This is a genomic window from Streptomyces sp. BL1 (assembly GCF_057628045.1).
Genome location: NZ_JBXYWZ010000002.1, coordinates 7,848,732 through 7,902,700, shown reverse-complemented (window position 1 = coordinate 7,902,700; position 53,969 = coordinate 7,848,732). Strand labels below are relative to the sequence as shown.

Sequence of the window (53,969 nt, the reverse complement as noted above, 5' to 3'; positions counted from 1 at the left end):
ACCCTCCCGCAGGTCGGCCGGCAAGCTGTCCCGCAAGCTCGGCACACGCGCACCGAGGTCGTGTTCCGGCCGGTCCCAGCCCATGATCCGCCCGAGCTGCCAGCGCAGATCCCACAGCTTGCGCGCCGGCCATGACCAGCCCTCTGTCGGTTCGCTGCCCTCGCCGGTCATGCGCACGAACCGCTCGAAATCGTCCGGGCCGCCGGGAGTCGGCAGCGCCCACACATCCTCCAGGTGGAAGTCGGCGGCGATCTCGTGGATGCGCCAGGGGTGACGTGTGTGAGCCTCGCGCGGAAGCCTCATGGCGACCCTCCGTTCCATACGGTGGCGTATGGAACGAAGCTAGTACCATCCATACGGCTCCGTATAGTCACGGGAAGGCGTATTGCAGCATGGCGACCGCGCGCACCCCTCGTAGCGACTGGATCACCGCGGGCCTGCGAGCCCTGACGGACGGCGGGGTGGACTCGGTACGGATCGAGGTGCTGGCAAAGGCACTTGGCGTCACCAAGGGCGGCTTCTACTGGCACTTCGCCGATCGACGGGCACTGCTCGACGAGATGCTGCAGGCCTGGGAACAGGACGTGACCACGTCGGTCATCGACCGCGTGGACGCCCACGAAGGTGACGCCCGGGCCAGACTGCGGTACCTGTTCTTCGTCTCCGCCTCCGGGGACGGCCTCCTCACCGACATCACCACCGACTTCGCCGTACGCGAGTGGGCCCACCGCGATCCGGCGGCGGCGGATTGCCTGCGCCGCGTCGACAACCGGCGGCTGGACTACCTGCGCGAACTGTTCCGCGGCGTGTGCACCGACCCCGACGACGTCGAAGTCCGCGCCACCCTGTGCGTCATGGTGTGGGGCAGCACTCGGCGCCTCGACCTCGACCACGGCACGCGCAGCCCCACCGAGGTCATGCAACTCATCCAGCAACACCTGCTGCGATAGCCCCCTCCCCCGACACCGGGCCCACACAACACCCCCAGGACACCGGCCGCCGGGCCAACTACACCGCCAATGACGGCCGTTGGCCTCCATGTCGCCGTTGTGAGAAGAACCGGTCCATCTGCCTCCGGAGCGCCGGGCGACGGCCCGGCTCGCCCCGGAAGCTGAGACCGCGGGCACGACCGGTGCGGTCCCGTCCGGAGCGAACTGTTCGGCTTCGAGCTCCGGCGCATACTGGCCATATGGACGACGAATCACCGGCGGACCGGCCAGGCGCGGAAGGCGGGGACCGCAGCGAACAACGGGCTCGGGCTGCAGACCGTCGGGATGTCGTCGCCGGCGAACGAGACCGCCTGGCCGACGAACGTGAACACGCCGCAGACGAACGTGAGCACGTCGCAGACGAACGTGACCGTCTTGCCGACGCGCGCGAGCGACAGCTCGACGAGACAGAACAGCGGCTCGACGAGCGGGCGCGCAGAGCGGGCATGAACGCGGTCAGCCAACGCCGGCGCGCCTACGAGGCGGTGGCGCGAGCACGTGACATCGCCGCGACCGCCGCAGCCCGCGCCGAGCGCGCCCAAGCGGGGCTGCGCCGCGCGGATACCCATGACGACCAGGAGCAGGAAGCCATCGACCGGGAAACGGCGAACTCGGCACAGCGGCAACTGGATGCCACCGATGTCGAACAGGCCGAGGCAGACGACACCGGCGACGAGCACTGAGGCGCGCCTGCACCGCAATCGGACGGTACGTGGGGTCACACGAGTGAAGGCGGTGCCTGTCCGGGGCTGCGGTGGCGCGGAGCTCGGAGGGGCCGCCGGTCAGGCTCAACTCCTCACGCGTGGCCGGCTCGGCGCCGTGCTGTGCACTGGACCGCGCCTGCCCCACCCGCCGCACCGCTCCGTACGGGGTCAGGTCCGCCGACGCTGATACCCGCCGCCTCAACTCCGCACGCGTGACGAGCGGTTGGAGTGCAGTGGCGACAGGGGGGGGCGAAGCCCGGTCGGAGCCGCGGCTGCCGGTACGGCCGGTTCTCCGTGGAGTGTGGGCGGTTGGCGTAGGGAGCACTCGGCACAAGGCGGCGGGCATCCAGCAGACGCAGATACCGCGAACTGCCCGGAGCAGGCGGCCCCTTGGTCATCGGCGCCGTGTGCGGTCCCGGCGGTCCTGGCGGTTCCAGCGTGCGCGGCGCTGGCGGCTGTAGCGGCGGTCCCAGCGTTCCTGACGGTCGCGGCGGTCGCGGTACTCCCGGTATTCGGCGTTGCCGCCACGGTCCTGGTTGCGGCTGTAGTGGGCGTAGCCGAAGGCCAGCACGGCTGCCGCCGCCCACCAGAGCGGGTGGAGGAAGCCGAGGCCGAACAGCGCCGCGATGAGAAGGAGAAGGAGGATGAACACGGCGGGCCTCCCGGACGCTGAAAGCAGATAACGGGCCGGGGTCCGGGGCCTGTTGCCGCAACAGCGTAGTCCTGCCGGGAGACTGTGGTCCCCCTGCGGAGGCGACGGACAGTGCGCGGTTCGCCGCGCGCAGCGTGACGCTCGCCGGCAATCGGGCCGGGACGCCGAACACTTCGTCACCGCAGCACGCTTGGCGAGCTGCTCGCCGGGTACTGCACCGGGGCCCGCGACTACATCCCAGGAGATGCCGATGTCGGACACCACGAGCCACCCTTCGGGCGAGAGCCGGACGGACATGGCGGGTAAGACCCTGCAGGGCCACAACGGCGCCGCGAGCACGTCCGGGGCCCGGGGACGGACCACCATCGCCGACGGAGTGGTGGAGAAGATCGCGGGGATGGCGGCCCGTGAGGTGCCGGGCATCCGCAGCCTCGGCGCCGGAGGCATGGCACGCACCTTCGGAGCCGTCCGCGACCGTGTCCCCGGCCAGCGCGCCGGCGCCGGCCGCGGCGTGAAGGTCGAGGTGGGCGAGCTTCAGACAGCAGTGGACCTCGCCGTGGTCGTCGAGTACGGAGAGGCCATCGCGGATGTCGCCGGCGAGGTGCGCGGCAACGTCATCTCGGCAGTGGAACGCATGACCGGCCTGGAAGTCGTCGAGGTGAACGTCGCCGTCACGGATGTCCACTTGCCCGACGACGAAGAAGAGGAACCGCAGGGAGGCGAAAGCCGCGTGAAGTAACCGGCGCCTCTCAGGCCCGGCTCACATCGCGGAACACCGACCCGGGCCCACCTTCCCCGCGGTCCGGGAACGACCCCGAGCCGGGCCAACTCCAGTGCCGAGTACGGCCCGTTCGCCTTAACGATCTTGGTCGCGTAGTGTTCCCGCAGCCCCGTCGCGAGCTTCCCCCCGTGGCGCGCGACGGGGCTGCACACTGTTGCGTGGATGAGCGCCCTGTTCCCCTCCTGGCCGTCGACGAGGCGGCGCAGCCGCGCGTCGAGACAGTGCCGACGCCCGCGTACATCACGGCGCACAGCCCGTAGTTGAGCAGCGACCCCCGTCGTAATCGACGGTGACGATGTCAGATGCCGTCGCGCAGGAGACGGCTCAGACGACCATGACCCGGCGGCCGCGCGTGTGGCCGGCTTGGCTGTCGATGTGGGCCGTCGCGGCGTCGGCGAGCGTGTACGACTTCTCGACCGGGATGTGGAGCTTCCCCCGTGAGATGAGGCCGGCGGCCTCGGCGAGCGCGTCCGGCACGCTCCCGGCCACGCCGGAGAACCGGACACCGTGCTCCGGCGCGGCGAGGTCGGCGATGGTGATCACCTTCTGCGGGTCCCCGGTCAGCTCCACGAGTTCGCGGATCACGCCCGAACCGGCCAGATCGAGGGCCGCGTCGACGTGGCCGAGCTGCCGCACCCGCTCGGCCCAGCCCTCGCCGTACGTCGTGGCGAGGGCGCCCAGGCTCCGCAGATAGTCCTGGTTCGCGGCGCCGGCCGTCCCGATCACCGTGATGCCGCGGTCGCGGGCGATCTGCAGCACCGCCGATCCGACTCCCCCGGACGCGCCGCTGACCAGCAGCGTCTGCCCGGGCCGTACGCCGACCTCGCGGATGATGCGCAGTGCGGTCTCCACCACGGAGGGGTATCCGGCCGCCTCTTCGAACGTCAGCCCCTCGGGCATACGGGCCCAGGCCGACAGCACGGCGAACTCGGCGTAGGTGGCGGCGCCTTCGCCGAATACGTGGTCGCCGACGTCGACCCCTTCGACGCCCTCGCCGACCTCGTCCACCACCCCGGCGGCGTCCAGCCCGACTCCGGCGGGCAATTCGACCGGATGGGCTCCCAGGACCTGGCCTTCACGGACCCGCCAGTCGACGGGGTTCACGCCCGCCGCCCGCACGGCGATGCGTATCCGGCCGGGGCCCGCGTGGGGCTCCTCGGCGTCTTCGAGGTGCAGAACGTCCGGGCCGCCGAACTCGGCGAAGCTCACTCTCTTCATGCCGTGGACAGTAACACTAACGGTTAGCCTTTTAGAGCTGTTCCACTTTCCTACCTGATAGCTTCGGGGCATGACCGTGCCGACCGGACGCCGTGAACGCAAGAAGGCCGCGACGCGCCAGAAGATCGCCGACACCGCCCTGCGGCTCTTCCTGGAACGCGGGTACGACGCGGTGGGCATCCGCGACGTGGCTGCCGAGGCCGACGTGGCCGTGACCACGCTGTTCTCCCACTTCGCCGCGAAAGAGGCCCTGGTTTTCGAGCAGGACGAAGACTTCGAGCAACGCCTCACGCAGGCGGTCACGGGCCGGGCGCCGAACGACCCGCTCATCCCCGCGCTGCGCCGTGAGGTCCACGTCCTGGTGCGGCATTGCACGGGAGACAGCGCGGCCCCGATCTGGCGGATGATCGTCGAATCACCGGCCCTGAGGGAGTACGAGGAGTCGATGCGACTGCGCCATGCGGAGTCGCTGGCGACGGCCATCGCCGCCGACCCCGGCCTGCCGCAGAGCGCAGCTGCCGGCCGGACGATCGCACGGTTCGTGATCGACGCCTATTCGCTGGCCCGCGAGGCGGACGACCCGGAGGCCGCGGTGGACGAGATCTTCGAGATGATCGAGGCGGCCTGGAAGGTCGCCCGTCCTTCTCAGTCTGCGTGAGGAACTACCCGTGCGCTGTGCGCGGTTGGGCCTCCACCAGCTGACCGAAGGCGGTGACTTCTCCGTTCAGCTCCGGCTGTCGGCGAGCGCGTCCCGGTAGCTTCGCACCACCTCGGCGTACGCCTCAGCGCTCGGCTTCGGACGGCGCCGGAATGTGCCGCGGTCGACCTCGTGGAGCCCGAGTTGAGCGCCGTACCCGAAGATCCACTCGAAGTTGTCCATGAGCGTCCAGTGGCAGTAGCCGAGGACGGGCGTGCCGTCGGCGGCCTCCGCCGCGAGCGCGTCGACGGAGGCGGGTATGAAGGCGGCACGCTGTGTGTCGTCCGAGGTCTGGAGGCCGTGCTCCGTGACGAGCACCGGCACCCGCGACATCTCGTGGGCGTAGCGCACCGCGCCGGCGAGGGAGCCGGGCGCGATGACTGTCCCCATGCCGTTGAGTTCGCCGTCGACGCTCACCTCGCCGTCGGGGCCGTGCACGATGCGCTCGTAGTTCTGCACGCCGATGAAGTCGTCGTGGCGTGCCTCGCGCAGCCAGTGGTCGTACACGGCGGCGCGTTTGGCGTCCCTGTTGCCTTCGCCGCCGGGGACGGCCACCTCGTCGGCGATGGCGACGGACACACCGACGGGCAGGTCGCCGCGGCGGGCCTTGATGGCTTCGCGGGCGGCGCGGTGAGCGTGGGTGAACGCCTCCTGGAACGCGTCCTGCCGGTCGGCGGGGATGACGTTCGCACTGGCGTAGGTGCCGGTTCCGGCGGTACGTGCCGCGGCCGCGAGCATCTGCGTCTTGAGACTCTCCGCCTCGGCGGGGAGCTTCGCGCCCGCCTGCAAGAGCTGTTCGAGGTTGGGTTCGTTGAGGGTGACGCCGTACGCGATCCGGTCGCCGAAGCGCGCCATGACGCGGTCACACTGCTCGGCGAAGCTCGCCGGCGCTTCGGCGGCGGTCCAGGAACCGGCTGCCGCGAACCAGTGGGGTGCGGTGAAGTGGTTGAACGTCACGATGGGCGCCAGGCCGCGCTCGAGGCAGCCGTCGACCATGCGCTCGTAGTGGTCGAGGGCCTCGGAGGAGACGACGCCGCGTTCGGGTTCGACGCGTGCCCATTCGACGGAGAACCGGAAGGCGTTGAGCCCGAGTCCGGCGACGAGGTCGAGGTCCGTCCCCCACTGGTCGTAGCCCCGGCACGCGGGTCCGCTGGGCTCGCGGAACAGTGAGGGCGTCGTGTGCTCCAGGAACCACGTGTCGCTGGCCGTGTTGTCGCCCTCGTTCTGGTGTCCCGCGGTGGCCACGCCCCACAGGAAGCCGGCGGGCAGGCTGGTGCGTGTCATGGGAACTCCTTGCATTCGTGCGGTGAGCAGGTCGAACGGAGTGGCCGCCGGAGGGGGCGTCACCGCGTGAGGCACGATCATGCGACCAATACCTAGTGAATGCTAGGCGTTCGCGTACGTGACGTGCGCCACCCCGGCGTTCGGACCCGCGGATGCCGACTCTTCGCACGCAGAGAGAGTTATGCACATGACAACCCTGCGCCACCAAGACCCCGTGTGGGCCCGAGCGCGGGCGGCGAGAGTCGCCGACCCTCTAGAGTCCCTGCCCGTCGGCGGAGATGCCGCGCATCAGACGGTCGAGGTGCCCGCGCATGACGGCGATGAGATCGAAGGACCGCCCCCCGGCCAGCCATTGCTGCATCAGCCCCGCGTCCATGGCCGCACACTCGCGGGCGATGCTCAAGTGGTCCAGCTCTTCCCGCAGTTCTCCCTGACGACTGCCGACCCGCAACCGGTCGGCGAGCTCACTCACACCCTTCTCCTGCCAGGTGGTGAAGTGATCGTGAGCCGGATGGTCAGAGGTGGTGGCCTCGGCAGTAAGAACGACGGTCAGCTCGACCATGCCGGGCATCCGGAGCCTCTCGGCCGTGTCCTCCAAGTGGCAGTGAAAGGCGTCCCGCACCGAGCCCGAGACGCGCTCCCACTGGACGTCCATGCGCTCGTGCCAGTACTCGACGACCGCCATCAGCAACTGCTGCTTGTCGCGGAAGTGGTGCAGCAGACCGGCGTCGGTGATCTCGGCATCCCGGGCGACACGGGCGAGAGAGGTCCTGCGGTAGCCGTCCTGGCCGAAGCGCAGCAGCGCCGCCTCCAGAATCTGCGTGCGCCGGGCCCGGCCTGACGCGTAGTGACCTCGCGGTCCCCTGGGTGTCGCCATGGGAGAACGGTACCGGCGAGACGGCCCGTACCGTCCGTCCCGATCACGCACGACAGCGCTTCGTGACGTGTGCCACATCCCCGATACCTAGTAAGCACTAGGTGTTCGAGTCATCATCGACGTCACGCGACGCCGGATCGCCGCGCTGCCACGTCCTGTTGGGCCACCTGTGACGTCCTTCCGGGCCACGTGTTGCGCCAGGCCTCCCCTGCGTGCCACCCCCGCGCCTCCAGTTCCCTCGGCACCTCCGTGAAAGGAGGGCTGGCATGACGCCGACGTCATCAAGCCCCTCAGCCGACCTCGCCCCATGCGCCGATACGGACGGACGGTGGACTCCCCGCCTCGTCCTGCTGCTGATCGCGCTCGCCTGGCCGACCCAGTTGCTGGCCGCGGGCGGCATCATCGGCGCCAATGCCACAGCAGGCGTGGCACAGGCTTTCCACACCACCCAAGTGGCGTGGTTCGGGCTGACACTGACGCTGGTGTCCACCCTGCTCACCCCGTTCGTGATCAAGATGGGAGACCTGTACGGAAAACGGCGCGTCATGCTCGCCATGATGGCCATGGGCGTTCTTGGCGAGGCCCTCGCGGCCATGGCCGGGGAGTTCTGGCTCGTCCTGGTGGGCCGGGGGATCGCCGGGTGCTACGGGCCGTTCGGCGCCCTGTCGTTCGCCGCGGTACGGGACATCTTCCCGGCCCGCCTCATCAAGCCGGCCAGCGCCATCATGGGAAGCAGCGTCGGCCTGGTGGGCCTCTTCGCCCCGTTCCTGGCGGGCTGGCTGGTCGACAACTGGGGCTACCGTGGCGCACTTTGGTTCCTCGCCGCCGCAACTGCCGTCGCCCTCGCGCTGGTCGCGCTGCTGGTCCCGGAAACGCCGCGACACGCCTTCGACTCCGGCTTCGACTGGCTGGGCGGCCTGATCCTCGGCGGTGGCCTGACGTCCGTGATCTACGCCGTCGGCCAGGGACAGAGCTGGGGCTGGTCGGACGTGCAGACGCTGGGCTGGCTGGGCGGGGGTGCCATCGCGCTGATCGCCTTCTTGTTCGTGGAGCGTTCCAGCCCCCACCCCATCCTGGACCTGGGGGTCCTGCGCCGGCGCCCGGTGGCCCTGGCGCTCACCGCGGGCGGCCTTGCCCAGACGGTCGCCTACACGATGCCAAGCCTCGCCATCCTGCTCGCTCTGTACCCGCACATTCCCGGTGTGTCGGCCGGCCTCGGCTGGACCGCCCACCACAACGCCGTCGTCAGCGTCAGCTGGAACCTGGTGATGTTCACGGCCGGACTGCTCGTCAGCCGCTACCTGCACCGCTTCGACGCCCGCAGGGTCTGGTGCGCCGGCCTGGCAGTGATGGCCGTCGGCTACACCCTCGTCGGCTTCCACCACAGCAACGAACTCGAACTCGTTCTCACCTCCTGCATCGCCAACATCGGCGCTGGCGTCGTGGTCGCGGGCGCACCGGTACTCGTGGTCGGCGTGGTCTCACAGGACGAACAAGGCCTGGGCAGCGGCATGCTGAACATGCTCGTCAGCCTGTTCGGCGCCATCCTCACCGCCGGCGCCTACGCCGTCCTCGCCTCGGACAGCACCGTCGTCAAGGGCACCGCCTTCTACCTCGACACCGGCTACTCCTGGATCTTCTGGCTCGGCGCACTCGTCACGCTGGCGGCCCTGCTCCTCTCCCTGTTCATCCCGCCGCTGCACGACCCGGAGGACCGGCCCCCGCAGTCCGGCACACCACTGGCCTGACCCTGCGCGCTCCGGCACGGGCCGAGTGCTCGGTCCGTGCCGGAGCCCACCCGTACGGGACCTCCGGGACTCCCGGGTCCCGTACGAGTGGCGCCGGCCTGTCGGGGCCGTTGGGGGTCAGGAACCGCCGAGCTTCATTCCGGGGCTGGTGACCTCGATGTGGATGCCGTCCTTCTCCACCGAGATCTTCCGCACGCGTACGTCGCCCGGGGTGTCCGGGAGTCGCGTGGACCACGACAGCCTGTCCGCGAGCTTCGGCACCTTCAGCTGCTTCACGTCGTCGAGCAGACCCGGGTCGATGCCGACCTTCTTCAGCAGGGACGGGTTCCGGAGGACCACATCCAGCATGTTGACCCGCATCAGCTTGTCGGTGAACTTCGGCTGCCCCGTGAGCCGGTGCAGTGCCTCCTCGCTCTGCCGCACCTGCGCCGCGCCGTGCGGGGTGAGCCCGAAACGCTTGGCGACCGCGCCCACTTGGAACAGCGACTTCGCCTTCGCCGCGTCGTGCCGGATCCGCTCGGCCAGCGGCTTGGCCAGCCGCAGTCCGCCGTCCTTGCCCGGGGTGTAGGAGAACAGCCCCGGTACGTCCAGCCGCATGCCGTCCACCGTGGTGCCCACACCGTGCTCGCCGACGCGGTGCAGATGTGCGTCGGCACGTACCTGCACGGTCCTGCCCGCGACCGGCAGCCGGCCGTCGGCCAGCACGGTGTCCGGGCGGCCTCCGGGCCGGAACTTCACCTGCGAAGTGCCCAGTTCGCGGTCCAGGTCGTCGAAGGCGATCCACACATCGCCGCGCGTCTTCCCCAGCACCGCGCCCTTGACCGCGAGGGGCGAGTCACCGGTCAACCGGACGTTCTCGGTGGTGCCCTCCACCCGTGCGACCGAGATCCGGCCTCCCGGCGCATCGGTGACCGTGACGCCGGCCTTGTCCAGCCGGTCGGCGGCGAGTTGGGTCAGGAAGGGAAATCCGGGGATGTGCACCTCGGGCTCGGAACGCAGTTTCAGCGAACTCTGCATCTTCTCAGCGGCCTTGTTCTCCGCGTACAGCGCCGCCCAGCGGTCGCCGACGCCGAGGAAGGCCAGAAGCACCACCATCGCGATACAGAGTTTCAGGCTGGTACGGAGCCGGGATCTGAAGCGCTTGTTCTTACCGGCCTCCTTCCTGTGTCTCTTTCCCTTCTCCTTCTTTTCGGCCTGCTCCTCACTCCCGTCATTGTCGGCCTTCTCCTGGCTTTCCTTCTTGCCGGACTCGTCCCGGAGCGCGACGTCGAGCGGCCCTCCCGTGCCGCCCGACGTGCCCTCACGGTCGGGCCCGTTTGCGAGTTCCTTGCAGGGGTCGGGACGGCCCGACTCCGAGGCCCCGCCGGACGCGTCCGACGAGGCCAACTCCTCATAAGGATTGCGTGCTGGAGATATGCGACCTGGCGTACCTTTCGATGAATCCCGGTTGGTCGTCATCTGAACATGCGAACACAGCCACCAGTACCGCCCAACCCTCCCTGACTGCTTGTTACTTCGCTGCTACAGAGCAATTCCACAGACCGGAAATCAACGAGACTCTGTCCCCTTTCCGGCACGTATGCGCACCCGACAATGAATGAGACGCGGGGCCCCTGCTGAACCGGCCCGTCCCGCAGGTCTTCGCGGGTAGCGTGTCCGTCCGGACGCGGCACAACGTCCCGCTGCCGTACCTGCGCCTGAGAGGGAATCATGAGGCGGCCCACGAGGCCAGGGTCGCCTCCTCGCTGACCAACCCGGCGTCCTACGTCGAAACGCCCGGCTGACTCCCCGTACCGGTCCGGCCGGGCGGCGGCCCCGTGCTGCGGGCGAGGAGTTGGAGGCGTTCGGCGGTGTGGCCGTGCAGGGTCGGGGCGGTGCCGGTGCGTTGCTCCTCGATCGTGAAGCCGTGGCTTTCCAGCAGGGTGCGCAGGTGGCACGGCGGGTGGTGCCGGAAGAGGCCGCCGTCGGGCGTGCTGAAGACGCCGTACGCGGTGTGACCGGGGACGCCTTCCTCGTACCGCCGTACGTTGCGGGTGTCGCTCTGCAGCGGCACGTCGCTCAAGTACAGCACTCCGCCTCGCCGTAGAACGCGCGCCAGCTCCGCGACGATGCCCTGCTGCGCGGCGTCGTCGGGCACGCAGTTGAGGACGACGAACAGCAGTGCCGCGTCGTACGAGCCGTCCTCGCAGGGCAGCCGCACCGCAGGCTGGTGGGCGAACTCCAGGTCCGGGAACTCGCGCCGGCCACGCTCGATGATCGCGTGGGACGGGTCGACCCCGCGCACGTTCCGGTAACCGAGCTCCACGAGCCGGCCCATCAGCCTCCCGTAGCCGCATCCGTAGTCCAGGACGCGGGCGTCGCGGGGGACGTATGTCTCCAGCAGCCCGGGGTCGAGGGGGTGGGTGAAGGTCTTCGTGGCTCCGGCTGCTTCCCAGAAGTGGTGTACGGCAGGGCGGTCGGCCATGCCCGGACCCTACCGAGCCCCGGGCCGACGGTCAGCCGCCACGGACTCCCGCCGGCCGAGCGCGAGCCCGGGCCCGAGCCGAGCGCGAGCCGGGCGAGAGCCGGACGAGAGGCGGGCACGAACCGAGCCCCAGCCGGGCCCCAGCCGGACGGCCCGGGGCCGCCCTGAGCGCGGCAGGAGCCCCTGAGGCCGAAGCCGGCGGCGTGGGGCGCCCATGTGGCCGGCCTCATGGAAGTGCGTGTGCTGCCGGGGCGGGTGTGATGTCACGGTGGGGGCCGGAGGGTTTGCCGTCCCGTTATCCGGCAACGGCGGACTCCGCGCAGCTTTCCACAGCGGGCAGACAGACGTGATGCCGACCGGGCCACAGGCCGATATCCGATGCGCAAGTGGGAGGAGAGCAGTCCATGACGATGACGACCACCCCGTCTCGAACCACTCGTCGCACGCGTCACCCGCATGATGACGCGCCTGACACGGCAGCGGACTTTGCCCGCGCGGCGCAGCTTCCCGAGGGGCCGGAGAAGGATCGCATTCTGCAGCAGGTGGCCACTGCCTGGCTGCCGATGGCACAGCGCTTGGCGCGCAAGTACCGCAACCGCGGCGAGTCCGTTGAGGACCTGGAACAGGTTGCCGCTCTCGCGCTGGTCAAATGCGTCGAGCGCTACGACCCCTCGCTCGGCCACGCCTTCGAGTCCTACGCCGTTCCGAGCATCTACGGCGAACTCAAGCGGCACTTCCGCGACAACCTGTGGGACCTGCACGTACCGCGCCGCGTCCAGAATCTGCGCAACCGGGTGCGCAGCAGCCTGACGGAGCTGGAAACCCTCTCCGACCGCTCCCCCACCGTCGCCGAACTCGCCGGCCACACCGGACTGAGCGAGGAAGACGTGCAGTTGGGAATGGAAGCGTTGCACGGCTTCAGCTCGCTGTCCCTGGATGCGGAGATGGCCCCTGCCGGTGACGGCTACAGCCTGCTCGACACCCTCGGAAACAACGAGGACGGCTATGACCACGTCGTGGACCGGGAAGCGGTCAAAAGCCAGCTGTGCTACCTGCCCGAGCGCGAGCAGTACATCCTGTATCTGCGGTTCTTCCGCGAGATGACCCAGTCCGAGATCGCCCGGGAGATCGGCGTGTCCCAGATGCACATCTCCCGCCTCATCAGCTCCGCATGCCGTCGCGTGCGCGAGAACATCGACGCTGATCTCGGGGAAGAGAACGAGGCCAGCGAGCTGTCCCCGCCTCAGGCTGCCTGACAGGCCGTCTTCTTGTGCGCCCGGAGTCCGACATCGGGCTCCGGGCGCGGCCGTTCGGGGGCGCTGCTCGGCTCAAGCGTGCCGCGGGCCTTATCGGCGCACTATTGCGTCAGGCGACAGCAACTCACCGCCACCGCACGGATCTTGTCGGTCGTGCCGGGGCCGAACGTCAGCGGATTTGTCGGCTTCGGCGAGTCGGCCTCCTCCGGCACGTGGTGCGTGACGGGGACGGCCCGTTTGACGCGCCGGAGCTTCATACCCAGGTCGGCCAGTTCCGGCTCGGGAAGGCTCCCCGGCAGGTGGCGCCGCAGTTCCGCGGTGTCCTCGCCGGTGTGGCCGCGTACTTCCTCGATGAGCTCACGCAGAATCTTCTCGAATTCGGGACGGCCGAACTCCTCGAACTCCAGCTGCTTGAGGCTCCGTTCCATGCGCGCGTGCCGCTCGAGCGCCGCACGCGAGAACTTCTCACCCTCGGGGCCGTCTTCCCGCAGGATCAAGTGGAGGTACTCCTCCTCGGCGACGAGGTGCCGGACCAATTCGACGGCGAGTTGTCCGATGAAGTTCCTGCGCTGCCCGTCCATGACGGGCAGCGCCTCCAGTTGGGTCAGGACATCCTCGATTTCCCGGTGATCCTGGGCGAGTTGGCCTGTTACCTCTTCAGCCGGCTCCGTCACAGTTCTCCTCTCCGGGCATGCCGGCTTCCAAAACCGGCTGCCGGCTCCCCGCGTGTCCCCATTTCCCCCATTCTCCGAGGGCCCCGCGACGGGTCTCCCGGCGTGATCAGCGCCGCGCGCGGCCACCGGTCACGAGACGGTAGATCGCCAGCACGATGACCGACCCGACGATGGCGGCGACCCATGTCGACAGGTGGAAGAACCCGTTGATGGAGTGCACGCCGAAAATCACCTTCCCGAGCCAGCCGCCCAGCAGGCCGCCCACCACACCGATCAGCATGGTGATGAGGCAGCCGCCGGGGTCCCTCCCCGGCATCAGGGCCTTGGCGATGGCGCCGGCGAGCAGCCCGATCACAATCCACGCGATGATGCCCACGGTGACTCCTTACGGAATTGACGGTCGGCATGACCGGGTTGACTTCGACCGATCACGCTAATCATGCGTATCCCGGGCCGAGGCCTCGCGCACGTACGGTCGGCCGGATGGCGGTTCCGGGCGGCGGTTGCGTGGTCGCGCCGGCCGACGTGCGGGGACGGTCCCGCCCCGGACGCCGGCAACGTCGCCGTCACCCCGGCGGGACCTGGCCCCCGGGTTCCAGCCCAGCGGTGCTGCGCGGTTCGGGATCCGCGTTCTTGTCCGTCATGCGCCCCGGGTGGTCCCCCCGATGGTCGCTCAATCCCCCAGAGGGCATCCGGTCAGAGGGCATCCGGCCGTCAGGGGCGCTCGGCCCGGGGCCGGCGCAGGGTCAGCCCTGCCGGGGCCACAGGTCCTCGGGGCCGGGCGGTTCGGTGTCGACTTCCTCCCGGACCCGTCGGCAGGCGTGGGTCAGCAGCCGGGAGACGTGCATCTGGGAGATGCCCAGCTCGTTGCCGATCTGCGTCTGTGTCATGTCGCGAAAGAACCGCATGTAGAGGATGAACTGCTCGCGTTCGGGCAGCCGGCACAGGCGCGTTTTGACGGCCTCGCGATCCACCACGTGCGCATAGCCGTCCTCGTCGTCGGCGAGGGTGTCCAGGAGGCTGAAGCCGTCTCCGGCGGACATGTCCGCTTCCAGCGAGAGCGTGTTGAAGCCGTGCAGGGCGTCCAGCCCCAATTGCACGTCGTCCTCGCTCAGGCCGCTGTGCTCGACGATGTCGGCGACGGTGGGGGCGCTGTCGAGCGCTGTCTCCAGCTCCTGCCGGCTGACCCGGACCTGGTTGCGCAGGTTCTGTACCCTGCGCGGCACGTGGAGATCCCACATGTTGTCGCGGAAGTGCCGCTTGAGCTCCCCGCGGATGGTGGGCACCGCATAGGACTCGAAGGCCGTGCCCCGCTCCGGGTCGTAGCGTTCCACGGCTTTCACCAGAGCGAGGGCGGCCACCTGCTTGAGATCTTCCAGATCCTCGCCGCGTGCGCGGTACTTGCCGGCCAGCCGGTGGGCCATGGGGAGCCACGCCGCAGCCACCTGCTGCTGGATCTCGCGCTTCTCTTCCCCGTCGGGCAGCCGGGCCGCAGCCTCGAACTGGGCCCGGGTATCCGGCGCGTCGTCGTGGCTGTGCCGACGGCGAGCGGACACTCGAGCACCGGCCATCGCCATGGGAACAACCCTCCACGTCAGCATCGGTTACCTGGATCAGGGGCGCACTCCAGCGGACCGGCGCAGCACCCCGCCAGGCCTGCGGTAACCACACCGCGGACAACTAAACATGGGGCAGCGACATCTCAGGACACGGCCCGAACACCCCTGCTTCCGGGGCACGTTGGGCTCTGGGCTCGACGGGCAAGGTACGGGCAAGGCTCGGGCCGTCGCCGCGGGTACGGCCTCAGGTTCCGGTCTGCGGCCGGCGCAGGTGCTCTGCTGTGACGCGGCCGTGCAGGACGGCGTCGGCCAGGTCTGTGAGGTGGGTGTGGCGTTCTTGCGTGCTCTGCCTCAGGGCTGACAGCGCCTGCGTGGGCGAGGTCCCCCACAGTTCCGCCAGCAGGCCCGTGGCTTGCTCGACGACGACCCAACTGCCGAACGTGGCCCGCAGTTGCCTGGCGACGACCTCGCCGTCGACAACGCCGCGCTGCTGCGCCAGACCGACGGATGCGGCGTCGGCGATGCCCTGCGCCAGCTGCACGTCCGCCTCCCCGAACGGGCCCGGGGCCCGGTGAAAGAGCCCCAGGGCCCCCAGCCTCTGCCCACGCAGCCGCACCGGTACCGCGAAGCCGCTGCGGAAGCCGAGCGCCGCGGCCTCTTCGGCGAAGCGCGGCCAGCGCCCGCCGCCGGCAGCCAGGTCGGCCTCCGCTTCTGCCAGGCCGCTGCGGTAACTCTCGATGCACGGGCCTTCATCGGTCTGGCGGGTGACGGAGCCCAGGCGGCGCGACTCCTCATCGGAAGCAGTCACCGTCCACAGCGTGTCCCAGGCGTCCGCCAGCAGCAGCGTCGCTGCCGTGACCTCCAGCAGCTCCGCACAGCGCCCGGACAACCGCTGAAGGAAGTCGATGATGTCGAAGTCCTCGACGAGTGTGTCCGTCACCTCCACGAAGGTCGTGGCGAGGCGCTCCTCACGGGACATCGAAGCGCTCCTCACGTACTCGGGGCCGAGCTCGCGCCACGTACTCGGGGCCGAGCTCGCGCCCGGCTCCCGGACGGAAGTCCTCCACAGGCCCAGGGTATGCACCGGTCGCCCGGGGAGAGCAACCGCCGCGCCCCGTACGCGCCGGTCGACGCGCGGGCATGGCACACAGCACGGCGGGGTACTCCCCCGCATGGTCCGACGCCTTACCGGCGCGGGCCGGGAGCACACCCCTCATGAGGAGACGATCTTTCATGATGGCGCATCCGCAGACGCTGCGGCAGCTGCTCGCCCAGTACGAGACGCTGCAGGCCGAACTCGAAGCGGACCCCGAGTCTGTACTGCGGCACGACTTCGATGACGTGTGCTGCCTGTTGTGCACCTCCACCGGCACTCGTGTCGTCGCCGATGCGATCGAAGCCGCCCGTACGCACCTGACCGTCGCCTACTGATCCGGCGCCGGGCCGGCGGCAAGGGGCCCCTGGGGCTGGAGCGTTGCCGAGGGGTGTGGCTGCTCATAGCCTGTTGCCGTCACGTCGGGTGATGTTCGGGCCTGAGGGCGGAGGGTGGAGGGGTGGATGAGCGGGGCCGTGGGGGGAGGTGCGGGCGGGCAGGGTGACGCCGGGGAGGAGTTCCGGGCGTTATTCGACGGGCACTACGCCGAACTCGCCCGGCTGGCCTGGATGTTGACCGGTGACGCCGAGGTGGCCGACGATCTGGCGGCCGACGCGCTGGTCGCGCTCTGGTCGCACTGGGACCGGGTGCGCGCGGCCGAGCATCCCGTGGCGTACGCCCGGGGCGTCGTGGCCAATCTGGCGCGCAGCCACATCCGCAGCGCCGTCCGGGAGCGCCGCCGTATCGCGCTGTTCTGGTCGCAGTGCTCCGAGAGTGCGGAGGTGCCCGACGTGCCGGGCGTGGTGGATGTCCAACAGGCGCTGCGTACGCTGCCGTTCCGCAAGCGGGCCTGTGTCGTACTCCGGCATGCCTTCGATCTGTCCGAACGGGAGACCGCGGTGGCTCTCGGTGTGTCGGTCGGTACGGTGAAGAGCCAGACCTCCAAGGGCTTGGCGCAGTTGGCGCGGCTGCTGGGTCCTCGCGCCGCTTCGGAGCTCATGGGCGGGAGGACATGATGGAGGAGCTGCGCCGGCGGCTGCGGGAGACCGCCGACGCGCACGAGCCCGACCGGGAACAGATGCTGGCCAGGGTCGAGCGCGGTACGGGCACGTCCTCGCAACGCTCGCAACGGCCGGCTCCGCGGCGGGTACGGCGGCCGGTGCCGTGGCTGCGTACGGCGGGCGCCGCCGTGGCGGTGGCGGGAGTGATGGCAGCGGGCGGCTTCGCGGTGTCCGCCATGACACACGAGACCGGCGGCCGGCCGGGACCCGCAGGGCCGCCCGTGCACAGTTCCCCCGCGCCCAACTCCCCGCCGCAGAGCACTCCTTCGGACATCGGCCGAGCCCGCGTCGAGGACGGCCCGCTGTGGAGTGACGGCTCCGTCGACTCCGGCAGCAACGCGTTCTGGGCGCAGAGCAACGTGACCGTGAAGTCCGCGATGCCGCTGACGTCGCTCACCGTCGAGCTGCGCGTCGCGCGCACCGAGGGGGTGAAGCCGACCGGTGCCTGGCGGAGCCTGCCGCCGGACATCTTCACCAGCACCACGCGGTCCGAGGGCGGATTCCTCGTCTATCGCTGGGAGTTGAGGAAGGGGCGGACGGTGCCCGCCGGCACGCATGTCTTCGCCGGCCAGTACGACCACGCGCAGGGCGGGCGGGATGCGGGCCCGGACAGGTACACGGCGACCGCGCGGGCGGGCAGCCAACAGCTGTCCGTACACGGCGACTTCGCGCCGCGGAACGACTGACGGAAAATTCCTCATCCGGCACGGCAACCTCTCCGGCTCCGGCGGCGACTACCTGACACACAGTCCCCAGGAAGAACCGCCCCCGACAGAGGAATGGAAGATGACGTCAAGACAGCAACCCCCCACCGGCCGGCACCGCAGATCGCTCGCCCGTCGCCGCGGAGTCATAGGGGGCCTCGCGGCCCTCGGAGTGACCGGCCTCGTCGCCGGCGTACTGACGAGCACCGCGAGCGCCGCCGCGGACTGGCCCGAGCCGAGCGGCACCAAGCCGGTCAGCAAGACGATCGAGGTCACCGGTACGTACGACGGCGGGCTCAAGAGGCATTACGGCGAAGGTGACTTGGGCGACGGCGGCCAGGAGGAGGGCCAGGACCCGCTCTTCACCCTGCAGGACGGCGCCGTACTGAAGAACGTCGTTCTCGGTTCTCCCGCCGCCGACGGGGTGCACTGCCTGGGCAGCTGCACGATCCAGAACGTGTGGTGGGAGGACGTCGGCGAGGACGCCGCCTCGTTCAAGGGCACCAAGTCCGGCGCCACGTACACGGTGACCGGTGGCGGCGCGCGGAAGGCCCACGACAAGGTCTTCCAGTTCAACGGGACGGGCAAGCTCAATGTCCGCGACTTCCAGGCCGCCGACATCGGCAAACTGGTGCGCAGCTGCGGCAACTGCTCGACGCAGCACAAGCGCACGATCAGCGTCGAGAACGTGGACGTGACCGCGCCCGCCAAGTCCCTGGTCGGCATCAACACCAACTACGGGGACACCGCGACGCTCAAGGAGATCCGCCTGCACGGCGACTCCGGCAAGAAGATCAAGCCGTGCGTGCGGTACACGGGCAACAACACCGGCGACGAGCCGGTCGAGACGGGCAGCGGCCCCGACGGCACGTCGTGCCGCTACGCGGCCTCCGACATCTCGTACGACTGACCGTCCGCGCGGACACCTGATCGCCGGGCGCTGTTCCCGGCCCTCCCCGGCAGCGGATGGGGACAGCGCCCGGTTCAGGGGCCCGAGGGAGAGGACGGCCCGCCGTCGGCGCCCGCGTTCCGGGCCGCGGCGACGATGTCCTGAAGCGCTGTGACGTGCCGTTCCAGCGCCAGGTGTCCCTCGTCGGCGAGGGAGAGCCAGGTGCGGGGGCGCTTGCCGAGGTGGCCCTTGCGGATGTCGAGGTATCCGGCGTCCTCCAGGGCCGAGGCGGCCTTGCTCAGGTTGTTGTGCCGGACGAAGCCGGTCCACATGCCGAGTCCCATGGTGATGGCATCGGCGAAGGCGATGAGGTACGCGTCGGCCCCGAGCCCCGAGCACACCACCGCTACGAGACCGGCCGCGATGACGGCGGGGAACGCGATGATGCGCTTCCGCTGCCTGCGCTCCTCCTCGGCGTGTCCGGCCAGCACCACGCTCCTGCTGCGCTTCGCCGAGTGCCTCAGCATGAACACGCCCAGCAACGTCAGGGGCGCCACGAGCCACATAAGGACGAGGAGCTTGTCCGCCTCCAGCAGCCGCCCCCGGCCACCACCCTGCGGGCACCGGTGCACCCGGTCGCCGGGCAGAGGCGCATGCATGCCACAGTTGATCCTTTTGATAGCTTCACGAGTCCACAAAAGGGATCGGAGAGCATGTACCGGGTCGGGAAGGTTTTGACGCAGGCGGGGATAACCGACCCGCTGCTGCGGGAGGCGTACGGGCTGTGCCGCCGGATTCTGATCACGGCCGACGGCGCCAAGTGGGACGCCGGACTGCTGGCTCTGCCGCCGGCCAAGCGCCCCGCGGTCTGGGCGCTGTACGGATTCGCGCGGTGGGCCGACGAGATCGTCGACAACGGCGACCCGGCCACCCGCGCCGAGGAACTCGCCACCTTCACCTCCCGCGTCGTCGAGGACCTGGAGACGGGGCTCTCCCGCGACCCGGTCTGCATGGCGCTGCTGGACACGATGCGGACCTGGGACATCGCCCCCGATACGGTCACCGCGTACCTGGAGAGCATGCGGCTGAGCATGACCCGTACCGAGTACCGGACGTTCGACGAGCTGCGTCACTACACCGACGCCGCGATCACGAGCGTGGGCCGTCAGGTGCTGGCCGTACTGGAGCCCTCCGGCGAGGAGGCGCCGGCGCGCATGGACGCGCTGAGCACCGCGATGTATCTGACGGACATCATCAAGGACCTCGCCGAGGACCTGAAGTGGGGGCGTCTGTACCTGCCGCTGGAGGAGCTCGACGCGTTCGGAGTGGCCCGCAGCGACCTCGAACAGGGCCGTCTCACCCCGTCGGTGCGGGAGCTGCTCCGGTTCCAGATCGAGCGCACGCGCCGGCTGTACGTCGAGGGCATGGCGGTGGCGGGTCTGGTGCATCCGGGCGGCCGGCCGTTCCTTCAGCTGGGTACGAAACTGTTCCGCAGCACGCTGGAGCAGATCGAGCGCCGCGACTACGACGTGTTCACCACGCGGCCGTGGATCAGTACGGCCCAACTGCCCGGTCTGGCCCTGCGGGTGGGCGCCTCGATGGCCACCCGCCGCAAACCGGCCCGCATCGCCGCGCCCGTGCAGTAGTTGATCCTTTCTTCTCGGGGCGCCGCAGCGGTCGCGAGTACGTCGGCGCCTCGCGGTACCCCGACATCGGAAAATTGATCTCCGACCGGGCGGATTCCTGTGGCTTTTCTGCCCCGTCCGGTGGGACGCGTTCCATTTAACCGGGCGGGGAAAGCCATTTCTGTTCGGGCCTCCCGGGGGTAGATTGATGAATGAGTCCCCCTGAGGGAGGCTGATTCGATGCCGTGGTTCCTCTGGCTGCTTGCCGCCGCGGCGCTCGGCACGGCGGAGTTTTTCACTCTGACGCTGGTCTTCGGATTGCTGGCCGCCGCCGCCATGGTCACCGCCGTTGTCGCCGGTGTGGGCATCGGCCTTCTCGGCCAGCTCGTGGCCCTCGGAACGGCAACGGCAGCGGGCTTCGTCATCATCCGCCCTGTCGCAGTGCGACATCTGGCACAGCCGCCCCTCACAAAAGAGGGCAGCGACGCATTGATCGGCAAGCGGGCCGAGGTCACGCAGGAAGTCACTGCGACGCACGGCCTGATCAAACTCTCCGGCGAAGACTGGTCCGCCCGCGCCCTGGACGAAAGCCATGTGATTCCGGTCGGCGCGCTGGTGGATGTCATGGAGATCCAAGGCGCTACAGCCATCGTCTACCCCCGCGAACTCCTTCCATGAATGGCTGAATACATAACAGGGAGGAACTGTGGAACCGGTTGTCATCCCGCTTCTCGTGGCGGCGATCGTTGTCGTCTTCCTCGTGGCTTCCACTGTGCGGATCGTCCCGCAGGCGCGCCGCTACAACATCGAGCGTTTCGGCCGGTACCGCCGGACGCTGCAGCCCGGGCTGAACTTCGTCGTGCCGGTGGCGGACCGCATCAACACCAAACTCGACGTGCGCGAGCAGGTGTATTCGTCCGACCCCAAGCCGGTGATCACCGAGGACAACCTCGTGGTGAACATCGACACCGTGCTCTATTACCAGATCACCGATCCGCGGGCGGCGGCCTACGAGGTCTCCAGCTATCTGCAGGCGATCGATCAGCTCACCGTGACCACGCTGCGGAATGTCATCGGCAGCATGGACCTGGAGGGCACGCTCACCTCGCGTGAGGAGATCAACAACCGGCTCCGCGCCGTCCTCGACGACGCCACCGGCAAGTGGGGGATCCGGGTCAACCGCGTCGAGATCAAGGCCATCGATCCGCCGAACACCATCAAAGAGGCGATGGAGAAGCAGATGCGGGCCGAGCGGGACAAGCGCGCGGCCATCCTGCACGCCGAAGGTGAGCGGCAGGCCAAGGTCCTCACCGCGGAAGGCACGAAGCAGAAGGACATCCTGGAGGCGCAGGGCACGCAACAAGCCATGATCCTGCGGGCGGACGGCGAGGCGAAGGCGGTGGAGCGCGTCTTCCAGGCCGTCCACCGCAACAATGCCGACTCGAAGATCCTGGCCTACAAGTACCTCGAAACACTCCCGCACTTGGCGCAGAGCGAGAACAACACGTTCTGGGTGATCCCTGGGGAGCTGACCGAGGCAGTGCGCACCGTCACCACCGCGTTCGGCGATCACTCGACGAGTGCCCCTCCCCCGCCTGCCCAGCCCGAGAAGGCAGCCGCTCCCGAAGCTGACGACACGTCGGAGAAGGGCGGGACTCCGCAGCTCGAGGAGGGCTCGGCGCTTACGCTCGACGCCGACGAGGCCGCGAAGCAGGCGGCGGCCGCGGTGAGCGAGGCCAAGGCCGAGGCCGAGGCGGCGAGGTCGACGGCCCGGGGACCGGGCCGGGAGCCGACGCCCGGCGAATGAGCCCTGGCCCGTGGGAGGCGCGGGGCAGGGGTGACCTGCGTCTCACCGTGGTGGAAGAGGGGCCTCCGGTGCGGGCCGCGGGTACGTATCGCCCATGAAGCTCTTTCCGGAATCCTTCCCCCTGGGGCCGCTGAACCCCGAGGTCGATCAACTCGTCGTCGGACTCGTGCTGTTCACCGCCGTCTTCCTGCTCTTCTTCCGCGTCCTCGTACCCCGGGTGCGCAGCGTGCAGGAGGAGCGGGAGCGGCGTACCGAGGGCGGGTTGCGCGATGCCGAGGCGGTCCGGGCCGAAGCGGCCCGCGTACGGGCGGAGTTGGAGCGCGTACGGGCCGAGGCGCGCCACGAGGCGGCCCGCGTACGGCAGGCGGCGATCGAAGAGGGTGCCGGGCACATTGCCGCGGCGCGGGAGGACGGGCTGCGGGAGCGGGATGTGCTGATCGCTTCCGGGCTGGAGCGGATCGAGGCGGAACGGGAGGCTGCCGAGCGGCAGTTGAGCGGCGACGCGGAACGGCTGGCGTACGACCTCGCGGGGCGCGTGCTCGGTGAGCCGGCAGCCGTCTCCCGTACGAGCAGTCAGTAGCGCGCAGGCCCCGGGAGGCGTACGGCCGTACCGCGCGCTGGTGACGCGGTACGGCCGTGGGGCCGGTGGTTACGTGCGCGGGCGGTCGTCGCGTGCCGCGAGCCAGAGGCCGGCGGCCGCCGTCAGTACGCCGATGAGCGCCCAGAGGAACGCGGTACGGAATCCGTCGGGACCTCCGGCGCTTGCGGCCACTCCGACCAGTACCGCGAGGCCCAGGGAGCCGCCGAGTTGGTCGACGGCGCGCTGCACGCCGGACGCGGTTCCGGCGTCGTCCTCGGTGACGCCGACCAGTGCGGCGTTCTGCAGTCCGATCAGGCCGATGCCCATGCCGGCGGCGACGCCGATCATGCCGGGCAGTACGTCGACGGCGTAGGCGCCCTGGTCGGGGAGGCGCGCGAGCCAGGCCAGGCCGGCCGCGGTGAGCGCGAGGCCCAGCAGCGCGGTGCGCTTCATGCCGATCGCACCGATCAGCCGGGACACCTGCGTCATGGCCAGCATCAGGGCGGCACAGAACGGCAGATAGGCCAGTCCCGCCTGCAGCGGGCCGAGTCCGATCACGTCCTGCATATAGAGGGTGAGCAGGAAGAAGCTGGTGGACAGTCCCGCGCTGAGCAGGACGGTCGCGGCGTTGGCGACGGCCCGGGTGCGGTGGACGAAGAAGGACAGCGGTACGAGGGGGTGCGCGGTGCGCGCCTCGACGGCCACGAATGCGGCCAGGAGCAGCACGCCCGCCACGGCCGCCCAGGGGGCCTTCTCGACCGCTCCGTACACGAGGGTGAGCGGCCCGGCGGTGAGCAGTGCGGCCCCGGACAGGTCGAGGCGCCCGCGGCGGGGACGGGGGCCGTCGGGCCGTACGAGGGCGGGCGCGGTCAGGAGGACGGCTGCGGTGACGGGCACGTTGATGCCGAAGATCCAGCGCCAGTGCAGGAGTTCGGTGAGAATGCCGGACAGCAGGACGCCCGCGACGAGGCCGCCTGCCGAGATCGTGCCCCAGATGCCGAGGGCCCTGGCCCGTTCAGCGGGTTCGGGGAAGAGCAGCGCGATCAGGGACATGGCCGCGGGTGACGCGAGGGCTTCGCCGGCGCCCTGGGCGAAGCGGGCGGCGATCAGCGTCGGCAGGTCGGGGGCGAGTCCGGCGGCGAGCGAGGCGAGCGCGAAGAGCGCGGCTCCGGCGAGGAAGATCCGCCGCCTGCCGAGGAGATCGGTGATGCGGCCGCCGAGCAGCAGCAGTCCGCCGCCGACGAGCGTGTAGCCGGTCACGACCCAGGACAGGGACGCGGCCGGGGCGTGGAACTGCGCGCCGATCGACGGCAGCGCCACGTTGACGACGGTGACGTCGAGCGCGATGAGGAACTGGAGGAGGGAGAGCAGCGCGAGAGCCGGCATGCGGCGGTCGGCGCCGGGGCACACGCGCGCCCGGGGAAAGGTGTTCATGAAGTGGGTACTCCAGGCAGGAGGACGTCAGGGACGCGTCCGTGCCGGCACGGCGAGCCGACCCCACCGGTCGGACCGGTGCGGCTCAAGCCGTCGAACGGCACCTGGAGTTACTCGGTAACTGCGATTCCCACGCGCGGAACGCTACCAAGGGGGCCGCGCGGGACCCAACCGGTTTTCGGATCGCCCGGGCTGCGGAGGGCGCCGGCTGTCACTCCGTGGGCGTTCCCACCCGGAGGCGGTTGCCGTCGGATCACGGAGTTCGACCTCCCGCGCCCACGGCGCCTCTTCCACGGTCGCGCCGAACTCGGCCGCCACAGCGTCGACTTCGCGGACCCGCAAATACACCAGCGTGTCGGGGCGGGCGTCGCCCTTGTGCTCCGACAGGAAGAGCCGCATGCGGCCCCGCTCGATCTCGACGAACGCGGGCATGCCCGGCGCGAAGCGGTGCTCCCACACCTGCGTGAAGCCGAGGCGGGCGTACCAGGCGACGGCGGCAGCGGCGTCCTCGACGTACAGAATGGGGATGACTTCCTCGTCCATGCTCCGCATTCTCACAGCCGCCCCGCACCGGCGAACGCACCTGCCGACGGACCCGCACGCCCTCCCGACGGCACTCCGTGTGTAATGTGGCTTTCGCCCCGTTCTCCACCGTAAAGAGATGCACGATGACTTCCGCGACGCCCGGCCACTCCGAGATCTCTCTGCGGCCGATGACTCTGGAGCATCTGCCCAGCGTCATCGACCTCGGCCGCCGCGTCTACGACACCAACGTCATGCCGTACACCGGCTGGTCGCTGACCGCCGTCGCCGCGCATCTCGACACCCCCTCCCCCGCCTGCCTCGTCGCCCTGGCGGACGGCCGGCTGGCCGGCTTCGTGCTGGGCTCGATGTCCTTCGAACAGCGCGACGACTGGGGCCACTTGGAGTGGATCGCCGTCGACCCGGACTTCCAGGGCCACGGCGTCGCGGGCCGGCTGGTCCGCGAGTGCTGCGCCGTGCTGGAGTCGGCCGGCGCCGCCACCGTCGTCACGGACGTGGAGGTGCGCAACACGGCCTCCAGCGCGCTGATGCAGCGCAACGGCTTCACCGAGGGCGCGACGGTCACGCTGTACGTACGGCACTCCGGCGACGGCGACGACAGCGCCCCGGCCAGGCCGCCCCGCCGTCACCTCGCCAACGCGGCCCACCAGCCCCCGCAGAGCCAGAACACCGCCAACTGACCGCACCTTCGCCGAACGCACCGGCCTCACCTCCCAGTACGTCGGCAACCCCCGTTGGCAACGCCCCGTACGACAGGCAGAGTTCACCGGCCCTTACGGCGGATCTTGATGTCGCGCATGTCCGTCACTGCGATGCGGAGGATCCGGTGCGGGTAGGCGTGTGCCTCCAGACGACACGCACCGTCTACCAGGAGCTTCTCCACGCCCGGTCCCCGCCCTCACCCCCCCCAGTGGCCCTGCTCCGCACGCGGGTTGAGGAAACCTCAGTGGGTGTGGACGTGAGGGGTGTGCGGATGAGTTCGGCGCCGATCACGAGCGCGGGACGGTGGTCGAAGCGACACCGATCCCCTTCGTACCCGCGTCGTGCTCGGCTACCTGCGAGCCGGGCGCGAGCTGGATTCGGCCGAGCTCGCGGCTCAGGGCCGGCTCGGACTCCCCTCCGGTGTGCTCAGCTGTACTCAGCGAGGAGCAGTACCGCCCGGGGACTCTGCCCCCAGGAGCGTGAGCAGCCCGGGGAATCTCTTCTCGATGTCCGCGCGTCGTAGTCGGATGCCCTTGCGGTTGCCGTAGTCGATCTCGTCAATGAGACCTGCCTCGCGCAGGACCCGGAAGTGGTGGGTCTGGGTCTGCTTCGAGATCGGAAGATCGAACGAGTTGCAGCCCCGCTCGCTGTCGCTGCGGTCGGCGGCCAACTCCGCCATCACCGAACGACGGTGCTCGTCGGCGAGGGCGCGGAACACCGCACCCAGATCGAGCGCATCGGCCTCCGGGCCGTCCAGGTTCTTCCCGGTCACGCGGCACCTCCTTCAGGTACGACTTGCATCGTACCTCAAGGATGTGCTCCACTGAGGTACGAAATCGATCGTACCTTGACCCGATGGCGCTGCCCCGTGCTGCCGCGCTCTGAGCCCCGGCCCGGCACTCGCCGCGAACCTGGTCATCGACACTCCGAGAGGTCATCGTCATGAAGAAGCCCGAAGTGCTGATAGTCGGCGCCGGAATCGCAGGGCCCGCACTCGCGTACTGGCTCTCCCGGAACGGCTACCGGCCGACGGTCGTCGAACACGCCCGGCAGCTGCGCTCCGGTGGTAGCGCGATCGTCGTGAAGGGGCCCGCGATCCCGGTCGCCGACCGCATGGGCATCCTCCCGCAGCTCCACGGGCTCGCCACCCGCAACCGGTCGCTGACCCTGCTCGACCCCGGCGGCAGGCGAATCCTGCAACTCCCGCTCACCTCGGACGAGGCGCCGACGGTCGAGGTGACCCGAGCCGACCTGTCCGAGGTGCTCCACCAGTCGGCGCAGACCGAGGCCGAGTTCTTGTTCGACGACACGGTCACCGCTCTCGACCAGGACGAAGGCGGGGTGGACGTCACCTTCCGGCGGTCCGCGCCACGGCGCTTCGACTTGGTCGTCGGTGCCGACGGGATGCACTCCACCGTACGGCGCCTGGTGTTCGGCCCCGAGCGGCAGTTCGCGGGCGACCTGGGCCTGTACGGCGCGACCGTCCCGCTGGAACCCGACGCCATCGAGGACCCGAGCGAGATGACGATGCTGACCGTGCCGAACCGGATGCTGGTCCTCCACCCCTCGCGGACCACCCCGCTCGCGATCTTCACCTTCCGGGCCGCACCGCTAGCGCCCCACGACCGCAAGAACGTCGCCCTTCACAAGCAGACCGTGGCCGACGCCTACGCCGACGTGCGGTGGCGGGCACCGGAACTCGTGGCGGCGTTCCTCGACCACCCGGCTCCGTTCTTCGACCCCCTGACCACCGTCCGGGTGCCCTCGTGGTCCCGCGGACGGGTCGTACTGCTCGGGGACGCGGCGGCGGCGACAGCCCTGCTGGGTGACGGGTCCAGCATGGCGATGGCGGGCGCGTACGCCCTCGCAGAAGAACTCGCCGCCCATCCCGGTGACCACGCCCGCGCCTTCGCCGCCTACGAGTCGCGGCTCCGCCGCGAGGTAGGCCCGCGGCAGCGACGTGTCGGTCTGCTCTCCAGGCTCATGGTGCCCCGCACCCGGCCGGGCCTCGCGGTGCGCAACGCGGTGGGCCGCGCGGTCGGTCGCACGAACCGGACCGCCTCTCGCGAAGCCGCGAACCGGTAGACCGGGCCCGCACCGACCGCTCGCCACGATCCTGAAGACCCGAGCAGGCTCCCGGGGGCCGACCATGCCCCCGCACAGGCGCACAGCGGCGCGGAGGGGCCGGCCTGCCGGTCCCGGCGCCGTATGTGAGCCAGGCAACGAACTCCCATGATCAGTTTTCCGCCTGTCACGACCGTCTCCTAACGTCCCCGGGCCGATCGACAAGGAGACCTTTCACGATGCAGAACAAGCGGACTGCGGCCCGCATGCTGCGCTGGGCGCCATGGGGCTACGGGGCCGGCTTCGCTGTGAACGCGCTCTCGCTTGCCCTCACCATCGCCGACGGTGCTTCGGTGTTCGGCGTGGCCTGGCGTGCCGGTTTCTGCGTCATGTTCGTCTTGCTGTTCTTCCTGGCTCGGCGGGAGCACCTCAAGCTCGAAGCCGATATCGCGGGTGATACGCGGTGACGCTGCTGTCTTCCTGGCTGGTCGGATGGTGGGCCGCGTGCCGGGCCGCCGGGACAGCGATCCGGCAACACGTCCTCCAGGCCGTCTGCATTTTCAGCTTTGGGATGGTCTACCAAGTTGTCCGCGAGCACCACGGCTCAATGCTTCTGGCCGGAGGCGTCGGGATGGGCGTCGTGTTCGGCGTCAGGCTCGTGTGGTTGGTCGTGGCGGAACTGATCGCACGCCGCAGCAGCAGCCACGCCGGCGACAGCGGTCCACATGGGGACGCATGAAGAACAAACGGCGCTCTGCCCAGCTGGCCGAATTGATGGGCAGAGCAGGGGCGGTAGACCGCAGTCCGCGAGGGGCGATGCTCCTGTGACGACGGGTCTCCCGTGCCTTGATCAATTTTCCGCGTCTTCCGGCTGTCGCCTAGCCTTCCCGGCCCTGTCAGGACAACGGGCCAGGTCAGGCGGAGGAAAGGCATGAAGGTACACAGGCGAATACACCGGCGGATCAAGCGGATCGGCACTGCCCTCGCCGTGCCCGGCGCCGGCGCCGGTGCGGGAACCGCCGGCTGGGCCAAGACAACCCCGGCAGCGGGAGTCGGAGCGGGGCCGAGCGACGGCGGGCCCGTATTGCCCTGGTGGGCGTGCGTCGTTGTGGGCGTGGTCGCTGCCGTGTTCATCGCGCTGATCTGCAAGTACCTCTATGACATCCGCCGGCTGAAACAGAGGGGCTGACAGGTGTACAGCAGCGGCCTCGGAAACGGCGGGAACAAGCCGCAGAGGGTCGGCAGGCTCCTGACCTTCCTCACCAGCGCTCTCTACCTCCTCCTCGGAGGGTCCGGGATGTTCGCCGTCGCAGAGGCCCAGTGGCATGACCATTTCCTCTCCGCTCTCGCGGCGGGGGTGGTTGGCCTGTCCTTCATCGCCTATAAGCGGCTGACCCGGGAGCACTACCGGCGCCGCCGGGCTTTCCAGGAAGGCGAGGAGGTGGAGGAGGCCCCACTGGGGCCGATGTGGAGCTTCTCCCAGACCAGGGTGGGGAAGGCTGTCCTCCTCACCCTCTGGGCCGTGCTCATGATCGGCCTGATCGCGCTGACGGCCTATGACACGGAGCACTGTCCCCGCCTGTCCGAGGGGCTGTGCTGAAGACCTGATGTGGGCGTGACCGACCGCCCTGAAGGAGAGTGACCTGGAGCATGCCGAATGATCCGGACGACACAAACGATGAGGAACACCGAGATGTTGAACTCGGCCCCATAGCCCGCTTCCTGGCCACGGACAGAGGTGTGTTCGTGAGCGCGGCCCTGGTGATGGTGGGTGCAGCCCTCTTCTTCGGGCTGGCGATCTGGGATATGAACACCTGCCCCAGAATGAACGAAGGGCTCTGCTAGCCAGCCGTGCGGCGTTGAACGCCGTGGTCAACGCCACGCCTCGCCCACTGCGGCAGGCACTTGTGCTCCAATCAGCCCCCCCCCAACCCCTCATTCTGAGCAGGGGCGATCTGCGTCGGGAAGCAGGGGTGGCAGAAGCCGCCGGGGCCGAGCACCGTTGGTGTCCCGGCGCTACATGCGCAGCCAGTCCACCGCCAACTGACCACGCCCGCAGGCCTGGTGGGCGCTCTGCACGGCCGCGGCGCGGGCGGGCTGGTAGCTTCGCCGGGTGCGCATTCCGATGTTCATCTGACGGTCCTGGGAACCGCCCGCCCAGGTTCTGATCCGTCGAGGGCGCGCTTCGCCGCGCCTTCCGGGTCTTGACTGTCCGTCAGATCTCGCCGACCGCGCCGGTGATGCCGGTCGCCACCATCGGAGTGTCCCGGTGTTCGGAGTGCTTTTTCTCCCCGGCGTGCTGCGCGCCTTTCTTCCTGCCCTGATCGGGCGTTCCTCCCTCGCCATGAGCGGTCTCGCGCTCCTCCTGGCCGTTCAGGGGACCACAGGTTCTTTCGCACAGGGCGGTCTGGCGACGGCCGCCTTCGGAATCGCGACTGTTGTCGCCGCGCCCTGGCGGGCCCGGGCCATCGACCGGTTCGGTCAGCGGCGGGCCCTCACGGTGATGGCAACCGGCCAAGCCGCAGGGTTCGTTGCTCTCTCGTTCCTCGCCGACGGCGGGCAGGACGGGCAGGAGGCCGTCCCCTGGCTCCTTCTGGTTCTCAGCGCCGAGGGTGGTCTGACGGCCCCGCCCCTGGGGGCCGCGATGCGCATGATCTGGGCGTCCCTCACGCAGGCCGGCGAGCAGCGGAAGAAGGCTTTCAGCTTCGACGCGATGTGCGAAGAGTTCCTCTTCCTCGGCGGTCCCGTCATCATCGCTGCGGTCATTGGTGGCACCTCGCCAGGCTTCGGGCTGGGAGTGACTGCGGCGACCGTGCTTCTTGGAACGCTGGCGATGGTCTCCAGCCCGGCGTCGGGGGCGATGCGGGGGATCCGCCAGGACGCGGTACGAGGCGAACGGCCGCTGCGCCGGCCCGGTTTCGGCCGGGTGTTGCTCGTCCTTCTGGGCGCGGGCGCTGTGCTCGGTGCCGTGGAGGTCGTGGCACCGGCGTTCGCCGCGCAGCATGATGCCGCGTCGGCGGCGGGCTGGCTCCTGGCCGCCTTCTCCGCCGGCAGCGCTCTGGGCGGCTTTCTCCACGGCCGGCTGCACATCGAGGCAGGGATCGGAACGAGGCTGTTCGGATTGAGCATCGGCATGGGGATCGCCACGGTCGGCGTCTCCTGGGTCACCCCGCTCGGGCTCTTCGCCGTGGGCCTGGCCCTCGTGGGCCTTTTCCTCGCCCCGTCTCTCGTCACCGGGTATCTCATCGCCGATGCCATCGCTCCGGAAGGTGGCCGGACGGAGGCGTCGACGTGGATCAACACTGCCGTCAATCTGGGCGCCTCGCTGGCCTCCGCGGCGGCGGGCATCGTCGTCGACCACTCCGGCGCGGGGTTCGCCCTCTTCCTCGCAGGGGTGGTTCCCCTCGCGCTTGCCCTGGCCACGCCGTTCGCGTGCCTCCACACGATCGAGGCCGACCAGGACGGTCAAGTCGACTGACTACTCACTGCCGTTGGCCTGTCGGTGTGCCCTTGTAGTCTCTCCCCGGCGTGACGACAGAGCCGGTCGACGCCCCGCGTCCTGTCTTCGCCCGGGCACTTGATCAGGCCGGGAAACAGGTCGCGGCGGTGAGTCCGCGGTGAGCCCCGATGAGCTGAACAACCGCACGCCCTGTGCCGATTACGACGTTCGCGCGCTGCTCCAGCACGTGGTCTCCGTGCCGCACAAGCTCGCCCGTGCCGGCGCCGGAGACGATGCGCGCGAGGTCCCCGATGTGATCGACGGGATAGCCGATGACGGCTGGGCGAGCGCATTCGCCCGGGGCCCGTAGCGAGGTCGAGCGAGTGTGGGCCGACGACGAGAAGCTCGACCGGAGGGTCACCCTCCCATGGGCCACGCTGCCCGGCCGGGATGCTCTCGAGGCCTACACCCACGAGTTCACGGCGCATTCCTGGACCTCGCACATGCCACCGGGCGGCTCGCCGAACTCGGTCGTGCGTACGGGACCCGGACCGTGTTGATGGAAATGATTGTCATGGGCTAGGTTAAAGCGCGTGCAAAGCCGGGGCGGGATGCCGCGGTGTCGCGCCTGCCCGTCTCCCCTGTCGTCTGGACGTTCCGTGAGCCTGCCCAGAGTCCTGCCCGCCGCCGCGATATCGACCTCGTTCGCCCTGCTGCTGTCCGGCTGCTTCGCCGGCTCCTCCGGGAGCGACGGCGCGGGAGGCGGGGACGGGAAGCGGCTGCGGGTCGCGATGATGCAGCCGCCGCGTTCCGGTCTCTCGCCGCTGTCCGACGACGCGTTCAAGCTGTCGCGGTGGAGCACTGCCGAGACCCTGGTGAAGCTCGACAAGAACGGCGACCCGAAGCCGGCTCTCGCGACGGACTGGAAGCGACAGGGCGACAGGGACTGGGAGTTCAGCTTGCGCGAGGGGGTGACGTTCCACGACGGCAGCAAGCTGACCGCGCAGTCCGTCGTGAAGTCGCTGCGGCGGGCGACGACCGCCGCGCCCAAGCCGCGCATTCTCGACGGCGTGAAGCTGACGGTGCGGGCGAAGGGCGAGGACAAGGTCGTGGTCGGGACCGCGGAGGACGACCCGCTCGTGCCGCAGCGGCTCTCCTCCCCGCAGCTGTCGATCCTCTCCGGCAAGGCGTACCGGGGGCAGACCGTCGACCCCGTGGGCACCGGCACCGGGCCGTTCGTGCTGAAGAAGGCGGACGGGACGAGTTCCGCGACGCTCGACCGGTACGAGGGCTACTGGGGGCCGAAGGCGAAGGCGCCCGGCATCGACGCGACGTACGTGCCCGACGGTGCCGCGCGGGCCGCCGCGCTGCGCAGCGGTGAGGCGGACATCGCGGAGGCGGTGCCCGTGTCGCAGGCGGGGCTGCTGAAGAAGGAGCAGATCACCGAGGTGCCGATGCCGCGCACCAACACCCTTTACCTGAACACGGAGAAGGGCCCGTTCAAGGACCGGGCACTGCGTGCGGCGGCCCGTGAGGCCGTGCAGCCGAAGGAGCTCGTCAAGGGGATCTACGAGGGCCGTGCCGATGTCGCCGAGGGGCTGCTCGGGCCGGCGCTGCCGTGGGCGTCACAGCGTGACGGCCGTACGGACGCGGCCCGCGCCTCTGCTCCGAAGAAGCAGAAGATCACCATCGGTACGTTCACGGACCGGGCCGAACTGCCGGAGGTGGCGGCCGCGTTGCAGCAGCAGCTGAAGAAGGCCGGGTTCCGGGTCGACCTGGAGGTCCGGGAGTACGCGAACATCGAATCGGCCGCGCTCGACGGCGAGTTCGACGCCTTCGTGCTCTCTCGCGCCACCGTGCTGGACTCCGGTGATCCGGCGGCGTATCTGCACAGCGACTTCGCCTCGGACGGGTCCTTCAACATCGCGCAGTTGGCCGACGAGAAGGTCGACGAGGCCGTACGGAAGGCCGAGTCCGCCAAGAGCGGTGACGCGCGCCGCAAGGCCGTGCTGGACGCGGAGACCGCCATCCTCAACACCGACTCGGCCGTGCCCATGCTGCACGAGCGGGTCATCCAGGGCGACGCCGAGAATGTCGTCGGTTCGGTGAAGGACCCGCGCGAGCGCGAGCTGGTCGGCGCCGAGACGTACAAGAAGTAGCGGGGCCGCGGCGTGAGGGGAACGACGAGGGCGGCGGTGGCGCGCGGCTGCGCGCTGGCGGCCGTGGCGGTGACCGTGGGGCTGCTGCCCTGGCTGTCGGGGAAGGATCCGGCGCTGACCGTGCTGCGGGCACGGTCGGCCGAACAGGAGCCGACCGCCGAGGCGTTGCGGGCCGTACGGGAGGATCTGGGCCTGGACGCGGGCCCGTTCCACCTGCTGGCGCAGTGGGGCGGCGGGCTGCTTCAGGGGGATCTGGGCACCTCGTGGGTATCCGGTACGCCGGTGCTGCCGTCGGTGCTGTCGGGGCTGGGCGTGTCGCTGTCCCTGATGGGCGCCTCGCTGGTGGTGGCCGTGGTGACGGCTGCCGCGTGGTGTGCGCCGGCCGTCGTGCGCGGGTCGCGGGGGCCGCGGTCCGTACGCCGTGGCCGGCAGCCGGGGTCCGGCGCGGGTGCTGCGATGTGCGCTGCCGTGCCCGAATTCCTGCTCGCCACCCTCCTGTTGATCGTGCTCGGCGTGTGGTGCGGCTGGCTGCCCACCTCGGGCTGGGAGGGCCCCGTCCACATGGTGCTGCCCGCGCTGGCGATGGGAGTTCCCGCCGGGGGTCTGCTGGGGCGGCTGGTCAGCGATGCGCTGCCCGCCGTGTTCACGGAGCGCTGGGCCGGGCTGTGGCGGGCCTCCGGTGTCACGCCGGTGCGTATCGCGGGTGCCGCGCTGCGCCGGGCCGCGCCCGCGTTGCTGCCGCAGTTCGGCATGGTGGCCGTCGGGTTGACGGGCGGGGCTGTGGCCGTGGAGACCGTGTTCGCCGTACCGGGCCTCGGGCGTACAGCACTTGGGGCGGCCAAGTCGCAGGATCTGCCCCTGTTGCAGGGCTCCGTGCTGGCGCTGCTCCTGCTGGGCCTCGCGGCCGGGGCGCTCGCGCACGTCGCGCGGGCGCGCATGCTGGGGCCCGGGCTGCGTGATGCGGCGCTGTCACTGCCCGTACCGCCGCGGCCCCAACCGACATTGCTGCGGCGGTTGTTGCCCGCCGCCGTCGCCGTGCTTCTTGCGGCTGTCGTGTGTGCCGGGCTGCTGCGCGATCCGTACGTCGTCGACACGCTGCACCGCCTGGCGCCGCCGTCCGCCGCCCATCCGCTGGGCACCGACGGGCTCGGCCGGGATGTGCTGGCCCGGCTCGGGCACGGCGCCGGAACCACTCTGGGCGTCGCCGCCGCGGTGTGCCTGGTCGCCTTCGTCTTCGCCCTGGCCGTCGGCTTCCTGCCGAACGCGTCGGCCGGTGCCGCGGACATCGCCAACGCACTGCCGCCGGTCATCGCCGGCATCCTCGTCGCCGCCGCGCTCGGCCCCGGAACCGCGGGCGCGTCCCTCGCCGTCGCGATCGTCTCGTGGCCGCCGCTCGCCGCGCACGCGTCCGCGCTCGTCCAGGAGACGCGCGCCGCGGGCCACTTGACCGCGCAGCGTGCCCTGGGCGCCCCGCCCGCGTGGATTCTCACCCGGCATCTGCTGCCCGCGGTCGTGGGCCCCGTGGCCCGGCACGCGGTGCTGCGGCTGCCCGGGATCGCGCTCGCCCTCGCCTCGCTCGGCTTCCTCGGCCTGGGCGCGCAGCCGCCCGCGCCGGAGTGGGGGCTGATGCTGGAGGAGTCGCGGCTGTACGTGGAGCGCGCCCCGTGGGCCGCGCTCGCTCCGGCCGCCGCCCTGGCGCTGCTGGCGGCCCTCGCGGTGTCGCTCTCCACCCTCGGCACGCCCGTACGACGCCCCGTCAGGCGCCGTGCCGCCAGGGTCATTTCGGCGGTACAGGGCCGTGACGCGGCGCGGGAAGGGGCTGCCGTATGAGCGCCGAAGGACTGCTGTCCGTCCGGGACCTGCGCGTCACGATGCGGGGTACCGCCCTGGTGCGCGGGCTGAGCTTCGACGCGTACGCGGGCGAGACCCTCGCCGTCCTCGGCGAGTCGGGAGCCGGCAAGTCACTGACCGCACAGGCCCTCCTCGGGCTGGCCCCGCACGGGGCGCACGTCGAGGGCGAGGTGCGGTTCGACGGCCGGCCCGTCACCGGGCACCGGACGCTGTGGGGACGGCGCATCGCGTACGTACCGCAGGACGCGCTGACGGCCCTCAGCCCCGTGCACACGGTCGGCGCTCAACTGGCCGCCGCCGTACGGTCGGTACGCGGAACCAGTCGGCGTACGGCATGGCGTACCGCCGTGCAGGCGCTGGAGCAGGTGGGGATTCCCGACGCGGAGCGCCGGGCGCGCGCTTATCCGCACGAGTTCTCCGGCGGGATGCGGCAGCGCGCCGTCATCGCCATGGCGACGGTCAACGAGCCCGACCTCCTCGTCGCGGACGAGCCGACGACCGCGCTCGACCCCCTCGTACAGGCGCGGATCCTGGAAACCCTCGCCTCCGTACGGGAGTTCACGGGCGCCGCGCTGGTGCTGGTCACCCACGATCTGGCGGTAGCCGCGCAGTACGCGGACCGGGTGCTGGTGATGTACGCGGGGCGCGCCGTCGAAACCGGCCCTGCGGAACGGGTGTTGACGCATCCCGGTGCCCCGTACACGGCGGGACTGCTCGCTTCCGCACCGCCCTGGCCCGAGAGCGGGACCGGTACCGGGCGCGGCTCCGGCTCCGGCGACAACACCGGCACCGGCCCCGGCCCCGGCCCCGGCACCGGCAGACGGTTGCTGCCCGCGATCGGGGGCACTCCCCCGCAGCCGCACGCGCTGCCGCCGGGCTGCCCGTTCGCGCCCCGCTGCCCGCTGGCGACGGACGAGTGCCGGGAGGACGAACCGGAGCCGCGCCCCGTGTCGGACGGTCATCTGGCGGCCTGCCACCGTACGGAGGCGCTGCCCGTCCCCGCCACGGACCTGTATCTGAGGAGCACCGCATGACCGGGGAACCCCTGCTGCGGGTCGGCGGGCTGTCGGTGCGCCGGGGTGGCACCACCGTTGTCGAGGACGTGTCCTTCGACGTCCACGAAGGGGAAACCCTCGCCCTCGTCGGGGAGTCGGGCAGCGGCAAGACCTCCACCGCGCTGGCCGTACTGCGGCTGCTGGACCCCGCCGCCGGTTCCGTCCTCTTCGAGGGCCGGGACCTGACGCGGCTCGGGGAACGGGAACTGCGTCCGCTGCGCGCCCGGTTCCAGCCGGTGTTCCAGGACCCGTACGGCTCCCTCAGCCCCCGCATGGCCGTCCGCGACATACTCACCGAGCCGCTGCGGATCCGCGCGGAACGCCGCGGGTTCCGCCGTCACACCGGAGGTGCGGGACAACTGGACGAACGGGCCAGGGAACTGATGGAGCTGGTCGGCCTCGACACGGAGCTGGCGAACCGGCGGCCCGGTGAGCTGTCCGGCGGCCAGTGTCAACGGGTGGGCATCGCACGGGCGTTGGCGGGCCGGCCGCGTCTGCTGGTGCTCGACGAGCCGGTGTCCGCGCTGGACGTCTCCGTACGCGCCGAAATCGTCAACCTGCTCACCCGCCTGCAGCGACAGCTGGGCCTGTCCTACCTGTTCATCTGCCACGACCTGCCCCTCGTACAGCACATCGCGGACCGTACGGCGGTCCTGCACGCGGGCCGCATCGTCGAACAGGCCCCAACAGAAGACCTGTTCAGCTCTCCGCGGCACCCCGCTGCGCGGGAGCTCCTGACAGCCGCCCCTGTCCCGCCGCGTGCCGGCGCGACGGACGGCCATGGCCCCCTCGCCCCGGCCTCGGGCCCCGGGCGGGCGTGAACGTTCAGGCGTCAGGCCGTGGCGTCCGCTGTGTCGTCGGCACCTCGGCGTGGGGCATGGCGCGACCGCAGGTTGTCGTGGAGGACCGCGAAGGCCGTGCACGTGAGCGGGAGGGTCAGGGCCGCGGTGACCAGGATGCCGACGATGACGGGGGCGAGGATGCCGGCGTAGTAGCCGGCGAAGAAGTTCCCCGTGGCCTGTTCGAGGAGGGTCCGTACGAGGGGGCGCAGCGGCAGGGCGAGTTGCACCACCAGCCGGAGCACGCCGGCGGTGAGCGCGGCCAGCGGCAGCGCGAGGCCGAGAACGCGGGCCCCTCCGGCGCGGGTCCACGTCAGCGACCAGGAACGGCCCAGGGCCGCGAAGGGGCCGAGGCCGTCGGCCGCGGCGGCCGGGGCGAGGGTGAGCGCGAGGCGCAGCAGCACGGCGGCGAAGACGGCCGCCAACGGGGAGTTCTCGACGAGTGTGTGGGCCCACGACCCGCGTTCCAGGTACTGGTCTTCGGTGTCGATCTGGTAGCCGGTGAAGCTGTCCGCCACGACGGCGACGAGCAGCGGCAGGGGCCATACGATCAGGGCGCGCAGCGCGTACACGGCGAGCACCGGCCGCAGCCGCGCGCGGACCGCGGTACGCAACCAGCCCTGCTCCGACGGCACTTGAGTTCCCGCTGCGACGGTCCGGGAGCACGCACTCTGCAGGGCCGCGCTGCCGGCGCCGAGGAGGAGCAGGAAGATCGGGAGCGTGCAGAGGGCGACCAGCGCGAGGCCGGTGCCGTCGTGCAGGTAGGGATCCTCGACGTGGCGGTACCAGTTGACTTGGTTCCGCATACGGGTGAAGACGGGCCAGGCGAGCGCGAATATCGCGGCCGTCATCAGCAGCCCGGCCAGTCCGGACAGGCCGACGACGCGTACCGTCGCACCCGCCACCGCCCTCCGGTGCCTCCGCAGGACGGCGAACGTCGCAACAATGACGCCGCGTTGCGGGTCCCCGCCCGTCGGTGGTGTGGTGCCGTCGTGCTGTGTGGTGCGCGTCACGGGCGAGCCTTCTGTGCGTTCCGGGTTCGTTCCCGGTGGGGACGCGGGGCGGACCGGGCGCGGTTCTCCGGACGCGGCCCGGTCGCTTCCGGGCCCTGCACGCCGGCTGACAACGGCTGCGGGTCGGTGACTCTGCGCTACGTGATGCGGTGGTGGTCGCGGAGGATCGTCAGCGCCTGCACCGTCGCGCAGCCGCGCCACTCCAGCGCGGCGGCCGGGGCGCGCGAGATCCAGTCGACACACCAGCCGCCGTCGGCCTGTTGGGCGGCGGCGAGCTGCTCGATCTCGTCCTCGACCGCGGTGGCGTCGACCAGTTTGCGGATCGGGCGGCCGGGGCGCGGGGCGAAGTCCAGCAGGCGCATCGCTTCACCCTCCGCGCCGCCCTCCACGCCCAGTCCGCCGCCCCGGTGGGGCAGATGGACCGCCAGGCGCTCCAACTCCTCGGCCGCCCACGGGAAGTCGTCGTGCACGGTGTCCAGGAAGTCCATCACGAAGCGGAAGGCGATGGCGCCGGGCGGCTCCGTCAGCGCGGTGATCTCGCGGCGGCAGAACTCCGTCGCGCGGGCGAGCCAGCCGTGTGCTGCCACCCGCGTGTCGTGCCGGCCCACCCGGTGCGCGGCGGCCGCCAGTTCGCTGGTCATGTGCAGCGACGAGACCCCCGGGTCGCTCTCGCCCCAGAACGGGGCCGCACCGGCCGCGTCGGGTCCTTCGAACGGCAGGGCGAAGGGGAGGCCGCCGTCGGGCAGGGAGATCCCGTCCAGCCAGTCACACAGCTGCTCGGCCTGCGGGAACACGGCCGGGCCGCATTCCTCCAGGGCTTCGAACGCATGCAGCGCCGCCACCGGCTGGCTCCCCCGCGTCCGCAGATCCGGCTCCAGTCCCCACTCGAAACCGCCGTCGGCGTTCCGGAATCCGTCCAACGCGGCGGCCACCGCCTCCGGTGCGCCGCTCCCCTGCCACAGGTCGAAACGCCGCCGCTCCAGGAGCCGGCCGTGCGTCGTCAAGAAGGCGGCCGCTGCCGCCACGTCCACGTCACTCGCTTCTGTGTCGCTCATACCGCCACTCCACACCGTCGCTTCCGGCCCGGTCTTGAACAGAACAGACACACATCCGTACGGCCGGGACGCCTGCCGCGGGCCCGCCCGCGGCACATACCGCACAGGGCTCGTCTGCCGTCCGGCCGCCTGCCGGCAGTCGAGCGGAGCGCTGCCGTCGGCCGGTCGGGGTGTGCCGTACGACGACTGTGGGGGCTTCGGGTACAGCAGAGTCACGATGGGTGACATTTCGCGGCTTTCCGACGGTCGAGGGGCATGTCTGTGGGGTATATGCCAGACAGCCCTCCGAGAACGTGCTCGCCCTCCCCCGGACCGCCGGCCCCCAAGCGAGTGCCTCTACGGCGGGCGAGGAGGACGGATCCGTGAGCTTTGCGGTCAAGCAACCCGCCCCCGGCTGCGTTCTGGTGATACTGCGAGGCGAGTTGGAAGTCGACCTGCTCCACGACTACGCCGTTCCGGCCCTCGCCTCTCCGCACTGTCAGACCGTGCTGCTGGACGTCGACGGCGTCACCTACCTCGACAACGACAGCTTCTACGCACTGCTGGCCCTGGCCCTCAAGGCACGCAGCCAGCACAAGAGCTTCGCGCTGATAGGTGAATGCCCCCGCCTGCACCGCATGATCTACCGTACGGGCACCGCCGCGTACCTTCCCGTGCAGACCTGCACCGACGAGGCCGTACGGTCAACCTGCCTCAACTGACCGGCAGTTGACCCCGCGGCGCCCTGGTTCGCCGACAGTACCGGCCTCCGGCCCGCCCCTCGCCTCCACACCCCGTACGGGCCGCCCCGACGCGTCGCCCTCGTACGCCCCTCCGCGCGAGCGCCGAAAACCCATGGCGCGGCGTCGAAGCCGGGCGGAGTATCGACGAGCGGACACCCCGCGCGGCTTCGGAAGGGGAACGCCATGGTCGGCCGGGTCGAACTTCGCGCGGTGGACGAGGAGTTCCTGGCGGGCCTTCTCGCCGTGGCCGTCGCCGACGCCGAGCCCGAGGACGTCATGCCGCCTGTACCCGGACCGCCGGGCTGGACCGCGCAGCGGCAGGAGACCTTCCGCGAGTGGCACCGTGCCCGCCGGACCGGCCTCTCGGGCCCGCTCCGCGAGGCCACGTACGCGATCACCCACACCGGGCTCATCGTGGGCTCGGCCCGCCTCGCCCGGGGCCCGCGCCACGATGTCCTGGAGACGGGCGTGTGGCTTGGCCGTACCCACCGTGGGCGCGGTATCGGCACCGCCGCCCTGCACCTGTTGCTCGGCGAGGCGTCGGCAGCCGGGGCGCAGGCCGTTGTCGCGGAGACCACCGTCCACAACACGGCAGCGCTCGCCGCCCTGCGGAACAACGCCGCCGCACTCACCCACGAGGACGGCGCCCGTATCCGCGCCCAACTTCCGCTCGTCCAGCCGCAAATGCCCGTACCTCCTGACTCTGCCTCCTGAGGGCCGCGACGTCTCCCGAACGCCGAGACGCGCCAACTCCCGTACGGTGCACGGTCATTGTCGCCCGGACTCCGCGAGTCCGCCCTGGCAGCCATACGCATCGGCGAGGCACGGCGGCCGTACACACCAACTCCCGTACGGGGCACGGTCACCGCTGCCCGGCGCCCGCCCTGGCGCCCGTACGCATCGGCAGGACGCCCACGAGCAACCCGGCGGTCGCGAAGGTGATGCCGAGGGCGACGACGGCGGGCCAGCCGTCGGCTGTCCAGGCGAGTGAGCCTAGGAGGGAGCCGAGGGCGATGCCGAGGAAGCGGAGGGTGAAGTAGAGCGTGTTGAGCCGGTTGTGGGTGGCGGGGTCGAGGGTGAACAGGACGGTCTGGTTGGCGGCTTGGCTGCCCCACACGCCCACATCCAGCACGATGACGCCCAGGACCAGCCACCACAGGTAGGTGCCGCCGGGCAGCAGGCTGGAACCGCCGGGCAACAGGACGAGCCAGCCCACGATGACCATGCCGATGAGCAGCGCGAGGGCCCCGCGCCGCCCCAGCCGGTCGGCCACCCGCCCGGCCCACGGCGAGGCGAGTGCGCTGGCCGCGGCGACCAAGCCGAACAGTCCGATCCGCGTCGACCCGTAGTGGTAGTCGGTCTCCAGCAAGAAGGTCAGCGTCGTCCAGAACGCACCGAAGGCGATGCCGACCAGTCCTCCGGAGACGACGATCCGTCGTACCAGCGGGTGGGAGGCCAGGCGCGGCAACGAGGCCAGCGACGCGCGGTAGCCGAGGGTGCTGCGCGCCGGGACCTGGGGCAGGGCCCGCCACAGCAGGAGGGCGAGCACCAGGGTCAGCGCACACGAGCACACGTACACGCCGCGCCAGCCCGCCACCTCCGCGAACGCGCCCGAGTAGGCGCGCGAGGCGAGTACGCCGACGAGCAGTCCGCCCTGCACCGTGCCGACGATCCGCCCGTTTCCGCCCTCCTGCCCCTCGGAGAGCAACAGTGCGAGCGGCGTGACCAGTTGGGGAATCGGCGAGAGGAGTCCGACGGCGAAGCTGGCGGCGATGAGCCACCAGACGTTGGGTGCCAGTGCGCACAGGACCAGTGCGAGCGTGGAGGCCGCGGTGAGCCGGAGGATCAGGCGGCGGCGGTCGCCGGTGTCGCCCGCCGGGACGATCAGCAGGATGCCTGCCGCGTATCCCAGCTGAGTGGCGGTGGGAATGGAGCCGATGAGGTCGGGGCCGGCGCCGAGCGACTGGGCCATGGCGCCCAGGAGCGGCTGGTTGAGATAGACGTTGGCGGCGGTCAGAGCGCTGGTCACCGCCAGCAGGAGGGTCAGCGAGCGGGTGGGCAGGCGGCTGGTCGGAGAGTCTGGTGCGTTCACATGTGGCAACGCTAAGACGGTCGCCTGGTGGCACACTTTCGTGGGAACGCCACTGTCTATCGAGAGTGCGCCATGTACGGGAAGAGCGAGCACCGCGACGACTATCAGGACGTGCCGAGACCCGTCGCGGCCATGGCCCGTGACCTGCCGGACGGCCATCACATCCCCGCCCACCGGCACCGGCGCGCCCAGCTGATCTACGGCACGACCGGCGCGATCACGGTCGTCACCGGGCACGGTACGTGGGTGGTTCCGGCCACCCGCGGAGCGTGGGTGCCGGCCGGTACGACCCACGCGATGACGTGCGCGGGGGCGGTGGCGATGCGGACGCTCTACATCGAGCCGGAGGCGGTCGGCCTGCCCGCCGGCCCGACGGTCGTCTCCGTCTCACCGCTGCTGAGGGAGCTCATCGACGAGGCGACGCGGCTGCCCGTCGAGTACGACCGCGACGGGCGCGACGGCAAGGTCATGGACCTCCTCCTGCTCAGCCTGACCCCGCAGCCCGTACCGGCGCTGCACCTGCCCGCCCCTGACGATCCGGAACTCAACGCCCTGTGTACGGCGATCCGTTCGGACCCCGCCGCCCCGTGGACGACCGCCGACGCCGCGGCCCACACCCACATGAGCCCGCGCAGTCTCCAGCGCCGATTCACTGCCGCAACCGGTATGAGCCCCGCCCGCTGGGTGCAGCAGGCCCGGCTCGTCCACGCCGTCACCCTCCTCGCCAAGGGCACCCCGATCACCACGATCGCCTCGGCCGTCGGCTACAGCACCCCCAGCGCCCTCACCGCGATGTTCCATCGAGCCCTCGGCACGGCCCCCACCACATACTTCACCCACCTCCCCGACGCGCACCGCGACGCCTGACGCCTGACGCCTCACGCCGGCCGCGCGTCGAGGTAATGCGGTGTCACCCACCCCTGCCGCGGCCGGCTCTCGGCGGCCTCGCCGTACGGCACTTCGGCCCGGACCCGTCACACGGCATGCGCGAGGTCGGGACGTTCGCCTCTGCTGCGGGCCACTGCTGGCCGCATACGGTTCATATCGTCCCCTCCACGCCGATTTCGGACGAGAGCCATGCAGCGCACTGAACCGTTCCACCGTTGCCAGATCACCCTCGGCGCAGGAGACATGATCTCGCCGGACTGGTGCACCGAACGCTTCGCGCCTGTTCTGCTGAACCTTCCGGAGGACGCGCCGGCCACCGGGACAGGACTGGACACGCTGCTCCTGTACGACGAGGTCGTCCGCAAGCGCCGCCTGCAGATCTACTTCACGCCGTTCGACGGGATCGACCGGCACGCCAAGGTCCTTCTCGTGGGCATCGCCCCCGGCCACCAGCAACTGACCGCGGCCGTCCAGGCCGCCACGTCAGCGCTGCGCCAGGGCGACGACATCGACCAGGCGATACGACGGGCGAAGGCATCCTCGGCCTTGGCCGGCAGCATGCGCACCAATGCCGTCGAGATGCTCGACGACATCGGCCTGGCAGAGGCCCTCGGCCTGTCTTCCACCGCCGACCTCTTCGACCCGGACTGCGATCTGGCGCGCAGCACCTCGGCGATCTGCCACGCCGTGTTCGTCGACGGCAAGAACTACACGGGGCACGGCCTCACCATCGAGTCGGCCCCGATCCTGCGCGCCTTCACCGACCGAGTGCTCGCAGCCGAACTCGCCGCCACACCTGACGCCCTGGTCATCCCCTTCGGTGGCGCGGCCTCTCAAGCGGTCGACCGCGCCCTCTCCGCAGCCGGCCTCCCCGCCCACCGCCTGCTGCGCGGCTTCCCCCACCCCTCGGGCGCGAACGGCCACCGCTGGCGGCAGTTCGAAGACAACGCGGCCGACCTCGCCCGCACCGTGGCTGCCTGGGCAGCCCAGTCGTCCGGCTGAGTTACCGGCGCCGCGGGGCCGTTGGTGACGCGGCATCAGTTCGCCCCACGACACCCGCGCACCCTCGCGAACCCGGGCCGAAGAGCGGACACCCGCATCGTCAGCTCCGACCGACGACCCGGGCCCGGTGAACCTTCGCCGTCACAGCACTAGTTGGGCGTCCCGTCGCGCTCACCTCTTCCGGCGACGCGCTTGGCCTGTCCGCTGTGCACATCGCTCACCCACTCCCAGCCCGGCTTGGCCGAGGGGCCGATCCGCGGGTCGTCGGGATCGTGGCCGTCGCGCAAGGCATGCATGTACGCCCGGTCCTGGTCGATCCGTACGCGTACCTCACCGGCTCCGCCGACAGCCCCGTGACCGGGGACGAGGACATCAACGCCCGCCACACCCTCGAGCAGCCGCAGCCCGGCAAGGTAGTTCTCCACCGGGTCCGTGGTGTCGTCGAGCATCGGCACCAGGACGTCGGAGAGCATGTCGCCGGCGACGAGCACACCGTGCTCCTCGATCAACAGCGCCGCATGGCCCGGGGCGTGCGCCGGATGCTCGATGATGCGGACCTCGGGGCCGTCCCAGGGAATCCGCTCGGTTCCGGCAGGCAGACCGGTGATGAGGCCGAACAGGTCCAGTGGCACGTCGTCGGCGATTTCCGGCGGCAGCCCCGCTGCGACGCAGGCCCTCCAGCCCGGATCCGACAGCAGTTCTCGCATGTACGCGGCACAGCGGGCCGTACCGTAACGGGGCGCCTCGCCGAGTTCGGCGTGCCAGAGCACGTGATCCCAATCAGGATGCGTCGAGAAACCTGCCACCACGGGCTGGCCCATCTCGCGGAGGTCGTGCGCGAGGCAGGTCATTTCGTCGTCCCGAATCCCCGGGTCGATGAGCAGCACGCCGGCCCGGCCCTGCACGACAACGGAATTGTTCTGCAGCAACTCGCTCTGGTGGTTCTGCACACCCTCCGCGACCTGTCTCAGCACGGTGGCCCCCTCAGCTCGTGACGTGGGACCGCTCCCCGGGACGCTACTCCTGGCCGGTCGCCCTACACACGGAAAGGCGCGACCACCGCGCCTCCAGCGCTGTGCGATCGGACACCGCCGCACACCGACCGCCACGCCCACCGACCGGCCCGGCGAACCCATGCCCTGAAAGCGCTGGCGCGCCTGCCCGGTCGGCGTTTCCACCGGCGGTATGCCGGCGATCGACCTCGAGTTGTCGAACTAGACAGATTAGGCCCAATGTGTAAAGTTGAATTGTGAGTCTTGGTGAGGAGCGTGATGACGATGCAGGTCGGGCAGCGGGAAGCGCAGGTGCGCGCGTGACGGGCGAGAGTGAGCGGGCACGGTCGCGCAGTGAGGAGATCGCGGACGCCGCGGTGCCGGTGTTCTTGCGCTTCGGCCTGCGGAAGACCTCCATGGACGACCTCGCCGTGGCGGCCGGGCTCTCCCGTCAGGGCCTGTACCTGCATTTCAAGAACAAGCAAGAGATCTTCCAGGCCACCCTGCAGCGCCTGGTGGCCCAGTCCCAGGCCGCCGTCGCCCGGGAACTGGCCAGAGCGGACCTGTCGGCGCACGAGCGGCTGTTCGCCGCCTTCAACGCCATGCATGGAGCCTCCGCCACGGCGACAATCCAAGAGGTGAGTGAACTCCTCACCGCGACAAGCACGTTGGGGGAATCGCTGCTGCGGGACCTGGAGTGCTTCGTCATCGACGCGGTGGCCGACGTTCTACGCGCCGAGGGAGCACCGGAGCGCACACCGGGCATCTGCGCCGAGGACCTCGCCCACCAACTGCTCGCCGTCGCGGCCGGCGTCAAGACCCTCACCACCGTCCCGCCCGACGACCGCGCCCGGCACATGCAGGCCGCCATCGCCCTCGTACTCGGCCCGGCCGAGTAGCGGCCGCGGCGTTCCCAGGCTCGCCAGACGCGCGGTACGTCACCGCCGAAACCACACCATCCCGAAACTTACCGTCCCGAAACACCCCCCACAGGAGCCGACATGGATGTGACAGTCGAAGAGAACGTCCCCGCCAAGATGCGCGACGGCACCGTCCTGCGCGCGGACGTCTACAGGCCCGTCGCCGAGGGCCCCTACCCCGTACTGCTGTCCCGCCTGCCGTACGGGAAGAACGTCCCAGTGGCGGTCGGCATGCTGGACCCGATCACGCTGGCCCGGTCCGGATTCATCGTCGTTGTCCAGGACACCCGGGGCCGGTTCGCCTCGGACGGTGACGTGTGGGAGCCGTGGACGTACGAGATGGACGACGGCTACGACACGGTGCGCTGGGCCGCCCAACTGCCGGACGCCAACGGTCGGGTCGGCATGATCGGGGGCAGCTATCTCGGCAACACGCAGTGGACGGCCGCGCTGTCGAAGCCTCCGGAGCTGATGGCGATAGCCCCCGAGATCACGTGGTCCGATCCGCACGACGGTCTGTGGGCGCGGGGCGGGGCCATCGAGTTCGCGCTCAATGTCTGGTGGGCGCTCGGGCAGGGGGCGGACACTTTGACCCGTCGGCACGCCGAGGCCCCGGCCGCCCTCGGGGCCCTGATCCATGACCTGGACCAGGCCGTCCCCGCCACCCACTGGGAGCTTCCGTCCGGCCGCCACCCCGCCTTCCAGCGCCATCAAATCCACGACCTGGGCTTCGAGCACGCGCTGCGGGACCCCGAGTGGAGCGCGAACTGCCGGGTCGCCGGCCGCCACGCGGAGGTGGATGTGCCGAGCCTCAACCTCGGAGGCTGGTACGACGTATTCAGCCAGGGCACGCTGGACAACTTCACCGAAAGCCGCGCGGCGGGACGGTCGACGCACCTGATCGTGGGCCCCTGGACGCACACGAACCGGTCCGGACAAATCGGCGATGTCAACTTCGGGATGGCCGCCGGCATCGACCTGCTGGGCATGCGCGGGTCGTTCACCGACCTGAAGGCCGCCTGGTTCAAGCAGTGGCTCATCCCCGGCGAAGCGCCCGCGTCGCCGGAGCTTCCTCCGGTGCTGCTGTTCGTGATGGGGAAGAACGAGTGGCGTGAAGAGCAGGAGTGGCCGCTGTCCCGCGCCGTGGACACCGACCTGTTCCTGCGCGCCGACAGCTCGCTCTCCTTCGACACCCCTGCCTCCGGCGAGGGCAGCGACACCTACGTATACGACCCCGCCGACCCGGTACCCACGACCGGCGGCCCCCTGGTGATGGCCCGCGAATTCCGCCCCGGCCCGCTCAACCAGGCACCGGTGGAGAAGCGCTCGGACGTCCTCGTCCACACCAGCGAACCGCTGACCGAGGACCTGGAGGTGACCGGACGAGTGCAGGCGGTGATCCACGCGGCCACGGACGCGCCCTGCACGGACTGGGTGGTGCGCCTGTGCGACGTCGACCCCGACGGCGTATCGCTCAACGTCGTCGACGGAATCGTGCGGGCCCAGACCACCCCGGGTGAATTCGCCGAGCATGCCGTGGACCTGTGGTCGACCAGTTACGTCTTCCGCGCCGGCCACCGGCTGCGGGTACACGTGACCTCCAGCAGCTTCCCGCGCTGGGACCGCAACCTCAACACCGGCGAACCCGTCGACACGGCAACGGAGTTCCGCCCGGCACGCCAGGAGATCGCGCACGACGCCGACCGGCCCTCGCGCCTGATCCTCCCCGTCGTCCGGTCCTGACCACCACGCGAGCGCGGCCGGTCCGTACATGGATCGGATCGGCCGCAGCAGCTGACCCCAGCACTTCAGGCCCGTCTTCCGGCCGGCGTGGTGGCTGGCGAGCCTGCCCTTCGGCAGGATGCGGACCGTCCCGCTGTGGACTACCGCGCCGCGGAGGGCAGCCGTAGATGCCCGTCGTGGCCTTCGGCGATGTGGTCGACCGCGGTGAGGTGGGTGGGGTCGTGGGTGACGAGGACGGTCGCGGTGGCGTTCTGGTGGGTGAGGCGGGTGATCAAGTCGATGACGGCGGCGCCGCGTTCGTGGTCCAGGGCGCTGGTGGGCTCGTCGACGAGCAGCACGGTGGGGTCGTTCATCAGGGCGCGGGCGATGTTGACGCGCTGGAGCTGGCCGCCGGAGAGCTGGTGGGGGCGTCGGCCTGCCTTGTCGGCCAGTCCGACCGCGTCCAGCAGTTCCATGGCGCGCGGGCGGGCCCTGGCGGGAGAGCGGCCGTCGATCTGGGCCATGACCTGGAGCTGTTCGGCGGCGGTCAACGAGGCCACGAGGTTGGGCTGTTGGAAGACGATGCCGACCTTGTGGCGGCGCAGTTCGGTCAGTTCGGCGCGGGTCATGCCGGTGGTGGTCGTGCCGTCGATGGTCACGGTGCCGGTGTCAGGGGTGATGAGGGTGGCGGCCACCGCGAGGAGGCTGGACTTGCCGGAGCCGGAAGGGCCCACGACGGCAGTCAGGTTGGCCTTGGGTACGTCGAGGCTGACCTGGTCGAGGGCGGTCAGGCGGCTGTCGCCGTCGGGGTAGGTGAGGGTGATGTCGGTCAGGTGCAGGCTCATCGGGTGCTCCCCAGGGCGGTCAGCGGGTCGACGGACGTGATGCGGCGGATGGACAGCGCGGCCCCGAACGCGCCGAGCACGATCAGTACGGCGGCGGGCACGAGCACGGTCGCGGGTGTCAGCGAGAAGGGCACGGGGCCTCCCGAGATGGCCGCGCCGATGCCGGCAGCCAGCGCCGTACCCAGCAGGGTTCCGCCGGTGAGCAGCACCAGGGCCTGGCCCAGCGCGTCGCGCAGCAGGTTGGCGGTGGAGGCGCCCAGCGCCTTGAGTACGGCGACGTCACCGCTGCGCTGGATCGTCCACACGGTGAAGAAGGCGCCGATGACGAGCGCTGAGATGGCGAAGAGGAAGCCGCGCATCATCTGCAGCGAGCCGTTCTCGGAGGAGTAGGAGCCGATCGCGGACAGCGAGTCGTCCTTGGCGACCGTACGGGTGCCGGCTGCGGCGTCGGCGGCCTGGAGGCCGATTCCTGAGCCGGTGCTCAGCGCGATGACGGTGGCGGTGGGCCCGTCGTTCTTGCCTGTCGGGGGTGTGGTCTTCTGCCACGTGTCGAGGCTGGTGTAGATGACGGGGGTGTGGCTGAAGGAGGCGTCGCCGCTGACGCCGGCCACGGTCAGCTTCTGTCCGGCGAGGGTGAAGGTGTCGCCCGGCTCGGCTCCCAGGTCGTCGGCGGCTGTGGTGGAGAGGACCGCGCTGTGGTCGTCGAGCCGGTTGCTCTCGGGAGCCAGGGAGGAGCCGGGCCGCACGCCGAAGGCGGAGACGCCGACGTTCTTGCCGCCGGAGCCGGCCTTGGTGGTGGAGATGCCCAGCGGTTCGGCGCTCTCGACGCCGGGGGTCTTCGCCCACTGCTGCCACTGGTCCCGGGTGACGGTGGAGTCGGCGTAGGACAGGTCCTCGCCGTCGCCGGGCGCGTTGAAGGCGATCTTGTCGGCGGGCAGCCCGGTGATCGCGGAAATGTTCTGCTGCCCCAGCCCGCCCGTCAGCCCGGACAGCAGCCCCACCAGCAGGGTGATGAGCACGATGACGGTTCCCATCAGGGCGAAGCGCCCCTTGGCGAACCGCAGATCCCTCCAGCCGACAAACATGTCGTGACCTGCCCTTTCATACGGTGGGAGCAACGTGGAAGCGATACAGCCCCACCGTCGCCGCCGCACCGTGCCCGGGGCATCGCGCGCAGGACAGATCTTCGCGGGCCGAAAGGCGGCAGCCGAGTTCTCACTTTCGATGGATGCCTGCGGCCGGTGGCCTCCGTACGCTGGATTGATCATGGCGAAGCCGACTCCCACCACCCGGGCGCTGACCTGGTGCCTGCACCTGCTCATGGCCGGCCTGCTGGCGCTGGCCGCGGGAAGGGCCGTGGCCGACGCCGCGCCGCACGCCGGCGCGGTCGTCTCGACGGCGGTGGCGCTGGCGGGGGTGTACGCGGTGGGTCCGCTGCTGCCGCGCGTGAGCCGCTCGCGGCGGGCCGCCGCCGTGTGGCTGGCTGCCGTGGGCGTCGTCTGGCTGGTGCTGCTGGCGCTGTCGGCCGACGGCGTGTGGGTGGCCTTCCCGCTCTACTTCCTCCAGCTGCATCTGCTGCCGCGCCGCAGCGCCCTGGTGGCCGTGGCCGCCACCGCGCTCGCGGCGATCGCGGCCTTCTCGGCGCACCAGGGCGTCCTCACCCTGGCCACCGCCATCGGCCCGGCCCTGGGCGCCGCGGTGGCCGTGGCGGTGGTGTGGGGTTACCAGGCCCTGTACCGGGAGAGCGAACAGCGACGCCGGCTGATCGAGGAACTCAACGCCGCGCGCGCCGACTTGGCCCGGGCCCAGCACACCGCGGGCGTACTGGAGGAGCGCCAGCGCCTCGCCCGCGAGATCCACGACACCCTCGCCCAGGGCCTGACCAGCATCCAACTGCTGTTGCGCGCAGCCGAACGCGCCCTGCCCGAACGTCCCGAGGCAGCCGGCGGGCACGTCGGGCAGGCCCGCCAGGCCGCCCTCGACAACCTCGCGGAAGCCCGCCGCTTCGTCGCCGCCCTCGCCCCGCCGGCGCTCGAAGACACCACGCTGGCCGGTGCGTTGGAGCACCTGTGCGCCACGACCAGTACGCGCCATCCGCTCACCGCCCGCTTCCAGCTCACCGGCGCTCCCACGCCGATGCCGGACGCGTACGAGGCCGCGCTGCTGCGCATCGCCCAGTCGGCGCTCGGCAACACGGTCCGGCACGCCGACGCCACCACCGCCGAGGTCACCCTCAGCTATCTCGGTGACCACGTCGCCGTCGACATCGTCGACAACGGACACGGCTTCGACCCCGGCCGACTGCCCGAACCCGACCCGGAAGCCGGCGGATTCGGTCTGGCGGCCATGCGCGCCCGCGTCCACGCCCTCGGTGGCACACTCACCCTCGAATCAGCGCCCGGCCGCGGCACCGCGCTGGCCGCCCAACTGCCCCTAGACTCCCCTCCCGAGGCCCGCCCGTGACCGAGACGCCCATCCGCCTGCTGCTGGCCGACGACCATCCCGTCGTACGGGCCGGACTGCGCGCCGTGCTGGAGACCGAACCCGGCATCGACGTGGTGGCCGAGGCCGCCACAGGCGAGGACGCCGTCACCCGCGCCGAAGCGGGCGACATCGACGTCGTCCTGATGGACCTTCAGTTCGGTACGGGCATGAACGGCGTCCAGGCCACCGCCGCCATCACCGGCCGGCCCCAAGCGCCCCGGGTCCTGATCGTCACGACCTACAGCGCCGACGCCGACACCGTGCCCGCCATCGAAGCCGGCGCCACCGGCTACCTCCTCAAGGACGCCCCGCCCGAGGAGTTGGCCGCCGCCGTACGCACGGCAGCAGCGGGCCGCATCACGCTGGCGCCCAGCGTCGCGGACCGGCTGATGAACCGTCTGCGCTCCCCCGGCCCTTCCCTGACCCGCCGCGAGACGGAAGTGCTGGTCCTGGTCGCCGAAGGGCTGTCCAACCAGGACATCGGCAGCCGCCTCCACCTCACCGAAGGCACCGTCAAGTCCCACCTGGTGCACATCTACGCCAAGCTCGACGTCGACTCCCGCACGGCCGCCGTCGCCACGGCCACCGAACTCGGCCTCATCCGGCGCTGAACCGGCGCGGTCCGGAGCCGGTGATCGGGCCGGCTGACGTTCCCGTAGGGGCCTCAGGCGCTGAAAGCCCAGACCAGATAGACGGGTCCGGCGAAGCCGATGAGCCCGAGGGTCGTACCGGCGAGCGCCGTCCACAGCCGGCCGACACCTCGGCGTGCGTAGTGGATGCCCATCGCACCGAAGGTGAGGGCGAGCGGCCCGCCGATGATCGCCAGCGGGAACGCGAAGAGCGAGAGCGCGGGCACCCAGCCGACGACGGACAGCGTGCCGAGGACCAGGGCGGTCGGACCCAGGGCAACGGCGGGGCTGTCGGTTTGGCCGCGTACAGCAGTGTCAGGCATGCCATTTCCCCTCGTTGAGCGGCATGACCTTGCCTGTTGATCGTACCGACAGGGGGGCAGCGGGCGGTATGGCCCCGACACCGCCTTGTCGATAGTCGATATTATCGACTATCGTTCTTATCGAAACGCGATAAGAAACGGGGAAGGGGACACGGCCATGCAGGAGACCCGGCTGACCAGGAGCCTGGTGACATTGACTTCGGCACTGACGGCGCTGAGCGGGCTCGCCTTCGCCGGCATGGCCTTGGTGCATCTGACGTCGGCCGAGGGGATCACCGTGCAGACGGACTTCCTCGCCAACGCGCCCCTGAAGGGCGGGGGTCCGGCGGTCTCGGACGGCGTGGAGGTCATCGGCGGCAGCGTCACCGGACTCGTCCAGCACGACCCGTCCCTCGCCCAGCGCGCGGCCGACCTCGGCCTCCGGCTGCCGTGGTACCTCTTCGGGTTCGTCGCACTGCTGCTGCTCTCGCGACTGCTGGCGACCGCGCTGCGCGACGGCCCGTTCAGCGACGCGGTGCCCCAACGGCTGCGTACGCTCGGCTGGTTCGTCGCCGTCGGCGGGCCGGCCGCGACTTTCGTCACCGGCTGGTCGCAGGTCTTCCTGGAGTCGAGCATGGTGCCGCAGGTCGAGGGGAAGCCGTACTTCTCCCTGTTCAGCATGCCGTGGGAGCCGATGGACAACGCCCTCCCCTGGTCCATGCTCCTCACGGGTCTCGCTGCGGTGATCTTCGGGAGGATCATGCGCGAGGGCGTGCGGATGCGTGAGGATCTCGAAGGGACCGTCTGATGCCCGAGGAGGATGCGCACGGCATCCAGGTCCATCTCGACCGCGTCCTCGAAGAGCGCGGCATGACGCTCACCGAGCTCGCCGAACGCGTGGGCATCACCATCGTCAACCTGTCGGTGCTGAAGAACGGCCGCGCCAAAGCCGTCCGGTTCTCGACCCTCTCGAAAATCTGCCGCGAGCTGAACTGCCAGCCCGGCGACCTTCTTACGTACGACGGCGACTGACAGCGCGCCCGACTGACCCTCCAGAAGAGAGACGTACATGACGAACAAGATGAAGGCCCTCATCGGTGTCTGCGCGGTGCTCATAGTCGGCCAGACTGTCGTCCCGGCGGCCGCCTCTGCGCTCAAGGAGCACAACGACGGCTTCCCCGACGCCTTCAACGACGCCGTCCTGCACGAGAGAGTCGCCGCCTTCCCGACCGTGGCGGCATCCCAGGACCGCGGAGACCTGATCCTCCGCGCCCCCGACTGGGCCCCGCGGGACGCCACCGGCGTGAAGGTCAAGGCGGACACCACGAGCCAGGCCCAGGTCGTGCGCTTCACCCTCGCCGATACACCGCTGCGCCACGTGAAGCGTCAACAGTGCAACCCCGGGGAGGACTTCGAAGAGCCCGCACTCGCCGCCGGCTGGGGACCGAAGGACGCCGGAGCGGGCCGGTGCGGGGAGATGGGCGACTACACGACCATGACGAAGGGCGCCACGGTCTACGCCTGGCGCAACGACGACCTCAACTGACAGGCGCCCGGGGGCGTCTGAAGCCGCAGCCGCTACTGCCGCGCGGAGGTCTCCTCCGTCGCGGCCCAGGCGGCGAGGAGTTGGAGCTTGTCGTGGTCGGGGGTGTTCGGCGGGGCGCTGTACGCGGTGAGGGTCAGGCCCGGCTGGGCGGGGAGTTCCATCGCGTCGAAGTCGAAGGTGATCTCGCCGATGGCGGGGTGCCGGAAGGCTTTGCGGCCGGTGTAGTGCAGGCGCACGTTGTGTTTGGCCCAGGCGGTGCGGAACTCGTCGCTGCGGGTGGCGAGTTCGCCGATCAGCCCGGTCAGTTCGCTGTCGCCCGGGGCGCGCCCCGCCTCGGTGCGCAGCAGGGACACGGTGGTGTTCACGGACTCCTCCCAGTCCGGGAAGAAGTCGCGCCCGGTGGGGGCGAGGAACTGGAAGCGGGCGATGTTGACGGGCTCGGGGGCGTCGTCGGCGTACAGCGGTGAGTAGAGGGCGCGGCCGAGGCGGTTGGTGGCCAGCACGTCCAGGCGGCCGTTGCGGATGAAGGCCGGCGAGTCGGTCATGGAGTCCAGGACGCGGCGGACGCTGTCCGGCAGGGGGCCGCGGGTGCGCTTCGTACGGCGGGCGGGCCGCTTGGCGACGGCGCGTGCCAGGTCGTAGAGGTGGGCGCGTTCGGCGTCGTCGAGCTGGAGTGCGTTGGCGACGGAGTCGAGGACCTCTTCGGAGGCGCCGGCGAGGCGGCCGCGTTCCAGCCGTACGTAGTAGTCGATGCTGACGCCGGCGAGCAGGGCGACTTCTTCGCGGCGCAGGCCCGGTACGCGCCGGTTCCCGCCGTACGCGGGCAGCCCGGCCTGCTGCGGGGTGATCTTTCCGCGGCGGGAGGCCAGGAAGGCGCGGATGTCGCTCTCGGTACTCACGCATCCCAGGCTAAGCCGGTCGGCGGACCCGTGGGGGGTCCTGTCAGTACCTGGATCATCAGGCCCTTCTCCACCGTGTTGACCTGCCGTTTCCTGGATATCGGCAGCGG

At 70.5% G+C, this 53,969-nt stretch carries 60 protein-coding genes and 1 pseudogene (1 of these 61 only partly in view); 37 read left to right on the top strand and 24 right to left on the bottom strand.

The features are described from left to right. A protein-coding gene (locus AC3AGO_RS34900) for a DUF2867 domain-containing protein (RefSeq protein ID WP_487824314.1) crosses the window boundary here: on the bottom strand, positions 1-303 show its 5' portion. 282 nt of this gene lie to the left of the window's left edge; the window shows 303 of its 585 coding nt (coding positions 1-303); it begins with the start codon at positions 301-303; its stop codon lies beyond the left edge, outside the window. A gap of 89 nt (positions 304-392) precedes the next feature. Between AC3AGO_RS34900 and AC3AGO_RS34895 the strand changes: the two genes are divergently transcribed. Both AC3AGO_RS34895 and AC3AGO_RS34890 read left to right on the top strand, forming a co-directional pair. Next, positions 393-950, top strand: coding sequence for a TetR/AcrR family transcriptional regulator (locus AC3AGO_RS34895; RefSeq protein ID WP_487824313.1), 558 nt, complete (start codon positions 393-395; stop codon positions 948-950). A gap of 239 nt (positions 951-1,189) precedes the next feature. Next, positions 1,190-1,672, top strand: a complete 483-nt coding sequence (locus AC3AGO_RS34890; RefSeq protein WP_487824312.1) for a hypothetical protein — start codon at positions 1,190-1,192, stop codon at positions 1,670-1,672. Positions 1,673-2,087: 415 nt separating this feature from the next. Here the strand turns inward: AC3AGO_RS34890 and AC3AGO_RS34885 are convergent, their stop codons facing one another. Next, the gene (locus AC3AGO_RS34885; protein ID WP_487824311.1) at positions 2,088-2,345 is read right to left on the bottom strand and encodes a hypothetical protein; all 258 of its coding nucleotides are present in this window, start codon (positions 2,343-2,345) and stop codon (positions 2,088-2,090) included. Between the two features lie 250 nt (positions 2,346-2,595). Between AC3AGO_RS34885 and AC3AGO_RS34880 the strand changes: the two genes are divergently transcribed. Beyond that, positions 2,596-3,084 carry an Asp23/Gls24 family envelope stress response protein gene (locus AC3AGO_RS34880; protein WP_487824310.1) on the top strand — a complete coding sequence of 163 codons (489 nt, stop codon included), beginning with the start codon at positions 2,596-2,598 and terminating at the stop codon, positions 3,082-3,084. 366 nt (positions 3,085-3,450) lie between these two features. Here the strand turns inward: AC3AGO_RS34880 and AC3AGO_RS34875 are convergent, their stop codons facing one another. Continuing rightward, positions 3,451-4,344, bottom strand: coding sequence for an NADP-dependent oxidoreductase (locus AC3AGO_RS34875; protein WP_487824309.1), 894 nt, complete (start codon positions 4,342-4,344; stop codon positions 3,451-3,453). Positions 4,345-4,414: 70 nt separating this feature from the next. Here AC3AGO_RS34875 and AC3AGO_RS34870 point away from each other — a divergent pair, with 70 nt between their 5' ends. Next, positions 4,415-5,002 carry a TetR/AcrR family transcriptional regulator gene (locus tag AC3AGO_RS34870; RefSeq protein ID WP_487824308.1) on the top strand — a complete coding sequence of 196 codons (588 nt, stop codon included), beginning with the start codon at positions 4,415-4,417 and terminating at the stop codon, positions 5,000-5,002. A 66-nt stretch (positions 5,003-5,068) separates the two neighbouring features. Here AC3AGO_RS34870 and AC3AGO_RS34865 read toward each other — a convergent pair whose 3' ends face one another. Further along, on the bottom strand, positions 5,069-6,325 hold the full coding sequence (locus AC3AGO_RS34865) for a family 1 glycosylhydrolase (RefSeq protein WP_487824307.1): 1,257 nt from the start codon (positions 6,323-6,325) through the stop codon (positions 5,069-5,071). 253 nt (positions 6,326-6,578) lie between these two features. Next, positions 6,579-7,202, bottom strand: a complete 624-nt coding sequence (locus AC3AGO_RS34860) for a TetR family transcriptional regulator (protein WP_487824306.1) — start codon at positions 7,200-7,202, stop codon at positions 6,579-6,581. A gap of 266 nt (positions 7,203-7,468) precedes the next feature. On the opposite strand from AC3AGO_RS34860, the gene AC3AGO_RS34855 reads away from it, so the two are divergent. After that, positions 7,469-8,950, top strand: coding sequence for an MFS transporter (locus tag AC3AGO_RS34855; RefSeq protein WP_487824305.1), 1,482 nt, complete (start codon positions 7,469-7,471; stop codon positions 8,948-8,950). 117 nt (positions 8,951-9,067) lie between these two features. On the opposite strand, the gene AC3AGO_RS34850 is transcribed toward AC3AGO_RS34855, so the two are convergent. Both AC3AGO_RS34850 and AC3AGO_RS34845 read right to left on the bottom strand, forming a co-directional pair. Next, complete coding sequence (locus AC3AGO_RS34850) at positions 9,068-10,336, bottom strand: LmeA family phospholipid-binding protein (RefSeq protein WP_487824304.1); 1,269 nt, start codon at positions 10,334-10,336, stop codon at positions 9,068-9,070. A gap of 376 nt (positions 10,337-10,712) precedes the next feature. After that, on the bottom strand, positions 10,713-11,414 hold the full coding sequence (locus AC3AGO_RS34845; protein ID WP_487824303.1) for a class I SAM-dependent methyltransferase: 702 nt from the start codon (positions 11,412-11,414) through the stop codon (positions 10,713-10,715). A gap of 410 nt (positions 11,415-11,824) precedes the next feature. Here AC3AGO_RS34845 and AC3AGO_RS34840 point away from each other — a divergent pair, with 410 nt between their 5' ends. Beyond that, the gene (locus AC3AGO_RS34840; RefSeq protein WP_487824914.1) at positions 11,825-12,670 is read left to right on the top strand and encodes a SigB/SigF/SigG family RNA polymerase sigma factor; all 846 of its coding nucleotides are present in this window, start codon (positions 11,825-11,827) and stop codon (positions 12,668-12,670) included. Positions 12,671-12,771: 101 nt separating this feature from the next. On the opposite strand, the gene AC3AGO_RS34835 is transcribed toward AC3AGO_RS34840, so the two are convergent. From AC3AGO_RS34835 to AC3AGO_RS34815, 5 genes are all read right to left on the bottom strand, one after another. Then, positions 12,772-13,344 (bottom strand): hemerythrin domain-containing protein, encoded by a 573-nt coding sequence (locus AC3AGO_RS34835; protein ID WP_487824302.1) that lies wholly within the window; start codon positions 13,342-13,344, stop codon positions 12,772-12,774. Between the two features lie 106 nt (positions 13,345-13,450). After that, positions 13,451-13,720: a GlsB/YeaQ/YmgE family stress response membrane protein gene (locus AC3AGO_RS34830; protein WP_487824301.1), complete on the bottom strand. Its 270-nt coding sequence runs from the start codon at positions 13,718-13,720 to the stop codon at positions 13,451-13,453. A gap of 190 nt (positions 13,721-13,910) precedes the next feature. Further along, positions 13,911-13,988, bottom strand: a complete 78-nt coding sequence (locus AC3AGO_RS34825; protein ID WP_487824913.1) for a DUF6480 family protein — start codon at positions 13,986-13,988, stop codon at positions 13,911-13,913. A 102-nt stretch (positions 13,989-14,090) separates the two neighbouring features. Continuing rightward, positions 14,091-14,900: a SigB/SigF/SigG family RNA polymerase sigma factor gene (locus tag AC3AGO_RS34820; protein WP_487824300.1), complete on the bottom strand. Its 810-nt coding sequence runs from the start codon at positions 14,898-14,900 to the stop codon at positions 14,091-14,093. Between the two features lie 247 nt (positions 14,901-15,147). Next, positions 15,148-15,882, bottom strand: a complete 735-nt coding sequence (locus AC3AGO_RS34815; RefSeq protein ID WP_487824299.1) for a GAF and ANTAR domain-containing protein — start codon at positions 15,880-15,882, stop codon at positions 15,148-15,150. Between the two features lie 236 nt (positions 15,883-16,118). Here AC3AGO_RS34815 and AC3AGO_RS34810 point away from each other — a divergent pair, with 236 nt between their 5' ends. The 4 genes from AC3AGO_RS34810 (at position 16,119) to AC3AGO_RS34795 (ending at position 18,671) form a co-directional block, all read left to right on the top strand. Further along, entirely contained in the window at positions 16,119-16,334 is a 216-nt protein-coding gene (locus AC3AGO_RS34810) for a DUF5133 domain-containing protein (RefSeq protein WP_487824298.1), read from the top strand. 126 nt (positions 16,335-16,460) lie between these two features. Next, the gene (locus tag AC3AGO_RS34805; RefSeq protein WP_487824297.1) at positions 16,461-17,012 is read left to right on the top strand and encodes a SigE family RNA polymerase sigma factor; all 552 of its coding nucleotides are present in this window, start codon (positions 16,461-16,463) and stop codon (positions 17,010-17,012) included. Further along, on the top strand, positions 17,009-17,743 hold the full coding sequence (locus AC3AGO_RS34800; RefSeq protein WP_487824296.1) for a hypothetical protein: 735 nt from the start codon (positions 17,009-17,011) through the stop codon (positions 17,741-17,743). Before AC3AGO_RS34805 ends, AC3AGO_RS34800 begins: the two co-directional genes overlap by 4 nt. A gap of 100 nt (positions 17,744-17,843) precedes the next feature. After that, positions 17,844-18,671 (top strand): pectate lyase, encoded by an 828-nt coding sequence (locus AC3AGO_RS34795; RefSeq protein WP_487824295.1) that lies wholly within the window; start codon positions 17,844-17,846, stop codon positions 18,669-18,671. A gap of 74 nt (positions 18,672-18,745) precedes the next feature. On the opposite strand, the gene AC3AGO_RS34790 is transcribed toward AC3AGO_RS34795, so the two are convergent. Further along, positions 18,746-19,309 (bottom strand): transcriptional regulator, encoded by a 564-nt coding sequence (locus AC3AGO_RS34790; protein ID WP_487824294.1) that lies wholly within the window; start codon positions 19,307-19,309, stop codon positions 18,746-18,748. 54 nt (positions 19,310-19,363) lie between these two features. Here AC3AGO_RS34790 and AC3AGO_RS34785 point away from each other — a divergent pair, with 54 nt between their 5' ends. The 4 genes from AC3AGO_RS34785 (at position 19,364) to AC3AGO_RS34770 (ending at position 22,662) form a co-directional block, all read left to right on the top strand. Then, entirely contained in the window at positions 19,364-20,296 is a 933-nt protein-coding gene (locus AC3AGO_RS34785; RefSeq protein ID WP_487824293.1) for a phytoene/squalene synthase family protein, read from the top strand. A gap of 219 nt (positions 20,297-20,515) precedes the next feature. Further along, positions 20,516-20,953 (top strand): NfeD family protein, encoded by a 438-nt coding sequence (locus tag AC3AGO_RS34780; protein ID WP_487824292.1) that lies wholly within the window; start codon positions 20,516-20,518, stop codon positions 20,951-20,953. Positions 20,954-20,981: 28 nt separating this feature from the next. Continuing rightward, positions 20,982-22,082: an SPFH domain-containing protein gene (locus AC3AGO_RS34775; RefSeq protein WP_487824291.1), complete on the top strand. Its 1,101-nt coding sequence runs from the start codon at positions 20,982-20,984 to the stop codon at positions 22,080-22,082. A 94-nt stretch (positions 22,083-22,176) separates the two neighbouring features. Beyond that, a complete protein-coding gene (locus AC3AGO_RS34770) occupies positions 22,177-22,662 on the top strand; it encodes a F0F1 ATP synthase subunit B (RefSeq protein ID WP_487824290.1) in 486 nt (161 codons plus the stop codon). 69 nt (positions 22,663-22,731) lie between these two features. Here the strand turns inward: AC3AGO_RS34770 and AC3AGO_RS34765 are convergent, their stop codons facing one another. Then, entirely contained in the window at positions 22,732-24,096 is a 1,365-nt protein-coding gene (locus AC3AGO_RS34765; protein WP_487824289.1) for an MFS transporter, read from the bottom strand. A gap of 211 nt (positions 24,097-24,307) precedes the next feature. Beyond that, a pseudogene (locus AC3AGO_RS34760) lies at positions 24,308-24,639 on the bottom strand (glyoxalase superfamily protein). Positions 24,640-24,764: 125 nt separating this feature from the next. On the opposite strand from AC3AGO_RS34760, the gene AC3AGO_RS34755 reads away from it, so the two are divergent. Beyond that, a complete protein-coding gene (locus tag AC3AGO_RS34755) occupies positions 24,765-25,319 on the top strand; it encodes an N-acetyltransferase family protein (RefSeq protein WP_487824288.1) in 555 nt (184 codons plus the stop codon). A 458-nt stretch (positions 25,320-25,777) separates the two neighbouring features. Here the strand turns inward: AC3AGO_RS34755 and AC3AGO_RS34750 are convergent, their stop codons facing one another. Continuing rightward, positions 25,778-26,113 (bottom strand): ArsR/SmtB family transcription factor, encoded by a 336-nt coding sequence (locus AC3AGO_RS34750; RefSeq protein WP_487824287.1) that lies wholly within the window; start codon positions 26,111-26,113, stop codon positions 25,778-25,780. A 170-nt stretch (positions 26,114-26,283) separates the two neighbouring features. Between AC3AGO_RS34750 and AC3AGO_RS34745 the strand changes: the two genes are divergently transcribed. From AC3AGO_RS34745 to AC3AGO_RS34695, 11 genes are all read left to right on the top strand, one after another. Further along, complete coding sequence (locus AC3AGO_RS34745) at positions 26,284-27,426, top strand: FAD-dependent monooxygenase (protein ID WP_487824286.1); 1,143 nt, start codon at positions 26,284-26,286, stop codon at positions 27,424-27,426. A 218-nt stretch (positions 27,427-27,644) separates the two neighbouring features. Next, positions 27,645-27,872, top strand: a complete 228-nt coding sequence (locus tag AC3AGO_RS34740) for a hypothetical protein (protein ID WP_487824285.1) — start codon at positions 27,645-27,647, stop codon at positions 27,870-27,872. After that, on the top strand, positions 27,869-28,144 hold the full coding sequence (locus AC3AGO_RS34735) for a hypothetical protein (RefSeq protein ID WP_487824284.1): 276 nt from the start codon (positions 27,869-27,871) through the stop codon (positions 28,142-28,144). Before AC3AGO_RS34740 ends, AC3AGO_RS34735 begins: the two co-directional genes overlap by 4 nt. Positions 28,145-28,597: 453 nt before the next feature. Further along, positions 28,598-29,005: a hypothetical protein gene (locus tag AC3AGO_RS34730; RefSeq protein ID WP_487824283.1), complete on the top strand. Its 408-nt coding sequence runs from the start codon at positions 28,598-28,600 to the stop codon at positions 29,003-29,005. 50 nt (positions 29,006-29,055) lie between these two features. Then, positions 29,056-29,250, top strand: a complete 195-nt coding sequence (locus AC3AGO_RS34725; RefSeq protein WP_487824282.1) for a hypothetical protein — start codon at positions 29,056-29,058, stop codon at positions 29,248-29,250. Positions 29,251-29,674: 424 nt separating this feature from the next. Then, entirely contained in the window at positions 29,675-30,883 is a 1,209-nt protein-coding gene (locus AC3AGO_RS34720) for an MFS transporter (protein ID WP_487824281.1), read from the top strand. A gap of 139 nt (positions 30,884-31,022) precedes the next feature. Further along, complete coding sequence (locus AC3AGO_RS34715; RefSeq protein ID WP_487824280.1) at positions 31,023-31,214, top strand: maleylpyruvate isomerase N-terminal domain-containing protein; 192 nt, start codon at positions 31,023-31,025, stop codon at positions 31,212-31,214. 289 nt (positions 31,215-31,503) lie between these two features. Further along, positions 31,504-33,003, top strand: coding sequence for an ABC transporter substrate-binding protein (locus tag AC3AGO_RS34710; protein WP_487824279.1), 1,500 nt, complete (start codon positions 31,504-31,506; stop codon positions 33,001-33,003). Between the two features lie 12 nt (positions 33,004-33,015). After that, complete coding sequence (locus tag AC3AGO_RS34705) at positions 33,016-34,833, top strand: ABC transporter permease subunit (RefSeq protein WP_487824278.1); 1,818 nt, start codon at positions 33,016-33,018, stop codon at positions 34,831-34,833. Then, complete coding sequence (locus AC3AGO_RS34700) at positions 34,830-35,888, top strand: ABC transporter ATP-binding protein (protein WP_487824277.1); 1,059 nt, start codon at positions 34,830-34,832, stop codon at positions 35,886-35,888. Before AC3AGO_RS34705 ends, AC3AGO_RS34700 begins: the two co-directional genes overlap by 4 nt. Next, the gene (locus tag AC3AGO_RS34695; RefSeq protein WP_487824276.1) at positions 35,885-36,730 is read left to right on the top strand and encodes an ATP-binding cassette domain-containing protein; all 846 of its coding nucleotides are present in this window, start codon (positions 35,885-35,887) and stop codon (positions 36,728-36,730) included. The genes AC3AGO_RS34700 and AC3AGO_RS34695 overlap by 4 nt, the downstream gene beginning before the upstream one ends. An 11-nt stretch (positions 36,731-36,741) precedes the next feature. On the opposite strand, the gene AC3AGO_RS34690 is transcribed toward AC3AGO_RS34695, so the two are convergent. Continuing rightward, positions 36,742-37,761, bottom strand: a complete 1,020-nt coding sequence (locus tag AC3AGO_RS34690; RefSeq protein ID WP_487824275.1) for a hypothetical protein — start codon at positions 37,759-37,761, stop codon at positions 36,742-36,744. Between the two features lie 137 nt (positions 37,762-37,898). After that, a complete protein-coding gene (locus AC3AGO_RS34685) occupies positions 37,899-38,816 on the bottom strand; it encodes a hypothetical protein (RefSeq protein WP_487824274.1) in 918 nt (305 codons plus the stop codon). Between the two features lie 362 nt (positions 38,817-39,178). Between AC3AGO_RS34685 and AC3AGO_RS34680 the strand changes: the two genes are divergently transcribed. Further along, positions 39,179-39,517 (top strand): STAS domain-containing protein, encoded by a 339-nt coding sequence (locus AC3AGO_RS34680; RefSeq protein WP_487824273.1) that lies wholly within the window; start codon positions 39,179-39,181, stop codon positions 39,515-39,517. Between the two features lie 204 nt (positions 39,518-39,721). After that, the gene (locus AC3AGO_RS34675) at positions 39,722-40,252 is read left to right on the top strand and encodes a GNAT family N-acetyltransferase (RefSeq protein ID WP_487824272.1); all 531 of its coding nucleotides are present in this window, start codon (positions 39,722-39,724) and stop codon (positions 40,250-40,252) included. A 148-nt stretch (positions 40,253-40,400) separates the two neighbouring features. Here the strand turns inward: AC3AGO_RS34675 and AC3AGO_RS34670 are convergent, their stop codons facing one another. Next, the gene (locus AC3AGO_RS34670; RefSeq protein ID WP_487824271.1) at positions 40,401-41,630 is read right to left on the bottom strand and encodes an MFS transporter; all 1,230 of its coding nucleotides are present in this window, start codon (positions 41,628-41,630) and stop codon (positions 40,401-40,403) included. A 27-nt stretch (positions 41,631-41,657) separates the two neighbouring features. Between AC3AGO_RS34670 and AC3AGO_RS34665 the strand changes: the two genes are divergently transcribed. Further along, positions 41,658-42,497, top strand: a complete 840-nt coding sequence (locus AC3AGO_RS34665) for an AraC family transcriptional regulator (protein ID WP_487824270.1) — start codon at positions 41,658-41,660, stop codon at positions 42,495-42,497. A gap of 210 nt (positions 42,498-42,707) precedes the next feature. Further along, a complete protein-coding gene (locus tag AC3AGO_RS34660) occupies positions 42,708-43,520 on the top strand; it encodes a hypothetical protein (protein WP_487824269.1) in 813 nt (270 codons plus the stop codon). A 149-nt stretch (positions 43,521-43,669) separates the two neighbouring features. On the opposite strand, the gene AC3AGO_RS34655 is transcribed toward AC3AGO_RS34660, so the two are convergent. After that, positions 43,670-44,494 carry an MBL fold metallo-hydrolase gene (locus tag AC3AGO_RS34655; protein ID WP_487824268.1) on the bottom strand — a complete coding sequence of 275 codons (825 nt, stop codon included), beginning with the start codon at positions 44,492-44,494 and terminating at the stop codon, positions 43,670-43,672. A gap of 338 nt (positions 44,495-44,832) precedes the next feature. Here AC3AGO_RS34655 and AC3AGO_RS34650 point away from each other — a divergent pair, with 338 nt between their 5' ends. Next, positions 44,833-45,411, top strand: coding sequence for a TetR/AcrR family transcriptional regulator (locus AC3AGO_RS34650; RefSeq protein ID WP_487824267.1), 579 nt, complete (start codon positions 44,833-44,835; stop codon positions 45,409-45,411). Positions 45,412-45,513: 102 nt separating this feature from the next. Continuing rightward, positions 45,514-47,175, top strand: a complete 1,662-nt coding sequence (locus tag AC3AGO_RS34645; protein WP_487824266.1) for a CocE/NonD family hydrolase — start codon at positions 45,514-45,516, stop codon at positions 47,173-47,175. 140 nt (positions 47,176-47,315) lie between these two features. Here AC3AGO_RS34645 and AC3AGO_RS34640 read toward each other — a convergent pair whose 3' ends face one another. Together AC3AGO_RS34640 and AC3AGO_RS34635 are read right to left on the bottom strand one after the other, a co-directional pair. Beyond that, positions 47,316-47,999 carry an ABC transporter ATP-binding protein gene (locus AC3AGO_RS34640; protein ID WP_487824265.1) on the bottom strand — a complete coding sequence of 228 codons (684 nt, stop codon included), beginning with the start codon at positions 47,997-47,999 and terminating at the stop codon, positions 47,316-47,318. Continuing rightward, positions 47,996-49,084 carry an ABC transporter permease gene (locus AC3AGO_RS34635; protein WP_487824264.1) on the bottom strand — a complete coding sequence of 363 codons (1,089 nt, stop codon included), beginning with the start codon at positions 49,082-49,084 and terminating at the stop codon, positions 47,996-47,998. The genes AC3AGO_RS34640 and AC3AGO_RS34635 overlap by 4 nt, the downstream gene beginning before the upstream one ends. 181 nt (positions 49,085-49,265) lie before the next feature. Between AC3AGO_RS34635 and AC3AGO_RS34630 the strand changes: the two genes are divergently transcribed. Next, the gene (locus AC3AGO_RS34630; protein WP_487824263.1) at positions 49,266-50,462 is read left to right on the top strand and encodes a sensor histidine kinase; all 1,197 of its coding nucleotides are present in this window, start codon (positions 49,266-49,268) and stop codon (positions 50,460-50,462) included. Continuing rightward, positions 50,459-51,094 carry a response regulator gene (locus AC3AGO_RS34625; RefSeq protein ID WP_487824262.1) on the top strand — a complete coding sequence of 212 codons (636 nt, stop codon included), beginning with the start codon at positions 50,459-50,461 and terminating at the stop codon, positions 51,092-51,094. Before AC3AGO_RS34630 ends, AC3AGO_RS34625 begins: the two co-directional genes overlap by 4 nt. Before the next feature lie 53 nt (positions 51,095-51,147). Here AC3AGO_RS34625 and AC3AGO_RS34620 read toward each other — a convergent pair whose 3' ends face one another. Next, entirely contained in the window at positions 51,148-51,435 is a 288-nt protein-coding gene (locus AC3AGO_RS34620; RefSeq protein WP_487824261.1) for a hypothetical protein, read from the bottom strand. Between the two features lie 157 nt (positions 51,436-51,592). On the opposite strand from AC3AGO_RS34620, the gene AC3AGO_RS34615 reads away from it, so the two are divergent. Genes AC3AGO_RS34615 through AC3AGO_RS34605 form a run of 3 tightly spaced genes read left to right on the top strand, consistent with a single transcriptional unit; the run spans position 51,593 to position 52,960 of the window. Then, the gene (locus tag AC3AGO_RS34615; RefSeq protein ID WP_487824260.1) at positions 51,593-52,222 is read left to right on the top strand and encodes a DUF2975 domain-containing protein; all 630 of its coding nucleotides are present in this window, start codon (positions 51,593-51,595) and stop codon (positions 52,220-52,222) included. Continuing rightward, entirely contained in the window at positions 52,222-52,446 is a 225-nt protein-coding gene (locus AC3AGO_RS34610; protein ID WP_487824259.1) for a helix-turn-helix domain-containing protein, read from the top strand. Before AC3AGO_RS34615 ends, AC3AGO_RS34610 begins: the two co-directional genes overlap by 1 nt. Positions 52,447-52,483: 37 nt before the next feature. Next, positions 52,484-52,960 carry a hypothetical protein gene (locus AC3AGO_RS34605; RefSeq protein ID WP_487824258.1) on the top strand — a complete coding sequence of 159 codons (477 nt, stop codon included), beginning with the start codon at positions 52,484-52,486 and terminating at the stop codon, positions 52,958-52,960. A gap of 32 nt (positions 52,961-52,992) precedes the next feature. Here AC3AGO_RS34605 and AC3AGO_RS34600 read toward each other — a convergent pair whose 3' ends face one another. Continuing rightward, positions 52,993-53,859 carry a helix-turn-helix transcriptional regulator gene (locus tag AC3AGO_RS34600; RefSeq protein ID WP_487824257.1) on the bottom strand — a complete coding sequence of 289 codons (867 nt, stop codon included), beginning with the start codon at positions 53,857-53,859 and terminating at the stop codon, positions 52,993-52,995. Between the last annotated feature and the right edge of the window lie 110 nt (positions 53,860-53,969).

Excerpts from the sequence above, each read along its gene's own strand:
- AC3AGO_RS34895 (WP_487824313.1), top strand. The coding sequence starts at position 393 with ATGGCGACCGCGCGCACCCCTCGTAGCGACTGGATCACCGCGGGCCTG.
- AC3AGO_RS34890 (WP_487824312.1), top strand. The coding sequence starts at position 1,190 with ATGGACGACGAATCACCGGCGGACCGGCCAGGCGCGGAAGGCGGGGAC.
- AC3AGO_RS34880 (WP_487824310.1), top strand. The coding sequence starts at position 2,596 with ATGTCGGACACCACGAGCCACCCTTCGGGCGAGAGCCGGACGGACATG.
- AC3AGO_RS34875 (WP_487824309.1), bottom strand. The coding sequence starts at position 4,344 with ATGAAGAGAGTGAGCTTCGCCGAGTTCGGCGGCCCGGACGTTCTGCAC.
- AC3AGO_RS34870 (WP_487824308.1), top strand. The coding sequence starts at position 4,415 with ATGACCGTGCCGACCGGACGCCGTGAACGCAAGAAGGCCGCGACGCGC.
- AC3AGO_RS34865 (WP_487824307.1), bottom strand. The coding sequence starts at position 6,325 with ATGACACGCACCAGCCTGCCCGCCGGCTTCCTGTGGGGCGTGGCCACC.
- AC3AGO_RS34860 (WP_487824306.1), bottom strand. The coding sequence starts at position 7,202 with ATGGCGACACCCAGGGGACCGCGAGGTCACTACGCGTCAGGCCGGGCC.
- AC3AGO_RS34855 (WP_487824305.1), top strand. The coding sequence starts at position 7,469 with ATGACGCCGACGTCATCAAGCCCCTCAGCCGACCTCGCCCCATGCGCC.
- AC3AGO_RS34845 (WP_487824303.1), bottom strand. The coding sequence starts at position 11,414 with ATGGCCGACCGCCCTGCCGTACACCACTTCTGGGAAGCAGCCGGAGCC.
- AC3AGO_RS34840 (WP_487824914.1), top strand. The coding sequence starts at position 11,825 with ATGACGACCACCCCGTCTCGAACCACTCGTCGCACGCGTCACCCGCAT.
- AC3AGO_RS34825 (WP_487824913.1), bottom strand. The coding sequence starts at position 13,988 with ATGACGGACAAGAACGCGGATCCCGAACCGCGCAGCACCGCTGGGCTG.
- AC3AGO_RS34815 (WP_487824299.1), bottom strand. The coding sequence starts at position 15,882 with ATGTCCCGTGAGGAGCGCCTCGCCACGACCTTCGTGGAGGTGACGGAC.
- AC3AGO_RS34810 (WP_487824298.1), top strand. The coding sequence starts at position 16,119 with ATGAGGAGACGATCTTTCATGATGGCGCATCCGCAGACGCTGCGGCAG.
- AC3AGO_RS34805 (WP_487824297.1), top strand. The coding sequence starts at position 16,461 with ATGAGCGGGGCCGTGGGGGGAGGTGCGGGCGGGCAGGGTGACGCCGGG.
- AC3AGO_RS34800 (WP_487824296.1), top strand. The coding sequence starts at position 17,009 with ATGATGGAGGAGCTGCGCCGGCGGCTGCGGGAGACCGCCGACGCGCAC.
- AC3AGO_RS34795 (WP_487824295.1), top strand. The coding sequence starts at position 17,844 with ATGACGTCAAGACAGCAACCCCCCACCGGCCGGCACCGCAGATCGCTC.
- AC3AGO_RS34790 (WP_487824294.1), bottom strand. The coding sequence starts at position 19,309 with ATGCATGCGCCTCTGCCCGGCGACCGGGTGCACCGGTGCCCGCAGGGT.
- AC3AGO_RS34785 (WP_487824293.1), top strand. The coding sequence starts at position 19,364 with ATGTACCGGGTCGGGAAGGTTTTGACGCAGGCGGGGATAACCGACCCG.
- AC3AGO_RS34780 (WP_487824292.1), top strand. The coding sequence starts at position 20,516 with ATGCCGTGGTTCCTCTGGCTGCTTGCCGCCGCGGCGCTCGGCACGGCG.
- AC3AGO_RS34770 (WP_487824290.1), top strand. The coding sequence starts at position 22,177 with ATGAAGCTCTTTCCGGAATCCTTCCCCCTGGGGCCGCTGAACCCCGAG.
- AC3AGO_RS34765 (WP_487824289.1), bottom strand. The coding sequence starts at position 24,096 with ATGAACACCTTTCCCCGGGCGCGCGTGTGCCCCGGCGCCGACCGCCGC.
- AC3AGO_RS34755 (WP_487824288.1), top strand. The coding sequence starts at position 24,765 with ATGACTTCCGCGACGCCCGGCCACTCCGAGATCTCTCTGCGGCCGATG.
- AC3AGO_RS34745 (WP_487824286.1), top strand. The coding sequence starts at position 26,284 with ATGAAGAAGCCCGAAGTGCTGATAGTCGGCGCCGGAATCGCAGGGCCC.
- AC3AGO_RS34740 (WP_487824285.1), top strand. The coding sequence starts at position 27,645 with ATGCAGAACAAGCGGACTGCGGCCCGCATGCTGCGCTGGGCGCCATGG.
- AC3AGO_RS34725 (WP_487824282.1), top strand. The coding sequence starts at position 29,056 with ATGCCGAATGATCCGGACGACACAAACGATGAGGAACACCGAGATGTT.
- AC3AGO_RS34700 (WP_487824277.1), top strand. The coding sequence starts at position 34,830 with ATGAGCGCCGAAGGACTGCTGTCCGTCCGGGACCTGCGCGTCACGATG.
- AC3AGO_RS34695 (WP_487824276.1), top strand. The coding sequence starts at position 35,885 with ATGACCGGGGAACCCCTGCTGCGGGTCGGCGGGCTGTCGGTGCGCCGG.
- AC3AGO_RS34685 (WP_487824274.1), bottom strand. The coding sequence starts at position 38,816 with ATGAGCGACACAGAAGCGAGTGACGTGGACGTGGCGGCAGCGGCCGCC.
- AC3AGO_RS34675 (WP_487824272.1), top strand. The coding sequence starts at position 39,722 with ATGGTCGGCCGGGTCGAACTTCGCGCGGTGGACGAGGAGTTCCTGGCG.
- AC3AGO_RS34660 (WP_487824269.1), top strand. The coding sequence starts at position 42,708 with ATGCAGCGCACTGAACCGTTCCACCGTTGCCAGATCACCCTCGGCGCA.
- AC3AGO_RS34645 (WP_487824266.1), top strand. The coding sequence starts at position 45,514 with ATGGATGTGACAGTCGAAGAGAACGTCCCCGCCAAGATGCGCGACGGC.
- AC3AGO_RS34640 (WP_487824265.1), bottom strand. The coding sequence starts at position 47,999 with ATGAGCCTGCACCTGACCGACATCACCCTCACCTACCCCGACGGCGAC.
- AC3AGO_RS34635 (WP_487824264.1), bottom strand. The coding sequence starts at position 49,084 with ATGTTTGTCGGCTGGAGGGATCTGCGGTTCGCCAAGGGGCGCTTCGCC.
- AC3AGO_RS34630 (WP_487824263.1), top strand. The coding sequence starts at position 49,266 with ATGGCGAAGCCGACTCCCACCACCCGGGCGCTGACCTGGTGCCTGCAC.
- AC3AGO_RS34620 (WP_487824261.1), bottom strand. The coding sequence starts at position 51,435 with ATGCCTGACACTGCTGTACGCGGCCAAACCGACAGCCCCGCCGTTGCC.
- AC3AGO_RS34615 (WP_487824260.1), top strand. The coding sequence starts at position 51,593 with ATGCAGGAGACCCGGCTGACCAGGAGCCTGGTGACATTGACTTCGGCA.
- AC3AGO_RS34610 (WP_487824259.1), top strand. The coding sequence starts at position 52,222 with ATGCCCGAGGAGGATGCGCACGGCATCCAGGTCCATCTCGACCGCGTC.
- AC3AGO_RS34605 (WP_487824258.1), top strand. The coding sequence starts at position 52,484 with ATGACGAACAAGATGAAGGCCCTCATCGGTGTCTGCGCGGTGCTCATA.